Source organism: Campylobacter concisus, from assembly GCF_002092855.1.
Taxonomy (GTDB): domain Bacteria; phylum Campylobacterota; class Campylobacteria; order Campylobacterales; family Campylobacteraceae; genus Campylobacter_A; species Campylobacter_A concisus_AI.
Map to the genome: position 1 here is coordinate 57,672 of NZ_LVLC01000012.1, position 57,107 is coordinate 114,778.

Annotated in this window: 62 protein-coding genes (2 of these 62 cut by a window edge); 18 read left to right on the top strand and 44 right to left on the bottom strand. The window is 38.0% G+C overall.

The features are described 5' to 3' along the window. Together A3223_RS04595 and A3223_RS04600 are read right to left on the bottom strand one after the other, a co-directional pair. A protein-coding gene (locus A3223_RS04595) for an ABC transporter ATP-binding protein (protein ID WP_084109336.1) crosses the window boundary here: on the bottom strand, positions 1-325 show its start. 443 nt of this gene lie to the left of the window's left edge; 325 of the gene's 768 nt are visible here — the first part of the coding sequence; the start codon lies at positions 323-325; its stop codon lies beyond the left edge, outside the window. Beyond that, on the bottom strand, positions 322-1,305 hold the full coding sequence (locus tag A3223_RS04600) for a FecCD family ABC transporter permease (RefSeq protein WP_084109337.1): 984 nt from the start codon (positions 1,303-1,305) through the stop codon (positions 322-324). Before A3223_RS04600 ends, A3223_RS04595 begins: the two co-directional genes overlap by 4 nt. A gap of 234 nt (positions 1,306-1,539) precedes the next feature. Between A3223_RS04600 and A3223_RS04605 the strand changes: the two genes are divergently transcribed. After that, positions 1,540-2,274, top strand: coding sequence for a HugZ family heme oxygenase (locus A3223_RS04605; protein ID WP_180378700.1), 735 nt, complete (start codon positions 1,540-1,542; stop codon positions 2,272-2,274). A gap of 282 nt (positions 2,275-2,556) precedes the next feature. Here A3223_RS04605 and A3223_RS04610 read toward each other — a convergent pair whose 3' ends face one another. From A3223_RS04610 to A3223_RS04640, 7 genes are all read right to left on the bottom strand, one after another. Further along, positions 2,557-3,312 carry a flagellin gene (locus A3223_RS04610; protein ID WP_084109339.1) on the bottom strand — a complete coding sequence of 252 codons (756 nt, stop codon included), beginning with the start codon at positions 3,310-3,312 and terminating at the stop codon, positions 2,557-2,559. Positions 3,313-3,397: 85 nt separating this feature from the next. After that, entirely contained in the window at positions 3,398-4,690 is a 1,293-nt protein-coding gene (gene hisD, locus A3223_RS04615) for a histidinol dehydrogenase (protein WP_084109340.1), read from the bottom strand. Then, positions 4,687-5,538 (bottom strand): pyridoxal-phosphate dependent enzyme, encoded by an 852-nt coding sequence (locus tag A3223_RS04620; RefSeq protein WP_084109341.1) that lies wholly within the window; start codon positions 5,536-5,538, stop codon positions 4,687-4,689. The genes hisD and A3223_RS04620 overlap by 4 nt, the downstream gene beginning before the upstream one ends. Then, a complete protein-coding gene (locus A3223_RS04625; RefSeq protein WP_084109342.1) occupies positions 5,531-6,622 on the bottom strand; it encodes an OmpA family protein in 1,092 nt (363 codons plus the stop codon). The genes A3223_RS04620 and A3223_RS04625 overlap by 8 nt, the downstream gene beginning before the upstream one ends. After that, positions 6,619-7,932 carry a MotA/TolQ/ExbB proton channel family protein gene (locus A3223_RS04630; protein ID WP_084109343.1) on the bottom strand — a complete coding sequence of 438 codons (1,314 nt, stop codon included), beginning with the start codon at positions 7,930-7,932 and terminating at the stop codon, positions 6,619-6,621. The genes A3223_RS04625 and A3223_RS04630 overlap by 4 nt, the downstream gene beginning before the upstream one ends. Before the next feature lie 4 nt (positions 7,933-7,936). Further along, complete coding sequence (fbaA, locus tag A3223_RS04635; protein WP_084109344.1) at positions 7,937-9,001, bottom strand: class II fructose-bisphosphate aldolase; 1,065 nt, start codon at positions 8,999-9,001, stop codon at positions 7,937-7,939. 15 nt (positions 9,002-9,016) lie between these two features. Further along, complete coding sequence (locus tag A3223_RS04640; RefSeq protein WP_084109345.1) at positions 9,017-9,835, bottom strand: peptidylprolyl isomerase; 819 nt, start codon at positions 9,833-9,835, stop codon at positions 9,017-9,019. 95 nt (positions 9,836-9,930) lie between these two features. On the opposite strand from A3223_RS04640, the gene nth reads away from it, so the two are divergent. Further along, positions 9,931-10,563 carry an endonuclease III gene (nth, locus tag A3223_RS04645; protein WP_084109346.1) on the top strand — a complete coding sequence of 211 codons (633 nt, stop codon included), beginning with the start codon at positions 9,931-9,933 and terminating at the stop codon, positions 10,561-10,563. Here the strand turns inward: nth and dsbD are convergent. After that, positions 10,556-12,286 (bottom strand): protein-disulfide reductase DsbD, encoded by a 1,731-nt coding sequence (gene dsbD / locus A3223_RS04650; protein WP_084109347.1) that lies wholly within the window; start codon positions 12,284-12,286, stop codon positions 10,556-10,558. The two genes, nth and dsbD, sit on opposite strands and share 8 nt — an antisense overlap. A gap of 106 nt (positions 12,287-12,392) precedes the next feature. Here dsbD and ppk2 point away from each other — a divergent pair, with 106 nt between their 5' ends. Beyond that, complete coding sequence (gene ppk2, locus A3223_RS04655) at positions 12,393-13,202, top strand: polyphosphate kinase 2 (RefSeq protein WP_021091543.1); 810 nt, start codon at positions 12,393-12,395, stop codon at positions 13,200-13,202. Between the two features lie 50 nt (positions 13,203-13,252). Here the strand turns inward: ppk2 and A3223_RS04660 are convergent, their stop codons facing one another. The 4 genes from A3223_RS04660 to A3223_RS04675 all read right to left on the bottom strand — a co-directional run bounded on the left by A3223_RS04660 (position 13,253) and on the right by A3223_RS04675 (position 17,052). Next, on the bottom strand, positions 13,253-13,684 hold the full coding sequence (locus A3223_RS04660; protein ID WP_084042085.1) for a trehalose-6-phosphate synthase: 432 nt from the start codon (positions 13,682-13,684) through the stop codon (positions 13,253-13,255). A 125-nt stretch (positions 13,685-13,809) separates the two neighbouring features. Then, positions 13,810-15,684: a molecular chaperone DnaK gene (gene dnaK, locus A3223_RS04665; protein ID WP_084109348.1), complete on the bottom strand. Its 1,875-nt coding sequence runs from the start codon at positions 15,682-15,684 to the stop codon at positions 13,810-13,812. 34 nt (positions 15,685-15,718) lie between these two features. Next, a complete protein-coding gene (gene grpE, locus A3223_RS04670) occupies positions 15,719-16,261 on the bottom strand; it encodes a nucleotide exchange factor GrpE (RefSeq protein WP_084109349.1) in 543 nt (180 codons plus the stop codon). Continuing rightward, positions 16,258-17,052 (bottom strand): HrcA family transcriptional regulator, encoded by a 795-nt coding sequence (locus tag A3223_RS04675; RefSeq protein ID WP_084109654.1) that lies wholly within the window; start codon positions 17,050-17,052, stop codon positions 16,258-16,260. The genes grpE and A3223_RS04675 overlap by 4 nt, the downstream gene beginning before the upstream one ends. Before the next feature lie 346 nt (positions 17,053-17,398). Between A3223_RS04675 and A3223_RS04680 the strand changes: the two genes are divergently transcribed. Continuing rightward, entirely contained in the window at positions 17,399-17,644 is a 246-nt protein-coding gene (locus A3223_RS04680; protein WP_072594609.1) for a DNA-binding protein, read from the top strand. Continuing rightward, entirely contained in the window at positions 17,645-17,818 is a 174-nt protein-coding gene (locus A3223_RS09600) for a hypothetical protein (protein ID WP_021091517.1), read from the top strand. A 103-nt stretch (positions 17,819-17,921) separates the two neighbouring features. On the opposite strand, the gene kdsB is transcribed toward A3223_RS09600, so the two are convergent. The 6 genes from kdsB to A3223_RS04710 are packed head-to-tail and all read right to left on the bottom strand — an operon-like array spanning position 17,922 to position 23,248. Then, entirely contained in the window at positions 17,922-18,635 is a 714-nt protein-coding gene (gene kdsB, locus A3223_RS04685) for a 3-deoxy-manno-octulosonate cytidylyltransferase (protein ID WP_084109350.1), read from the bottom strand. After that, positions 18,632-20,095, bottom strand: a complete 1,464-nt coding sequence (thrC, locus tag A3223_RS04690; RefSeq protein WP_084109351.1) for a threonine synthase — start codon at positions 20,093-20,095, stop codon at positions 18,632-18,634. Before thrC ends, kdsB begins: the two co-directional genes overlap by 4 nt. After that, positions 20,092-20,406, bottom strand: coding sequence for a divalent-cation tolerance protein CutA (gene cutA, locus A3223_RS10000; protein WP_084109352.1), 315 nt, complete (start codon positions 20,404-20,406; stop codon positions 20,092-20,094). The genes thrC and cutA overlap by 4 nt, the downstream gene beginning before the upstream one ends. A gap of 50 nt (positions 20,407-20,456) precedes the next feature. Further along, complete coding sequence (locus A3223_RS04700; RefSeq protein ID WP_084109353.1) at positions 20,457-21,377, bottom strand: tetraacyldisaccharide 4'-kinase; 921 nt, start codon at positions 21,375-21,377, stop codon at positions 20,457-20,459. Beyond that, positions 21,370-22,500 (bottom strand): DegT/DnrJ/EryC1/StrS family aminotransferase, encoded by a 1,131-nt coding sequence (locus A3223_RS04705; RefSeq protein WP_084109354.1) that lies wholly within the window; start codon positions 22,498-22,500, stop codon positions 21,370-21,372. The genes A3223_RS04700 and A3223_RS04705 overlap by 8 nt, the downstream gene beginning before the upstream one ends. A gap of 10 nt (positions 22,501-22,510) precedes the next feature. After that, positions 22,511-23,248: an NAD+ synthase gene (locus tag A3223_RS04710; protein WP_084109355.1), complete on the bottom strand. Its 738-nt coding sequence runs from the start codon at positions 23,246-23,248 to the stop codon at positions 22,511-22,513. Positions 23,249-23,368: 120 nt separating this feature from the next. On the opposite strand from A3223_RS04710, the gene A3223_RS04715 reads away from it, so the two are divergent. Next, positions 23,369-23,971 (top strand): MBL fold metallo-hydrolase, encoded by a 603-nt coding sequence (locus tag A3223_RS04715; RefSeq protein ID WP_084109356.1) that lies wholly within the window; start codon positions 23,369-23,371, stop codon positions 23,969-23,971. 157 nt (positions 23,972-24,128) lie between these two features. Here the strand turns inward: A3223_RS04715 and A3223_RS04720 are convergent, their stop codons facing one another. The 4 genes from A3223_RS04720 to A3223_RS09605 all read right to left on the bottom strand — a co-directional run bounded on the left by A3223_RS04720 (position 24,129) and on the right by A3223_RS09605 (position 27,141). Continuing rightward, positions 24,129-25,373 (bottom strand): porin, encoded by a 1,245-nt coding sequence (locus A3223_RS04720; protein ID WP_084109357.1) that lies wholly within the window; start codon positions 25,371-25,373, stop codon positions 24,129-24,131. A 187-nt stretch (positions 25,374-25,560) separates the two neighbouring features. Next, positions 25,561-26,094, bottom strand: coding sequence for a thioesterase (locus A3223_RS04725; RefSeq protein WP_084109358.1), 534 nt, complete (start codon positions 26,092-26,094; stop codon positions 25,561-25,563). A gap of 8 nt (positions 26,095-26,102) precedes the next feature. Next, positions 26,103-26,972: a tRNA 5-methoxyuridine(34)/uridine 5-oxyacetic acid(34) synthase CmoB gene (gene cmoB / locus A3223_RS04730; RefSeq protein WP_084109359.1), complete on the bottom strand. Its 870-nt coding sequence runs from the start codon at positions 26,970-26,972 to the stop codon at positions 26,103-26,105. A 1-nt stretch (position 26,973) separates the two neighbouring features. Then, on the bottom strand, positions 26,974-27,141 hold the full coding sequence (locus A3223_RS09605) for a hypothetical protein (protein WP_002942642.1): 168 nt from the start codon (positions 27,139-27,141) through the stop codon (positions 26,974-26,976). 93 nt (positions 27,142-27,234) lie between these two features. On the opposite strand from A3223_RS09605, the gene A3223_RS04735 reads away from it, so the two are divergent. Genes A3223_RS04735 through A3223_RS04750 form a run of 4 tightly spaced genes read left to right on the top strand, consistent with a single transcriptional unit; the run spans position 27,235 to position 30,191 of the window. Next, complete coding sequence (locus A3223_RS04735; protein ID WP_084109360.1) at positions 27,235-28,314, top strand: transglutaminase-like domain-containing protein; 1,080 nt, start codon at positions 27,235-27,237, stop codon at positions 28,312-28,314. Beyond that, positions 28,311-28,634: a hypothetical protein gene (locus A3223_RS04740; protein WP_021090140.1), complete on the top strand. Its 324-nt coding sequence runs from the start codon at positions 28,311-28,313 to the stop codon at positions 28,632-28,634. Before A3223_RS04735 ends, A3223_RS04740 begins: the two co-directional genes overlap by 4 nt. Then, positions 28,627-28,884: a heavy-metal-associated domain-containing protein gene (locus A3223_RS04745; RefSeq protein WP_084109361.1), complete on the top strand. Its 258-nt coding sequence runs from the start codon at positions 28,627-28,629 to the stop codon at positions 28,882-28,884. The genes A3223_RS04740 and A3223_RS04745 overlap by 8 nt, the downstream gene beginning before the upstream one ends. 17 nt (positions 28,885-28,901) lie before the next feature. Next, positions 28,902-30,191 carry a M28 family peptidase gene (locus A3223_RS04750; RefSeq protein WP_084109362.1) on the top strand — a complete coding sequence of 430 codons (1,290 nt, stop codon included), beginning with the start codon at positions 28,902-28,904 and terminating at the stop codon, positions 30,189-30,191. Positions 30,192-30,275: 84 nt separating this feature from the next. Here the strand turns inward: A3223_RS04750 and A3223_RS04755 are convergent, their stop codons facing one another. The 7 genes from A3223_RS04755 to A3223_RS04785 are packed head-to-tail and all read right to left on the bottom strand — an operon-like array spanning position 30,276 to position 36,780. Beyond that, the gene (locus A3223_RS04755) at positions 30,276-31,553 is read right to left on the bottom strand and encodes a dihydroorotase (protein WP_084109363.1); all 1,278 of its coding nucleotides are present in this window, start codon (positions 31,551-31,553) and stop codon (positions 30,276-30,278) included. A gap of 2 nt (positions 31,554-31,555) precedes the next feature. Beyond that, the gene (locus tag A3223_RS04760; RefSeq protein ID WP_084109364.1) at positions 31,556-32,485 is read right to left on the bottom strand and encodes an aspartate carbamoyltransferase catalytic subunit; all 930 of its coding nucleotides are present in this window, start codon (positions 32,483-32,485) and stop codon (positions 31,556-31,558) included. 16 nt (positions 32,486-32,501) lie between these two features. Continuing rightward, positions 32,502-32,912, bottom strand: coding sequence for a tetratricopeptide repeat protein (locus A3223_RS04765; protein WP_084109365.1), 411 nt, complete (start codon positions 32,910-32,912; stop codon positions 32,502-32,504). Positions 32,913-32,921: 9 nt separating this feature from the next. Next, positions 32,922-33,149, bottom strand: a complete 228-nt coding sequence (locus A3223_RS04770; RefSeq protein WP_002942640.1) for a hypothetical protein — start codon at positions 33,147-33,149, stop codon at positions 32,922-32,924. After that, the gene (locus A3223_RS04775; protein WP_084109366.1) at positions 33,146-34,171 is read right to left on the bottom strand and encodes a DHH family phosphoesterase; all 1,026 of its coding nucleotides are present in this window, start codon (positions 34,169-34,171) and stop codon (positions 33,146-33,148) included. Before A3223_RS04775 ends, A3223_RS04770 begins: the two co-directional genes overlap by 4 nt. Positions 34,172-34,180: 9 nt before the next feature. Beyond that, the gene (flhA, locus tag A3223_RS04780) at positions 34,181-36,373 is read right to left on the bottom strand and encodes a flagellar biosynthesis protein FlhA (protein WP_084109367.1); all 2,193 of its coding nucleotides are present in this window, start codon (positions 36,371-36,373) and stop codon (positions 34,181-34,183) included. A 2-nt stretch (positions 36,374-36,375) separates the two neighbouring features. After that, on the bottom strand, positions 36,376-36,780 hold the full coding sequence (locus A3223_RS04785) for an RrF2 family transcriptional regulator (protein WP_054196916.1): 405 nt from the start codon (positions 36,778-36,780) through the stop codon (positions 36,376-36,378). Positions 36,781-36,926: 146 nt separating this feature from the next. Here A3223_RS04785 and rpsO point away from each other — a divergent pair, with 146 nt between their 5' ends. Together rpsO and A3223_RS10005 are read left to right on the top strand one after the other, a co-directional pair. Continuing rightward, positions 36,927-37,199, top strand: a complete 273-nt coding sequence (gene rpsO / locus A3223_RS04790) for a 30S ribosomal protein S15 (RefSeq protein ID WP_084109368.1) — start codon at positions 36,927-36,929, stop codon at positions 37,197-37,199. Positions 37,200-37,591: 392 nt separating this feature from the next. Next, positions 37,592-39,871, top strand: a complete 2,280-nt coding sequence (locus tag A3223_RS10005; protein ID WP_374057434.1) for a molybdopterin oxidoreductase family protein — start codon at positions 37,592-37,594, stop codon at positions 39,869-39,871. Between the two features lie 145 nt (positions 39,872-40,016). Here A3223_RS10005 and cmoA read toward each other — a convergent pair whose 3' ends face one another. The 12 genes from cmoA to A3223_RS04860 form a co-directional block, all read right to left on the bottom strand. Next, positions 40,017-40,721 (bottom strand): carboxy-S-adenosyl-L-methionine synthase CmoA, encoded by a 705-nt coding sequence (gene cmoA, locus A3223_RS04805; protein WP_084109370.1) that lies wholly within the window; start codon positions 40,719-40,721, stop codon positions 40,017-40,019. Then, positions 40,718-41,611, bottom strand: coding sequence for a bifunctional riboflavin kinase/FAD synthetase (locus A3223_RS04810; protein WP_002939474.1), 894 nt, complete (start codon positions 41,609-41,611; stop codon positions 40,718-40,720). The genes cmoA and A3223_RS04810 overlap by 4 nt, the downstream gene beginning before the upstream one ends. Then, positions 41,577-42,290 carry a 23S rRNA (cytidine-2'-O)-methyltransferase TlyA gene (tlyA, locus tag A3223_RS04815; protein WP_084109371.1) on the bottom strand — a complete coding sequence of 238 codons (714 nt, stop codon included), beginning with the start codon at positions 42,288-42,290 and terminating at the stop codon, positions 41,577-41,579. Before tlyA ends, A3223_RS04810 begins: the two co-directional genes overlap by 35 nt. Then, positions 42,280-44,223 carry an NAD-dependent DNA ligase LigA gene (gene ligA / locus A3223_RS04820; RefSeq protein WP_084109372.1) on the bottom strand — a complete coding sequence of 648 codons (1,944 nt, stop codon included), beginning with the start codon at positions 44,221-44,223 and terminating at the stop codon, positions 42,280-42,282. Before ligA ends, tlyA begins: the two co-directional genes overlap by 11 nt. A gap of 41 nt (positions 44,224-44,264) precedes the next feature. Next, positions 44,265-44,609, bottom strand: coding sequence for an NADAR family protein (locus A3223_RS04825; RefSeq protein ID WP_223154366.1), 345 nt, complete (start codon positions 44,607-44,609; stop codon positions 44,265-44,267). 63 nt (positions 44,610-44,672) lie between these two features. Continuing rightward, positions 44,673-45,812, bottom strand: coding sequence for a dihydropteroate synthase (gene folP / locus A3223_RS04830; protein WP_084109373.1), 1,140 nt, complete (start codon positions 45,810-45,812; stop codon positions 44,673-44,675). Further along, positions 45,809-46,429, bottom strand: coding sequence for a DNA polymerase III subunit delta' (locus A3223_RS04835; protein WP_084109374.1), 621 nt, complete (start codon positions 46,427-46,429; stop codon positions 45,809-45,811). The genes folP and A3223_RS04835 overlap by 4 nt, the downstream gene beginning before the upstream one ends. Continuing rightward, complete coding sequence (locus A3223_RS04840; RefSeq protein WP_021091525.1) at positions 46,430-46,972, bottom strand: HobA family DNA replication regulator; 543 nt, start codon at positions 46,970-46,972, stop codon at positions 46,430-46,432. It lies immediately after the preceding gene. Beyond that, a complete protein-coding gene (locus A3223_RS04845; RefSeq protein ID WP_021091541.1) occupies positions 46,972-48,174 on the bottom strand; it encodes an aspartate kinase in 1,203 nt (400 codons plus the stop codon). The genes A3223_RS04840 and A3223_RS04845 overlap by 1 nt, the downstream gene beginning before the upstream one ends. Next, a complete protein-coding gene (locus tag A3223_RS04850; protein ID WP_021091471.1) occupies positions 48,174-48,638 on the bottom strand; it encodes an RNA pyrophosphohydrolase in 465 nt (154 codons plus the stop codon). The genes A3223_RS04845 and A3223_RS04850 overlap by 1 nt, the downstream gene beginning before the upstream one ends. A 63-nt stretch (positions 48,639-48,701) precedes the next feature. Continuing rightward, positions 48,702-49,799, bottom strand: coding sequence for a PepSY-associated TM helix domain-containing protein (locus A3223_RS04855; protein ID WP_084109375.1), 1,098 nt, complete (start codon positions 49,797-49,799; stop codon positions 48,702-48,704). 1 nt (position 49,800) lies between these two features. Continuing rightward, positions 49,801-51,747, bottom strand: a complete 1,947-nt coding sequence (locus A3223_RS04860; protein WP_084109376.1) for a TonB-dependent receptor domain-containing protein — start codon at positions 51,745-51,747, stop codon at positions 49,801-49,803. A 106-nt stretch (positions 51,748-51,853) separates the two neighbouring features. On the opposite strand from A3223_RS04860, the gene A3223_RS04865 reads away from it, so the two are divergent. The 6 genes from A3223_RS04865 to A3223_RS04895 all read left to right on the top strand — a co-directional run bounded on the left by A3223_RS04865 (position 51,854) and on the right by A3223_RS04895 (position 56,876). After that, positions 51,854-52,738, top strand: coding sequence for a helix-turn-helix domain-containing protein (locus A3223_RS04865; protein ID WP_084109377.1), 885 nt, complete (start codon positions 51,854-51,856; stop codon positions 52,736-52,738). Between the two features lie 55 nt (positions 52,739-52,793). Beyond that, entirely contained in the window at positions 52,794-53,840 is a 1,047-nt protein-coding gene (gene hemW, locus A3223_RS04870) for a radical SAM family heme chaperone HemW (protein WP_084109378.1), read from the top strand. A 67-nt stretch (positions 53,841-53,907) separates the two neighbouring features. Next, on the top strand, positions 53,908-54,306 hold the full coding sequence (gene tatB, locus A3223_RS04880; protein WP_084042117.1) for a Sec-independent protein translocase protein TatB: 399 nt from the start codon (positions 53,908-53,910) through the stop codon (positions 54,304-54,306). Then, the gene (tatC, locus tag A3223_RS04885) at positions 54,306-55,064 is read left to right on the top strand and encodes a twin-arginine translocase subunit TatC (protein WP_084109379.1); all 759 of its coding nucleotides are present in this window, start codon (positions 54,306-54,308) and stop codon (positions 55,062-55,064) included. Before tatB ends, tatC begins: the two co-directional genes overlap by 1 nt. Then, positions 55,057-56,079, top strand: coding sequence for a tRNA preQ1(34) S-adenosylmethionine ribosyltransferase-isomerase QueA (gene queA / locus A3223_RS04890; protein ID WP_084109380.1), 1,023 nt, complete (start codon positions 55,057-55,059; stop codon positions 56,077-56,079). The genes tatC and queA overlap by 8 nt, the downstream gene beginning before the upstream one ends. After that, complete coding sequence (locus A3223_RS04895; RefSeq protein ID WP_084109381.1) at positions 56,076-56,876, top strand: hypothetical protein; 801 nt, start codon at positions 56,076-56,078, stop codon at positions 56,874-56,876. Before queA ends, A3223_RS04895 begins: the two co-directional genes overlap by 4 nt. A 21-nt stretch (positions 56,877-56,897) precedes the next feature. On the opposite strand, the gene ruvX is transcribed toward A3223_RS04895, so the two are convergent. Further along, positions 56,898-57,107, bottom strand: the 3' portion of a protein-coding gene (gene ruvX, locus A3223_RS04900; protein ID WP_084109382.1) for a Holliday junction resolvase RuvX. It continues 174 nt past the right edge of the window; 210 of the gene's 384 nt are visible here — the last part of the coding sequence; its start codon lies off the right edge, out of view; the stop codon is at positions 56,898-56,900.

The window sequence follows — 57,107 nt, forward strand, 5'->3', positions numbered from 1 at the left end:
AAGAGCTTTTTAGATGAGCATATCTACCCATCAAAACAAGCTCAAAAACGCTTAATGGCATCGTAAGTGCGCTTTTTTGAGGTACAAAACTAGTCGTTCTCGCAAGCTCCTTTTTGCTGTAGCTTTGTACATCTTTTTCTAAAATTTTGACACTTCCAGCGCTTGGAGAAAGCAAATTTAAGATACATTTTAAAAGTGTTGATTTGCCACATCCATTAGAGCCCAAAAGACCTATAAATTTTCCACTTTTGGCAGTAAAGCTTATATTTTTTAGCACACTTGTTTGCGCGTATGAAAAGCTTAAGTTTGATACTTCTACGCTCAATGCACACTCCTTTTTAGATAAAGTGCTAAAAATAGAAAAAATGGCGCTCCAAAAAACGCACTAATAACACCAACTGGCACTTCAACCGGACTTAAAACACTCTTGCCCACAACGTCACAAGCTAGCAAAAAAGCTCCTCCTCCAAGAGTAGAAAGTGGTAGCAAAATAGCGTTGTTTGAGGTGTTTAAAAGCATTCTAAAAGAGTGTGGAATGATGAGCCCAACAAAGCCTATCATACCGGTAAATGCGACTGAAAAAGCAACCGTGAGCGAAGCTATAACAAGCAGGCGCTTTTTAAGAGAATCGACATCTATACCAAGGCTTTTTGCCTCATCCTCTCCGCTTAAAAGTATCGTTAGTTCAAAGCGTTTTAGATAAAAATATATTATGCAAAAGATAAGCGGAACAGCGATAATACCGACCTTTTGCCACGTGGCAGAACCTAAATAGCCCATCATCCACGCTACTATCTTAAAGCTATCTTCACCGATAAGATATGTTGCAAAACTCGTAAATGCTCCTAGAAATGATGAAAAAGCGATACCAATTATAAGAAGTGTAGCAATAGAGCGACTACGGTTGTAAACTCCAAAAATAGCAAGGGTAAGCAAGCTAGAAGACAAAAAAGCAAAGATGCCATAATAAATTTCAGATAAGCCAAGAAGATATGCCACTACTGCTCCAAATGTCGCAGATGCGGCTATGCCGATGATATATGGGTCTGCAAGCGGATTTAAAAAGACGCTTTGCGTTACAACACCCGAGCTAGCCAAAAGCATACCTATAAGCAGAGCCATTACAAGCCTTGGTAGTCTAATATCAAACAAGATGGTCTCTTTCATCTCGTCTATTTTGTTATTAAATATAAAATTTAAAATCTCACTCATGCTTATGTCAGAACCGCCTATACTAAGCGAGATAAAAGAGAGCAAAAAAATAAGCATAATAAGCAAAATGGCAAGCTTGGTACTACCCTGCATAAATTTCCTTTTAATACAAATAGCTAAAGACAACAAAAAAGCATAAAAATAAGCAGAAAATATAATTTTAAATAAAAGATATAAATTTTCTAAAATATTATTTTTAACTCGTAATTTTAAAAAAATAAGCTTAATTCTCGCTTTAAAAATATTAATGATAATTTTAATCAATTTTAAGATTTTATTTAGTATGATTTTGCGATTTTCAATTTTATTTTTATAAGGAGAATGGTTTTGAAACAAAGAGCATTAGACCACATGAATAAGGATCATCTGGATATAGTGATCGAGTTTTGTAAGAAATTTAGTGGTGTAGCTGAGCCTACAAATGTCAAAATGACTGATATAAACGAAGATGGCATGGAAATAACATGCGATCAGGCAAAAACATTTGTACCATTTTTAAGCAAAGCAGGCGGAGATGGTTTTAGAGAGTCGATCATCGAGCTTTATATGAGCATCAAGGGCGACACAAACAACTCTAGTGTGCAAGGCGGAATGATGAAATTTATAAATAGCTTTAAGACTGTTGTGATCTCAAGCGTTCTTGACGGGCAAGCGATTTCGTCGTATTCACCTTTCATAAAAGAAAACGATGAGTTTTATATCTGCATATCATCAGTAGCAGATCACTACCACTCAATAAAACAAAACCCGGATAAAATTTCACTCCTTTTTATTCAGGATGAAAAAGATGCAAAAAGTCTATTTGCTCGTGTAAGAGTAAGCTTTGAAGCAAAAGCTGAATTTATAAGCGACAGTGTAAGAGATGAATTTATATCAAAATTTGAGAGTGCCTTTGCAAATGAATCAGCACTTGCATTTATTAAAGAGATGAAAGACTTCTATATAGTAAAACTTACCCCAACAAAAGGTAGATATGTAAAAGGCTTTGGCGCAGCATATGACACAGTAGGACTCCAAGTTGTCGATAGTGGTAGAGTAAACAACCCTCACACTAAAAAATAGTCACTTTTGTAAGACCGTTTGGTCTTACAAATTTATACCTCATAAAATTTATTTTTTGCGTTGCTGTAAAATTTTAAAAGATACAAGCCGTGATATTTTTGCTTGTTATCATAAAAATGGTTTGGGTTTGCCTGAACTCGAGAAAATCTAGCATCAAAATTCCTCAATATGCCTATACCTATAATCTAAACTATAAACATATTTCATCCAAACAAGATAGAATCATTATAAAAATTTATTAGAAACTAAAAAAGAATTTACCGGTGCAAGACCGGTAAAAATTTATTCAGCTAGAAGTTTATCTAGTTTTGCGGCCAAGCTCGTAGTATCATGAGCTTTGGCTAAGCTCGCAGCATGTAGCTTTAAATTTGCTTGTAAATTTTCTTCCAAGCTCTTTGCGATATCGCTGTTATCAAGATTTTCTACACTATTAGCATTTGCCACGCTCCTTGCGGCTAGAGCATTTATGCCTCTAAATACAGCATTTTGTGTTGATCCGATCTCTGAGCGAAGTGAATTTATATTTTTTAAAATTTCACCTGTATTTGAGCCGTCATCTTTGACATTTAAAAGAGCATTTGTGCCCAAATTTATATTTTTTGCACTCTCGCCTGTAAAAAATCCAAGCTCAGTATCAAATACGTTTTTGCCGTTAAATTTAGCTTCTTTTATACTATCACTCATAGCATTTCTTAGTGCATTGATTTCGCCCTTTATGCCTTTTTGTTCATTCGCCGAAAGAGCAGGATTTGTGAGTTTGCTTGAAAGTTCACCTATTTTATCTGTATTTTTACTTAAATTTAAAAGTGTTGAGTCAGCGATCTGAAGCATTCCAATCATGTCGTTTGCATTTGCTAAACCTTCGTTTAAGACATTTGTTTGTGAAAGCAAACTCTCTGCGATTTGCAAATTTGCACCTGATGCTTTGATCTTGCTGTTTGCAGAGATGGCATTCAGTGCCTTCTTCTCGCTATTTTTTGCTTGATCTAAATAATAGTTTCCTGAAGCCTGGTTTGCAGTATAAGTTCCTAACTTCATAACAACTCCTTTTTTATAATTCGCTATTGATTCTACTATAAATTCTATAAAAAGTTGCAAAATCTTTATAAAATCTATTTTTTCTTTACTCTTCTAGTCTTACTGCAACTGATTTTTTATGAGCAGTTAGTCCTTCAGCTTCAGCTAGCTGCATACATGATTTGCCAAGATGCATGATACCTTTTCTACTCACTGAAATGATAGAGCTTCGCTTCATGAAATTTTCAACTCCAAGCGGTGAGTAAAATCTCGCGCTTCCGCCCGTTGGCAATGTATGATTTGGTCCAGCGATATAATCTCCCATCGCTTCAGGTGTAAAGTGCCCAAAAAATATAGCGCCTGCATGAGTCACCTCATCCATATAGCTTAAAGCATCATTTGTAGCGATCTCTAGGTGCTCAACAGCAAGCCCATTCATGAGAGCAAAACACTCTTTTAGATCTTTTGCTACTATTATTGCGGCTTTATTTCTTATGCTTGCACCTGCAATCGCTTCACGTTTTAGTGTCTTTAGCTCATCTTCGATGTGTCTTTGCACCGCTCTTGCAAAAGCCTCTACCGGTGTTATCAAAAAGGCACTTGCTATCTCGTCGTGCTCGGCTTGAGAAAGCATATCAATAGCTATATGACGAGGATCAGCGCTATCATCAGCGATCACGCCTATCTCACTTGGACCAGCGATCATATCGATATTTACGTCGCCATAAACTAACTTTTTAGCAGCCGCCACGTAGATATTACCAGGTCCTGTGATGACATCGACCTTTGGCACGGTCGCTGTGCCGTACGCCATCGCTGCGATCGCACTTGCGCCTCCTACTTTAAAGGCTGTTTTTATGCCACAAAGATGCATAGCCGCAAGAAGCAGAGGATTTACCTTGCCATTTGGTGCTGGTGTACAGACAACGATCTCTTTTACGCCAGCTACGATCGCTGGTATAGCGTTCATAAGAAGTGAACTAGGATATGCTGCCTTACCGCCAGGGATGTAAAGGCCGGCACGGTCAACCGCCGTGTATTTTGCCCCAAGTAATATGTCGTGCTCATCTTTGTAGGTCCAGTCACTTGGCTTTGTACGCTCATGATAGCTTTTTATCCTATCGTGAGCTAATTTTAAAGCTACTCTCAAAGCATTATCTAGCGAATTATAGGCAGCCTCCATCTCTTTTACGTCGATTATTATGTCGTTTTTACTTGTAACGCTAAATTTATCAAATTTAGCTATCTGCGCAAAAAGTGCACTATCGCCATCTTTTCTTATCTCATCTATTATTCCAGCAACCACCGGCATTACAGCACTCATGTCATTATCACTTCGTTTAACAAGCTGTAAAAATTTACTCTCAAAATCAGCGTCACTACTATGAAAAAATTTCATTTATGCTCCTTTAATTTTAATTTTCTCTCGTATCTTTGTCTTTGTGTAATGTTACCTAAAATTCCGCCCTGGTGGATATATAAAATTTCGCTCCCAAATTTGTCTAAATTTGCAAAAAGCGTGATAAAGCCAACAGGGTCATACACTAGGTCAAATTCCACGCCGCTTTTGCAAACCTCTATCCAAATTTCATAAAGCTCTGGGTATAAATTTCCAAAATGATACTTCTTTGGCGGATTTAAAATTTGCACTTTACTATTTTTGTCTAGCTCATAAATTTGCTTTTTTAGATAGTCGCTGTCCCCCACGCAAGGAGTTGTAAAAACCATAAGATCAGTGTGCTTTGCCAGGTAGCAAGCACTAGTGCCTGTACCAGAAGGCAAAAAAATATCAGGCTTTATGCCACTTTTTTTGCTCCACTCATTTATCTCATTTGCCTGCGTGATAAAGCCAAGCTCAGCCTCACTCTGAGCCACGCCCTCGTTTATAAAAAGTGCATTTTTGCTCTTTGCTAGCTCTTTAGCAAATTTCTCACGCTCATCTTTTATAAAAATTTCCATGCCATTTTCAAGTGCAAATTTGAAATTTCCGACTGGATTTTGCTCTAAATTTGAACTAAGATGAGAGACGACATAGTAAAATTTAAGCCCTTTTAGCTTAGCAAAAAGACTTAGGCTATACATAGCATTTGACTGACTTGAGCCGTGAGATACGATGGCCTGGATGCCGCTTAGATCAGCCTTTAGAAAATACTCTAACTTTCTTGCTTTGTTACCGTTAAACTCGCCTAGCAGATCATCCCTCAAAAGCCAAAACTCTCGCCCCTTAAGAACAACCCGCTCAATCACCCTTAAACTCCAAAAATTTCTCTATCTCGTTGATGGCCTCTTTGTTTGAGAGTGAAAATTTGATCTCGATGCGCCTTGAAGCGTCCTTATCTTCGGCTCCGTCCTTAAAAACTAGCTCGTTGTAGCTTCGACCACTTGCGACAAGCAACTTTCTAAGGCGAACGTCATCGCTAAATGAGCTTATAAACTCCATCACCGCGTAAGCTCTTTTTTGCGAAAGCTCTAAGTTATAAATGTAGCTTCCGTCACTATCTGTAAAGCCTTCAATTATAATTTGATCAATATTTGATGCAATATCTTTATCATTTAAAAGCACGTCAAAATACTTACCAAGTGTAGCCTTTAGCTCCTCTTTGACCTCCTCTTTTAAGACCGCACTTCCTTTATCAAAAAGCACCGAAGAACTAAGCTTTAGCGCGCCTGAGTTTGGATCGATCTCAATGCTTGAGCCTAGTCTATCTTTTAAGGCTGAGATCACTTTTACTCTGATACCGGTTAAATTTTTCACTCTGTCACGAGTGACGTTTAGATCCCTTAAAAGCTCGTCATATCTAGCCTCTCTTTGGCTTACTTGCTCGAGCAAAAAGGCGATCTTGGCCAAATTTTTCTCGCTGCTTTCGTTTGCGTCACTAAGTGCTCTATCTTTTGATGAAATTTCATCATTTAGCACGATCATCTTTTGATTTAGATCAAAAATACTAGCATTTAGCTCCTTTATGCTCGCGTTTGCGTCCTTGTTTTCCTCTATGAGCTGGGCTAGTTTTTCTTTTAGAGCGTCTATTTGGATAACAAAAATTTCATTTGATTTTTTCAAATTTATGTTTTCGTCGCTTATCTTTGAAAGCTCGCTTTTTAGGGCGTCATTTAGCTCTTCGAGTGTAAAATTTCTGCCCTGGGCGTCTTTTAAATTTGCTAAAGCTGTGATGATAGCTTGCTCTTTATTTTCAAGTGTGTTTTGAGTTAGGACGTATTTTACGACGACAGCGCCGATTAGCAGCATAAAAACAAAGAGCAGACCCGCCATCAAGTCCGCGTACGAAACCCAAAAGCTCGATTGATCTTCATTATTTTTGTTTATTTTCATTGCACCAGATTTTCGATTTTTTCTATTACAGAATTTGCTTCTTTATCGATCTCGTCTATGTTCTTCTTAAGCTCAGCAATGAGGCTCTCACGCTCTTTTTCACGCTCCAAGCTCCTGCCTTCTTGCTCATACGCTGCCTTAAATATCGTCGCACTCTCCACGAGCGAGGCTCTAAATTCCTTTAATGCCTCGTTTTGCTCTTTCATCAAAGATAGAGAAAATTCTTTTAAAATGGCATCAAAGCTCTTTATAGTCTGCTCAAATTTTAGCTGGCTCTCTTTTGTAGCGTTTAAATTTCTACTAAAAATTTCGCCAAGTTTTGCATGCTCGGTTAAAATTTTAACCTCCATATCTTTAAAGGCATTAGAAAATGCGCTTACTGCCTTTAGCATATCAGAGTGGATTTTTACAAATTCATCTTGTTTTAGGCTAGCTTCATTTAGCATTTTTAGACTTGCACTAAGCTCTGCCTTGCTTTGATTGATGATATTTTTCTCAACCTCACAAAGCTCTTTTAGACTGTTAAATTTCTCATTTGTCAGTTCGCTTAGCTCTTTTACAAATTTATCGTCAAGTACCATTTTAAAGGCGTCGTGGCTATCTTTAAAGTAGCTAACACTTGCTTTCATGAAATTTGCATTTAGTTCATTTTCCTGCCAGAAAAACTCACGACTTAACTCTTTTTGCTCGCTGTAAAATTTCTCAAATTTACTAACGCCGATCTTTTCAAAAAACATCCACCAAAGTGCTAAAAAAATACCATAGATCGATACATAAAACGCCGTAGCTACGCCATTTAGCAGTATAGCGATCTCTTTTTCAAGTCCGTTTGCAGTGCTTGAGCTAAAGCTTGGCATAGAGATAGCAATACTGATAAATGTGCCCAAAATTCCAAGCATAGGAAAGACTGCTTGGCCGATGTTTGCTAGGTTGTCATTTCTAAAATTTCTTGTATAGCTCTCGAAAAAATCTTCAAATTTAGCATTTGCCTTTTTGACATTTGAAATTTCAAAGAGGTGAGCGATGATAAATTCTTTTAGCCTTATCTTGTAGTCTTTGGCATTTGCTAAGAAATTTGAGTAAGCTACCAAGGCGCTGTGACGTGAAAATATAAATGCCACAAAAAGTATAACGCCCATCATCACTATGGTGTGAAGCTTCATCTGAAAATTTATAACGCCAAGATACGCTAGTATTGCCAAGATGTAGATAGCTAAAGGGATAAAGATAACTTTAAAAAAGACAAAGAAAGAGTGAGCTTGGTGCTCCTTTGGCACGCTTAGCTCACTAAAATCATTTTGATTTTGCATAGGATTAGTTCCTATTTAGGCAGTTTAAGTCGCTAAAAGCAGTCTGAAGACGCTTAACCATGCTCTCCTCGCCACTTCTTAGCCATTTCCTTGGGTCGTAGTATTTTTTATTTGGCTTATCATCGCCCTCTGGATTGCCGATCTGCCCTTGCAAGTATGCTCTATTTTTAGCCTCATACTCGCGTACGCCGTCCCAGAAAGCCCACTGCGTATCAGTGTCAATGTTCATCTTGATAACACCGTAGCTCACAGCATTTTTGATATCTTTTAGTTCACTGCCGCTACCGCCGTGAAATACAAAATTTACTGGCTTGTCGCTTTTTGTATTAAATTTCTTTGCCACATAGGCTTGTGAGTTTTTAAGAATTTCTGGTCTTAGCACGACATTGCCCGGTTTATAAACGCCGTGAACGTTGCCAAAACTAGCTGCGATGCTAAATTTATCGCTTATCTTACTTAGTCTTTCATAAGCAAGCGCGACATCTTCTGGCTGAGTGTAAAGAAGCGCGTTATCAACGCTTGTATTATCCACGCCATCTTCTTCGCCGCCGGTTACGCCTAGCTCGATCTCTAGGCTAATGCCAAGCTCGCTAAGCTCTTTTAGATACTTCTCGCACGTGCTTAAATTTTCGTTGATATTCTCTTCGCTAAGATCAAGCATGTGAGAGCTAAAAAGCGGCACGCCGTGAGTTTTTTTATATTCATGACTTGCTTTTACTAACTCATCTATCCAAGGTAAAAGCTTTCTAGCGGCATGGTCTGTGTGTAAGATGACTGGCACGCCATAAGCCTTGGCAAGCAGATGAACATGCTTTGCTCCAGCGATCGCACCAAGAACGGCTGCGTTTTCGCAGACTTTACCAGCGTAAAAACCTGCACCGCCATTACTAAACTGAACGATAACAGGCGAGTTAGCAACCTTTGCTGCTTCTAAAACAGCATTTACTGAGTCGCTGCCTACGACATTTACAGCAGGTATTGCAAAACCTTGCTCTTTGGCATAAGCATAAAGTTTTGTTACATCATCTCCGCTTAAAACACCAGGTTTTACGATATCTAAAACGCCCATTTTATCCTCCAAATTTTACTTATATTCTATCTTTGCTTTTTGGCGTAGAGCTTCACTTTTTTGTCTAACAGCAGCTTGGAATTTCTCCATTTTTACAGCTTGCTCGATCTCTGGTTTTGCCTGCTCAAAGCTTACAGTGCCAGCAGCTTTGCCATCTTCTTTTAAGATAACATGGTATCCAAACTGAGTTTTAACTGGTTTAGTTGAAACTGTGCCATTAGCCATTGAAAATGCTGCGTCTGCAAAAGGTTTTACCATTTGGCTTTGACCAAACCAGCCAAGTGCACCACCATGTGCAGCTGAACCTTTGTCGATTGATTTTTGGCTTGCTAGCTCTGCAAATTTCTTTGTTAATGCCTCACCTTTTAAATTTTTAAGTTGAGCGATGATGTCGTTTGCTGTTTTCTCATCTTCAACTAGGATATGCCTTGCTTTTGCTTGAGCTGGCTCGTTCATACTTGCTTTGTTTTTATTGTAAAAATCTTTTAGTTCATTTTCACTTACTTTTAAGCTATCAAATAGTTTTCTCATATAAAGCTCAACTGCAATCCCTTCTTGCGCTGCTTTTACAGCTTTGATGTACTCTACATCTTTTTCGATACCGCTTGACTTAGCATCTTTTAAAAGAAGTTTTCTATTTATTAGATCGTCGATAATACGTTTTTTCTCATTTGGTTGAAGCTTGCTAGCGTCAAATCCTGGCATAGCTGCCGATAAAAGGCTTGAAATATCGCTATCACTTATAGCATCACCATCAACTGTTGCAACTACTGCTGCATTTAGAGTAACAGCTGCCGCTAAACTTAAAACTGCTGGAAACAAAAATTTTTTCATATAAATCCTTTAAAAAATTGATTTTATGGGCAAGATTATATCAAATAAAGCGATAACTTTTCATTTAACTTAAGAAAATAAGGTAAAATACGAAAATGAGAACAAAAAAAGATATTTTAGAAATAAAAAGAAGACTTTTAGAAGAGTTTAAAGACGCCAAAAGCGAGCTTAAATTTAGAAATTTATATGAACTTCTTGTCTGCGTCATGCTCTCAGCCCAGTGCACAGACAAAAGAGTAAATTTAATAACTCCAGCCTTATTTGAAGCGTATAAAGACGTCTATGAACTAGCTAGTGCAAATTTAGCGAGTCTAAAACTAATGATAAATTCATGCAGCTTTTTTAATAACAAAGCAGTAAATTTAATCAAAATGGCAAACAGTGTGGTTGAGCTTTATAATGGAGAAATTCCACTTGATGAAGAGAAGCTAAAAGGCCTTGCTGGAGTTGGACAAAAGACCGCTCATGTCGTGCTTTTAGAAGCTACAAATGCAAATGTTATGGCTGTTGATACACACGTTTTTAGAGTGGCACACAGACTTGATCTTAGCCAAGCAAAGACACCAGAAGCCACTGAAGCTGATCTTAGCCATGCCTTTAAAACAGATCTTGGCAAGCTTCATCAAGCCATGGTGCTCTTTGGACGTTACACCTGTAAAGCCAAAAAACCGCTTTGCCATGAGTGTATCTTAAATGATCTTTGTAACAGTAAGGACAAGATTATTTAATCTTCTCAAGCTTTGCTAGAAAATTTTTAGCATCTATAAAGCCGATAGTTCTAAGAAATTTTAGCTCATCGCCACCATTAAATAACAAGAGTGCAGGCGGATCAATAAGCCCAAAATTTCTTAGCATTTCATCATTTTGTGGTCCGCCATTTGTTACATCGATACGAATAAGTGCAAAATTTGTCAAAGCATTCATAACGTCAATATCTTTAAAAGTGATCTTTTCTATCTCTTTGCAGCTTACACACCAATCAGCATAAAAATCTACTAAAACGGGTTTGGTTGAGTTTTTTATTATCTCATTTAGTTCATCTAAATTTTTAACGGAATTAAATTTTAACGCACTATCACTTTTTGCCAAATTTAGTCCAGAAAGCGGAGAAAAAGCCTCCTTTGAGCCCAAAAACGAACCAACTATTAGCATAACTGAATATATAAAAACTAGGATAAAAAACGCTTTTTTAAACTTAGTCCAGCTTTGCTCTGCTACTTCAAATGCCCCAAAATAAACTGCCATAAAAACGCCTATAATGCCATATCCTAATAGCTCAAAAAATTCTCCGAGCACACGTGCAAGGATCCAAATCGCCATGATGAGCATCAAAAAACCAAAGAATTTTTTCACTTCATCCATCCAACTACCAGGTTTTGGCAAGAGCTTTCCAGAGCTTAGCCCAATAATAAGCAGTGGCACTCCCATGCCAAGCCCCATGACAAAAAGCATAATGCCACCATAAAAGATATTTCCACTTTGAGCGATATAAAGAAGCGCGCCCGCTAGTGGTGCTGCTACGCAAGGTGATACGATGAGAGCTGAGGCAAAACCCATAATAAAAATTCCAACATAGCCTGAGCTATTTTGCGATTTTTTACTTATCAAATTTTCAAATTTTGCTGGCAATTTTATATCATAAAATCCAAACATGCTAAAGCTTAAAATGACAAAAATGGCCGCAAAAGTGCCAAGTACATAGATGTTTTGCAAAGCGCCTGCGATGCCAAAGCCAAGTAGGCTAGCTGCCACTCCAGCTAATGCATAAGCTAAACTCATCGCGACAACATAAATGAATGATAATAAAAAGCCTTTTTTTGCATTTAAATTAGCACCTTTTGAGACAATTATGCTTGAAAGTATCGGTATCATCGGAAAGACGCAAGGTGTTAGTGAAAGCAAGAGACCATAACCAAAAAAAGTAAGAAGCGAGATAAAGAAATTTTTATCTCCAAGCCCATTTGCAATATCTTGCTCGCTAGAAAATTCTTCAGCAAGAATGTCGGTATCGTTTTTTTGCTCTTTTTTAAAAGTAGCGATACTAAATTTTCCAGCTTGGTCAGTTATCTCATAAATTTTGCTTTGTGGACGGTAGCAAATGCCGTTTTTAGCACAGCCTTGATAGTTAATGCCAAGTATTGCTTTGCCATTTGAAAGATTTTCTTTTACCAAATTTAATGGGATAAAAATTGAAAAATCTTTTGGATAAATTTCATATTCTCCCGTATTTTCACTACTTGGCAAATTTAATAGCTCATTTATCTTTTTGCCAGCTAGTTTAATCTCAAAACTCTCTTTATAAAGATAGATATTTTCACCAAAGTTAAACTTTACTTCAACATTTTGACTATCTACACTTGGAGTTAAAACAAAGGCTTTGCTAACATCTAAAACCTCGGCAAAAAGCGAGCCTACAAATAAAATAAGCGAAAAAAGAAATTTTAAAAACATACTAATCCTTGCTAAATTAAAAAAAGATGATTTTAGTCTAAATTCCTAAATTTATTCTATTTTATTGTAAAATCGTGAAAATATGTGAAATTTTAAAGGAGCAAAGATGTCAAAAGACAAAAAACACCAAAAAAGCGAGAAACTTGGCTATGAGGAAGAGCTTAGACTACTTCAAATTGAACTTTTAAAATTTCAAAATTACGTAAAAGAAAAAGGCCTTAGAGTACTTATGCTAATGGAAGGGCGCGACGCAGCCGGTAAAGGCGGAACGATAAAACGCTTAACCGAGCATCTAAATCCAAGAGGTTGCCGTATAGTAGCGCTTGCTAAGCCAAGTGATGTCGAAAAAACACAGTGGTATTTTCAAAGATATGTGACTCATCTACCAAGTGCTGGAGAGATCGTGATCTTTGATAGAAGTTGGTACAATAGAGCTGGCGTTGAGCCAGTGATGGGCTTTTGCACGCAAGAAGAGCATAAAGAATTTTTACGTGAAGTGCCAAAATTTGAAGAGATGATCATAAACTCCGGCATAATTTTCTTTAAAATTTATCTTTCAATCACAAAAGATGAGCAGAAAAAACGCTTCAAAGAGAGACAAAATGATCCGCTAAAGCAGTTTAAAATTTCACCCGTTGATCAAAAAGCGCAAGAACTTTGGGATCAATACTCTATCGCTAAATATTCTATGCTTCTTGCCTCTCACAATAGCATTTCACCATGGGTCATCGTCTCAAGCGATAACAAAAAAGAAGCTAGGCTAAATGTCTTTAAATTTATCCTAAGTCACGTTGAATATCCAAAAAAGATAAATGACTACTTGGAATTTGACAAAAACGTCGTAAGAGACGGAAGTGAAGAGATAAAACGCATAGAAGAAGGGCTAAATAAAGACAAGTTAAAGAGTATCGATTAGAGAATTTTTAACTTCTAGCTGGCGATTTACTTAAATTTGCTAGCTAAACTTTAAGCCCACCACATTACTTTTGCTAAAATGACCATTATTAGGCAAAGCACTAGAGCTATTAAATGTGAAAATTTACCAAATGGATCAGGCTTTTTTAAAATAACTACATTAAAAACAGAGATAAAAGTTACAAGGCACATTATGAGTAAAACAAAAATTTTTACAAGCAGTAGCTTTTGAAAGTTGCTTTGCCACCAGCCAAGCTCGCCTCCAAAATAGTCTTTTGCCATATAAGCGCCACTTATTAAAAGCAATAAAAATGCTGTGCCAAAAACCTTTGCACTACCTTTTGTATAGGCTTTTTTAACTATTTCAAGGGTTTTAGCATCAACCGTTTTTTTAGCAAATGGATATATGCAAACATCGAAGAATACGTATCCTATAAATACAATGGCACAAATTAAATGAGTAATCAAAAAAAATAAATACATTTTTCGCCTTTTTGCTTGGCATTATATAAATTTTAACTATTTAAACTGCTTATTTTGAATCAATCTTAAGAATTTATGAAGATAAATTTACAAAAGAGCAAGGCAAGTGCCCTGCTCTAGGAGTTTTACTCGACTTCAGCGTCTATAACGTCGTCGTCTTTTTTATTATTTCCGCCGTTTGCTCCAGCGTTTTCATCTTTTTTATACATAGCTTCTGCTAGTTTGTGGCTAGCTTTGCTTAGAGCTTCTACTTTTGCATCGATTTGCTCTTTTGAGGAATTTTCATCTTTTAAGACCTCTTTTAGATCATTTAACGCAGCTTCGATATTGCTTCTATCCTCAGCTGGGACCTTCTCGCCAAGCTCGCTCATGCTCTTTTCAGTTTGATGAACTAGTGCATCGGCTTGATTTCTAGCCTCAACTGCGTCTTTGCGTTTTTTATCCTCTTCTTTATGAAGCTCAGCATCTTTTACCATATTGTTTATCTCTTCTTCGCTTAAGCCGCTTGATCCAGAAATGGTGATATTTTGAGCCTTACCAGTTGCTTTATCTTTTGCTGAAACGGTTAAAATTCCGTTTGCGTCGATGTCAAATTCAACTTCGATTTGAGGTACACCTCTTGGAGCTGCTGGTATGCCTTCAAGGTTGAAATTTCCAAGTGATTTATTATCCCTTGCAAACTCACGCTCACCTTGTAAAACCATGATAGTAACGGCACTTTGGTTATCTTCAGCGGTTGAGAAGACTTGGCTTTTCTTAGTTGGTATGGTTGTGCCTTTTTCGATGATCTTAGTCATCACGCCGCCAAGTGTTTCGATACCAAGGCTAAGCGGAGTTACGTCAAGAAGTAGCACATCTTTTACGTCACCTTTTATAACCGCACCTTGGATAGCAGCACCGATAGCTACGACCTCATCTGGATTTACGCTCTTATTTAGCTCTTTGCCAAATGCCTTTTTAACCTCTTCTTGAACTAGTGGCACACGAGTTGAACCACCGACCATTACGACCTCTTTGATGTCGCTTTTATTTAAACCAGCGTCTTTTGTTACCTCGTTTATCTTAGTGATAGTCTCGCCCACAAGTGAGTCGATCATACCTTCAAATTTAGCACGAGTTAGCTTTTTAACAAGGTGTTTTGGACCAGTCGCATCAGCTGTGATAAATGGTAAATTTATCTCAGTCTCTTGAGCAGAGCTTAGCTCTTTTTTAGCATTTTCAGCAGCTTCTTTTAAGCGTTGAAGTGCCATGATATCGCCTTTTAGATCGATACCATTTTCGTTTTTAAACTCGCTTACTAGCCAGTCAATGATCTTGTTATCAAAGTCATCGCCGCCCAAGAATGCGTTACCGCCAGTTGCCAAAACTTCAACGATATTATCGCCAGTTTCTAGTACTGTAACGTCAAATGTACCACCGCCTAGGTCGTAAACTAAAATTTCCTCAGCCTCTTTTTTATCAAGACCATAAGCAAGTGCTGCAGCTGTTGGCTCGTTGATGATACGAAGTACGTTTAGTCCCGCGATCGTTCCAGCCTCTTTTGTAGCCTTTCTTTGGCTATCGTTAAAGTAAGCTGGTACTGTGATAACCGCATCTGTTACCTTCTCGCCAAGATATGCTTCAGCATCTTCTTTTAGCTTGATAAGAATTTTTGCTGAAATTTCTTGTGGAGTATAGATCTTACCAGCGATCTCAACCGCGCAAGCGCCGTTTCTATCTACGACGTGATATGGCAAGCGGCTTTTTGCCTCTTCAGCATTTTTTTCATTGCTCATCAAACCCATGATACGTTTGATAGAATATATCGTTTTTTCAGGGTTTGTAACTGCTTGACGTTTTGCAACGTCACCTACTAGAATTTCACCTTTGTCTGTGAAAGCAACAACTGATGGAGTTGTGTTTTTGCCCTCTTTGTTTGGAATAACTTTGCTCTCGCCGCGCTCAAAAACGCTCACACAAGAGTTTGTTGTACCTAAGTCTATACCTATAACTTTTGACATATTTTTCCTTTTTATTAGATTTATTTTTATAAATTTAGTTTGCTACACTGACCATGGCTGGACGCAAAACCCTACCATTTATCATATAACCTTTTTGCAAGGCTTGTACGATTTGACCACTCTGCTTCTCCTCACTATCGACCCTTAAAACGGCATTATGCACGCTTGGATCAAACTCAGTATCAGCTGGTATCTCGCTTACACCATGCTTTTCAAAGCATTTTTTAAACTGATTTATAGTTATCAAAATGCCATCTTTGATCTTTTTAGCAAATTCATCATCTTCTGGATCAAAATTTGCAGCGATCTCAAGAGCATCAATGACTGGTAGTAAGTCCCTAGCAAATTTCTCATTTGCATAGTTTGCAACGTCTGTCTTCTCTTTTTCATATCGCTTTTTGATATTTTCAAACTCAGCATTTGCTCTATAATATTTATCAGTTATCTCCCCGAGCTCTTTTTCAAGTTTTTCAATCTTTGAAATATCGCCAAGCGCGTCCAAATTTACACTATCATTAGCTAGTTCTTGCACAGGCTCAACCTCAGGTAGGTTTTGCTCTTTTACCTCTTCGCTCACGCAGCCTCCTTTATTAGATTTATAAATTTCACATAATCAGTATAAATACTGCCAGCACAGATCATCTGTGCTTCGTTGCCAAGATAGTTCGCACTAAATTTGAGGCCCATAAAATTTTCATCAAACATAGGAGAAAATGTAAGTTTCTCATCCATTTGTAAGCTAAAACTTGGGTCAAAAACCATCTTAAAACGTCTATCCTTAAACATATCAAAGGCTAAAATTTCGTTTTCTTGGAAGTAAATTTTAGTCCTTTTAAGCTCTCTTATTTTACTTTTTAGTTCACTTAAACCAACTTGAGAGCAGATAAGCTCAAGTTTGTTTAAACTAACTCCAGTAAGATTACTTAAAAATTTATACGTCCTAGCATCAAATTTAATAACGATCTCATCTTCGCCAAAATTTAAGATCATATATCTATCGTTTAAATTTAAAATTTCTAGCAACTCCTTATCGATCGTGCCAAAAATCATACAATAAAGCTCAAATTCATCGCATAACTTTTTCAGTTCTTCGGCATCATTTATCTCCAAATTTATATCACTTATAGTAAAAATTTCACTCCAATATCTTCTCATCGCTGCAACTGTAGGTATCCTACCGCCACTAATGTGAAGCTTTGTGATCTCGCCCTCATCTGAAAGCTTTTTAAAATAAACGCGTATCGTAGAAGCTGGAATAGCCGCGCTCATACGAGAGCCAAGCTCGTTTGAACCAATAGGCGCATTGTCCTGCAAATAGGCTTCAATGATAGAATTTAGTATCAAATCACGTTTATTTGTTTTACTCACTTTTAGCACTCTTTCTTTTTAATTGCTAAGCGGATTATACAACTTTAGTTTATCAATGTCAAGTATTTAAGTTAAAATAATTTATTTATGTATCTTTAGTCTATATAACTAAGCTTCTTTAATATTAATTGCATAAGCCTTTCCGAAAATAAAATTACAAAAACAATTAAACAAACTTAAAAGTCTTTTATATTACCTCCACGTTCTAATATTTTTATACGTTTTTACGTACTATTGTAATGTTTTATAGTATAATTTATAATATATTTTAATTTATTTATACGTATTTCTATTATTTATATATTGTTTTATGTATATTTAATAAAATAATCCGTATAATACTTTAATGATTGAAACAAGTGATATATTTAATTTGCTTCACAATGCAGTTGAGGCGAAAAATATCGGTAAGAAAATTTCACAAGCAAAAATGGCAGAAGAGCTTGGTGTACCAATGAGAACATACCAGGACTGGAGACTTGGAAACTCAAAGCCACAAGCTGCCGCTGCAGTTTGCAAACTTCTTTGTGAGCTTGACGACGATGAAATATTATTTGTTATCAATAAGATGAGAAAATTATTAGGAAAATAGATGGAAAATTTGACACAAAAAGAGAGGATCGACCTTGAGAGCGTGTTTGCAGCTATCTGCACTAAAAAAGAGCCTAAATTTTTAGGTTTCTATAAAGACTTTTACTCGAGTGCAATTTTAAAATTTTACGTTGTTAAAGACAGAATTAAAAAAATAAAAATCAAGAAAAATTAGTTTTATATTGTTTGAGTAAAAACACTTTTTGGTACTTTTAAAGGTTAATAATTTAGATAAATTCTCCTTAAATATTGACGTTATTTAAAGAGAATTTACCGACTTATTTTTTACCAAATTTAGCTAGAGCTCTTTGGTAGTCCTCTTCGCTATCAATGCCGATACTTTGGCTCTCAACCTCTAGCATCGCTATCTTTTTACCATTTTCTAAAGCACGAAGCTGCTCAAGTTTTTCGGTATTTTCAAGACTTGAAGGCATAAGAGCACAAAACTCTTTTAAGCTTTTTACGCTGTATCCGTAAATGCCAAGGTGAGCCTTATAACTTTTACACTCACTTCTGTTAAATGGTATTCTTGATCTTGAAAAGTAAAGTGCATATCCCTCAAAATCAGTCACCGCTTTAACTAAATTTTTATCATCCGCAAACTCATCATCCATCTTTTTATAGCAAGAAAACATAAAGGCTTTTCCTCTGTTTTGCTCGCAAAATGCCCTAAATTTAGCGATATTTTCAGGCTCGATAAATGGCTCATCAGCCTGAACATTTATGATGATCTCACTCTCATTTAACCCCAAAATTTGCGCTGCTTCGTTTATCCTATCAGTACCACTTTGATGATCTTTGCTAGTTAGTACCGCTTTTATACCGTGGGCCTTGGCGATATCAAACACACTTGGCTCATCCACAGCAACCACCACATCATCCACGCCACTTACTCTAAGAGCCGTTGCCACGAACATTGGCACGCCGTTTATCTCTTTTAAAATTTTGTTACTAAACCTTGTTGAGGCAAGGCGGGCTGGTATGATTATCATCGCTCGATCCATTCTAGGACGCACTTTTCGATCTCATCCTCTTTTATGATATTTTTGTGTAAAATTTTTGCGCTAAATAGCGAATTTATCGAGCTTGGAACGCTGTCATTTAAAATTTTAGTAGTTTTTGCGAGCGCGTCTTTTTCATCCTTTGTATCTTTGATCTGGCACGCTTTGATCATACTTGGCGTAAATTTCACCCAGTGCGCGGTCGATGTGATGACGTTTATGCGGCTAGCATCTACCATTTTAAAGCAAGTAGCTGTATGCGGATCGATCGCGTAGCCGCCCCTTGCGAGCTTTGCGATGTAGCTTTCACACTCTTTATCGTCGCACCAGCTAGCCTCAAAGTCCTCTTTTAGCGCTTCAAGCTCCTGCTTGCTAAGTTTATAAGATTTATCTTTAGCTAGGCTTTGCATAAGCTCATTTGTTCGCTCGCTACCGAATTTATCAAACAGCAAGCGCTCAACGTTTGAGCTGATCAAAATGTCCATGGCTGGGCTTATCGTCTTAACTAGCTTTTTGTCCCTGAGGTCGTAAACGCCGGTAGTAAAAAACTGCGTCAAGATGTTGTTTGCGTTTGAGGCGATCTTGATCTTACCGATCTTTGCGCCCATTTTTTTAGCGTAATACGCCCCAAGTGCGTTGCCAAAATTTCCACTTGGCACGATGATATCAAAGCTCTCGTTTGCCTTAAGCGCTTTTTGCTTTAGTAAATTTGCGTAGGCGTAGGCGTGGTAGATGATCTGAAAGAGAATTCTGCCAAAATTTACCGAGTTTGCCGCGCTTAGTTTAAGACGCTTTTTCTTAAGCTCAGATTTAAATTTATCATTTGCAAGTAGCGTTTTTAGCGCCCTTTGAGCGTCGTCAAAGTCGCCTTTTATGCCAAAAACCTTTAAATTTTCACCCTGCATGGTCTGCATCTGAAGCTTTTGAACCTCGCTCGTGCCACCATCTGGATAGAGGCAAACGACCTTGATATTTTCGTCGTTTGCAAAGGTTTGAAGTGTCGCAGGACCTGTATCACCGCTAGTTGCACACATGATAAGGTATTTTTCGCCTCTTTCCTTTGCTAGCTGGCTAAGAAGTGAGCCAAAAGGCTGAAGCGCCATATCCTTAAATGCCCTAGTTGGGCCGTGATATAGCTCGTTTACGTATAAATTTTTATCTATTTTTTTAAAAATGACTGGGTGCTTTGGATCGTCAAAACTCGCGTATCTCTTAACCGCCTTTTTGAAAAACGCCTCTGACACATCAAATTTAAATAGTGATATGATATAAAGTGCGAGCTTCTCGTAGCTTAATTGTGAGAGCTCTTGCCACTTTGATTTTGTTATCTTTGGAAGCTTTTTTGGCGCGTAAAGTCCGCCGTGAGCGGAGCTTGGGCTAAGCATAGCTGTGCTTAAATTTACATTTTTTACCTTTTCATCTTTTACGCTTCTAGTTGGTGTTAGTCTCATTTTTTGCCTTTTTTAGCTGATTTTTTTATCCAATTTTCATATTTTTTAAAGACCTCTTTTGGCTTAAGTGCCAAAATTTCTGGGGTTTCGTAGCTGTGGTGCTTTCTTATAAATTTAGCTACTTTTTTAAATTTCACGTCCGTTTTTATGAGTAAAATTTGCTCTTTTTCATCGCAAAGCTTTTCTTGCCAAAGATAAATGCTTTTTGCGCTAAAGCTACTTACACAAGCTGCAAAGCCCTTTTTAACGAGCTTTTTACTTAGTTTTTTTGCCTCTTTTTTCTTTGCGACTGAGGTGATTAAAATTCTCATTTTGATCCAAATTTTCCTTTTAAAAAGTGGCTCATTATAACAAAATGGGCTTAAATTTGTCGCCCTAAAACCTTTTTAAAATCCTCGCTTAGCGTAACTTCAAGCGTTATAAGCGATACTGGTAAACCAAAATCTTTTGCCTTTACATAGTCCTTTTGCGTCATCAAAAGCGAGGTCGCACCGTAACTTTGCAAAATTTCACTTAGTTCATCTTTTGAAAAATCATAATGGTCAGGGAAAAAGACGCGAGCTATGCACTCATCAAAAAATGGCTTGAGGCGCTCTGGGTTTGCTATGGCCGTTACTAGAACCATTTTTTCGCTTTTATTTAAAATTTCACTCTTTCTAAAATGAGTTTGTCCTTCACTAGCGATAAAATCAGCAAATTTATAAAAGCTAAATGGATATCTATAAGCCCCGCTTGGTAAGCAAAATTTTAGCCTTGGCTCTGGATTTGGACGCACCAAGATATCAAATTTAGCTATGTCAAATTTAGAAAATCCGTCATCTAGCAAAATATACTTTGCGCCATGCTCTTTGGCATATTTTATAGCTACTTTCCTATCTTCGCTTACTATTACATTTGCGTTTTTAAGGCTTGTGGCGTATATCATCGCTTCATCGCCACTCGCTACTACGTCAAGTAAAATTTCGCCGTTACGAGCGACAACCTGCATACCTTTGCTCTTTCTTTTATAACCTCTAAGAATAATAAAAGCGCCCTCGTAATTTTTAGCAATTGCCACGCAAAGCGGGGTCTTACCACTTCCTCCAAGTGTCAAATTTCCCACGCTTATTACCTTTATGCCAAAGTCTATTTTTCTAGCAGTAAATTTCTTAAGAACTACAATAAAAAAATAGATAAAGCTTAGTGGTAAAAGTAAAAATGCCAGTAAAATTTGAAAGAAATTTGGGCGAAAAAAATATTCATTCGCCCAAGCATGCAAGAAAATATTTAATTTCTTAAACACGAGTTTTAGAAATTTCTTTTACTTTGTTGCAGACGTATTGCACCTCTTCATCGCTTAGACTATGATAAATAGGCAGTGACAATACTTGCTGATAATTTTTTAAAGCATTTGGAAAATCATTTACTTTAAGTGAATATTTGTTTTTGTAATAACTTAGTAAATGTATCGGTATGTAGTGCAATGATGTGTGAATGCCGTGCTCCAAAAGCTCTCTAGCAAAGCCATCACGATTTTTATTTATCTTAATAATATACTGAGTATAAATGTGCTCGCGTTTTTTGACAGGGATTGTTATATTGTGGCACTCACCAAGCTCTTTATCATAAATTTTTGCGATCTCTTGTCTTCTTTGTATGAGTTTATCTGTTCTTTCTAGCTGCGCAATAGAAAATGCTGCATTTATCGAGTTTATATCATACTTTAAGCCAATATCAACGACATCATAAATATAACTCAAGCTACCAAATTTATCAATGCCATTTACAAGAGCATAGTTGCGAAGTAGTTTTGCTCTTTTATAAATTTCCTCATCATTTGTCGTAAAAAATCCAACCGTTGATATAGGATTTTGTACACGCGAATGTGTCTGAAAGCATGACAAAAAGGAGTCTGAACCAACTTTTTTACCATTGTATGTTAGTCCCATACCACGATTTGCATCATCTAAAATTTTTACACCGTATTTCTCACAAACCGCCGTTATCTCATCCATCCTAGCACTTTGACCTGCGATATGAGAGATAAAAGCACATTTTAATTTTTTGTGATTTTGCTCTTTTAGCACTTTCTCAAGGGCGTCTGGGCAGATGTTAAAATCTTCTTCATCAACATCCACAAAAATAGGTTCAGCATCAAAATGTCTAACAGCTTGTGCAATGCTAGGAAAAGCATTTATGGAGCAAATGACCTTATCTCCGCGTTTAGTGTCAAGTGCACTTAGTGCCAAGTGATGTGCAGCTGCAATATTATTTGTGGTAACTACAAATTTTGCACCAAAATACTCTTTTAACTTCTCTTCAAATCTAGCAACGATATTAGTAGTATTTTCAGAGTGCAAAGCCTCTTCAATAAGCTCACTTTCACGCTCAGTGATAGTTGGTCTATAAAACGGAATCTCTCTCATCTTTAATCCTTTAAATTTTCACTATCAACGGCATTTGTCGTTTAAACCTGTTTGAAACAACTCTATTTTCTATATCCAATACTGCTTTTAATCCGAACTTTTTGATGACTTGCTCCTTGTTATTTTCTAAATTTTCTAAAATCTCATCAATAACAGCATAACTGTAACCTATGTCGCCTTCGTCACTTTGTCCATCCCACAAATCAGCCGAAGGTGCTTTGTCAATAAAATTTTTATCAACCCCAAGATGTTTTGCAAATTCAAAAATTTCACTTTTGTAAAGCTCTCCGATAGGATTTATCGCACATGCTAAATCCCCAAATATCGTACCGTATCCAAGCATAAGCTCACTTTTGTTGCTTGTTCCGATAACTAGAGCATTTATACTAGATGAATAATCATAAAGCAAGCTCATTCTAACTCTAGCTGCTAAATTCCCTTTTCTTAAATTGCTTAAATTTACATCTATCGTTTCGTAAAAGGCATTTAAAATACCCTCTATGGATAAAACCTTATATTTTATGTTTAGTTTTTCGCATAAATTTAAGGCATCGTCCATATTTTGTCTGTTTGATGATGCTGTTGGCATGATGAGCGCATGAGTTTTATTTGGTTTTGCTCTTGCACACAAAGTCGCTACTACAGCAGAATCAATACCTCCACTAACACCCAATAACAAATTTTTATCTTTAGTTTTATCTTTTAAGCTAAAAACTAAAGTTTCTTCAATTTTTTGATACTCCTTCATTCTTCCTTTGCCTAGATTTGCTTCCTTTTGCAAAAATTATACTAAGTGAATTTAAAATTTTTCTTTAAGTTTAAGTAAAAAGATGTAAAATTTTAAGAAATAATAAATTTAAGGTAAAAAATGAGAGTAATGCACAAAAGTTTTGGAGATTTTGGCACTAATTGTTACATTGTTACAAAAGATAGCTCATCTATAGTGATAGATCCAGGAGATGGGGCAAAAGAATGGGTTTTACAAAATGCCAAAAATTTAAAAGCCATCCTTTGTACTCATGGGCATTTTGATCATATTTTTGATGCTGGTAAGTTAAAAGATGAGCTAGAAATTCCAGTTTATATTAACAAATTTGATGCTTTCATGTGTGAGAGTGATATTTTTGGTTATATGAAAAGTACTTTTACTCCAGATGTTTTAGTTGATAATGATGAAAATTTTAACATTGATGATTTTTGCATCAAATTTCATCATTTCCCAGGGCATACACTAGGTTGCTCGATGATAGAGATAGATGACATGATATTTAGTGGGGATTTTTTATTTAGAGGAAGCATAGGACGCTGGGATTTTCCTTTTTCAGACAAAAATGAAATGTTAAAAAGCCTAGAAAAGTGTAAAAATTTAAAAGGCAACTTCACACTTTATCCAGGACACGGAGAAAGTAGTACACTAAAGGCCGAGCAAAATAATATTGATTATTGGATAGATATAGTAAAAAATAGCTAAAAATTTAGGTGGTATTAATTTCAAGTTTCAAGCTTCTAGAAAATACACTTAATCACTATTAAAAATTTATATTTTTTATAAAACTAAGAGTCAATCAAAATGGGGTCTATTTTAAATTTTAAAAAGATCCGAGCGAAAACTCGCTCGGATAAAGGTTTTAGAAGCTATATTTTGCTTCAAATCTTATACGATTTTGTTTAAAGCTTTCGCTATCTTTTTTATCTTTAGCAGCTGCATACCAAGTTAGGAAATTAAGTTTTTTGCTATATTTGTAGCTAGCTTGTGCATACCACTCATTTCTTTTTGCTCTCTCTTTATTAAGAGCATAGCTTGTACCTTTACCTTGAGTATAACCGGCACCAAGACCAAATTTATCTATATCATATCCAGCATTAACAAACCAGTAGTCGTTGTTGCCTTTGATATTGTTGTAATATTGTTTTCCGCCGCCACCCATTACACTATTTAGTAGTTTAGTTGGGTTGATTAACTGTCCGCTTGCATCAATTGAAGTAAATGACCACTTATTATTATCTTTATTTTTAGCATCAAAGTCTAAATAGCCAGCGTTAAGCTTAGCACCAAATAGTTTTGTGCCAGCTTGAACTGCCCAGAAGTTAGCATCAGCTACATCTTTGTGATCTGAGTCGTTATGGACAAATTGACCTTTTAGGTTTAGATTTACATCATCGGTTACATTAAAGCTAACACCAGCTTCAGCACCATAAAGTGTTGCTATCTCTTGAAGATTTGCAATAGCTGCTTTAAAAGATACTGGATCATAACTGCCAGCTGCACCTAAATAGTAAAGATTGCCAGCAGAACCATTAAATTTATCATTTTCAGTACCATTTACTATTCTATTAAGCAATGGACCATCTATTTCAGTACCGTCGCTTTGTAGTGCATCATAAGCTGCAGCTGTTAAAGTAAGACCAGGTACATCAGTACTTACTACTTTTAGACCAGTACCTGCTATATCACCATCATCATAGAAAGTTTTGATAAGTTGCTTGCCAGCTGTAATAGTAGTGTCAGATACTTTGTATCCTAGATACATCTCATATACACCAAAAGAATTTGTTGTATTTGTTTTATCTGTACCAGTTGCTACTTTATCGCCTGAATCATCAGTAGCAGCATATCTTAGTGTCAATACACCAAAGAAATTATCATCAATAGCGGCTTTAAATGATGTTTGCATTCTAAAAGCATGGCCTGCAGTATTACCTTTTACAGTATCAGCCGTAGTTTTTTTAGTACTATCATTTGTATAACGATATCTTGCAAATCCTGAAAGATCTACATTTTTTATAGCTTCTTCAAGTGGAGTTGCACTTGCAACGCTTGAAAATGCACCTAAAGCAACCAAAGCAGCTAAGCTAACTTTTGTAATTTTCATCTAAATCTCCTTTTGATAAAAATTTTTGCAAGGATATTATCACAGAAAATTAATTTTATTGCTTAATTTTCCTTAAAAATTTAAAAAATGTTACCAATTATTTACCAAAATAGGATAATGAGATAAAGATTGTCTTTTTAAAATTTCGTTTTATTTGGGATTAAAAATCAAAAATTTTTACTTACTTTTAGCTATTAGCCTTAGCTTCTTCTCGCTCTTTTTTTTGCCTTATAGCAGCTTCTTTTTGGATATTTTTTTGTTGAGCCAAGAAGATATGCTCTTCAAGTGTGACAAGTTGAAATACTCCTTCAAAAATTTTTATATCTTTAACATATCCAAGCACTTTTACTTCCCTTTTTCTACTCTCTTCAAATCTTGCTTGCGCGTCAAATTCCACTACATCACCAAGCTTTAGTGGCCCAAAGAAATTTATCCTAGCTCCGATACTAACGCAAAATTCTTCATTAATAGCTAAAAGTGCAGCATGATTTGCGCCCATAAAAATAAACCCACTATGAATAAGTCCCTCAGTATCGCACACCATATCATCCGTAGTAAAAAACCTAGTCTTTGCGTGATTTTTTTCAAGTAAAAATGCCGTTCCGCTAAAATTTAGCTTTGTAAGTGGAGCGGTTTTGATCTCATTTCTTAATGGGTTTTCATCTTCTGGTAAGATTATTTGCGATTCGTCTTTTACATCATAGATATTTTCTTCTGCCATTTTTATCCTTAAATTTTAATTCTAACATATGCTCTTTTTGGCGCTGGGTAGCCCTCGATGGTCTTTGTATTATCGTCTGGGTCTAAGAAATTTCCAAGACTCTCGCCATCTATCCACTGCGTTTTTCGCTGCTCATTTAGATCAGTGGCCTTTGTCTCAAGTAAGGTAAAATCCCTAAATTTAGCTCTCTCGCACCAGTTTTGAAGTGCCGAGAGTGTCGGCACAAAATAGATATTTGGAATTTTTGAGTATCTATCTTTTGGACTTAGCGCAAAGTCGCCATCCATATCAATATACATAGTATCTAAAAATAGCTCACCGCCTGGATTTAGCGCGCTTTTTAGCTCTTTTAGCATCTTGATAGGATCGCTTCTGTGGTATATCACGCCAAGGCAAAAAATGGTGTCAAATTTCGCTGCGTATTCTGGCAAGCTCTCTACTCCAAGAAGCTCGTAAGCGATATTTGAGCGGATAAATTTATTTAAAAAAGCAAACTGCAAATATGTATGCACGCTAGGATCAAAGCCAGTTATGCTTTTTGAACCGTACTCAAGCATCTTAAACATATAATATCCATTATTACAACCCACATCAGCCACGCTTTTGCCAGCTAAATTTAAATGAGGAGCAAGGATATTAAATTTAATAAAACTTTGCCACTCGCTATCTATATATATATCATCAAGTAAAAATGGCCCTTTTCGCCAAGGCTTTAGGCTAAGGGCGAGGTCATAAATTTCATCTTTTTTGGCTTGGTCTAAATTTTTAAATTTCACATTTACACTATCTTTTAGCTCAAGCTCGCAATCAAAATTTGCTAAATTTTCTATCCTATTAAAAATTTGCTTTTGTTGCTCATTAAATTTACTAAGATCCACGCTATTTCCAGTCGACGATGTTGTGCGGACACTCTTTTTGGTAGGTACCAGTCGCGTCATAATACTCTTTACAATCATTATAATATTGAGTCGAAACTCCACGCTCATTCATATAAAGACAACCATTGCAAAATAGCGCTATAAAGCCTAAAAATATAATCTTTTTCATGTGGCGGATTTTATCATAAATAAAAATTTTATGCTAGAATAGCAGGCAGTTTTAGAGCCAAGTTTGGCTAAGATTAAGCAAAAAAGGCATTTTATGCAAAGAAGAGATTTTTTTAAATTCAGTAGTTTTTTAGGTGCAGCAAGTCTGCTTCCAAATGTCACTCTAGCTAGCGACGAGCCAGCAAACCCAGTGGTTAGAAATTTCGACGTAAATTTCAAACACCAGCTGCTCGAAAAAGGCAAAAACTCAAAAATTTGGTTACCACTCCCACTAAGCACCACTTATCAGCAACTAACCCAAGACTACGTCATAAACACAACCGCTAAAAACGTCTATATTTCAGATACGCTAATACCTACAATGTATGCTGATTTTGAAGAAAACGAGCAAAGACCTATCTTAAATGTGCAGTTTAAAATTCAAACAACAGAGCGTAACACTGACTTTAGCAAGGTAAATTTCGATCCAAACGAGAAGGTCGATCCTGCGATTTTGGAGTTTTTAAAACCAACTTCACACATCCCAACTGACGGCGTCGTAAGAGCAAAAGCGCTAGAGATTATCGGCAATACTAAAGGCGATTTGGAGCGCGCAAAAGCGATCTATACGTGGGTTGCAAACACTATGCAGCGTGATAACAGCATCCTTGGATGTGGCACAGGCGACGTTAAAGCCATCCTAGAAAGTGGCAAACTAGTTGGTAAATGCACCGATATAAACTCAGTTTTTGTTGGACTTTGCAGATCAGTTGGCATCCCAGCAAGAGAAATTTTTGGTATCAGGGTTGGTCAGTCTAGATTTTCAGATCAAATGGGTAGCGCAAAAGATGGTGTGGCTAAAATTTCAGGCGGACAGCACTGCAGGGCTGAGTTTTACTTAAAAGGCTATGGTTGGATACCGGTTGATCCAGCAGATGTCACAAAGGTAAGACTGGGCGAGAAGCTAACAAATGACGACGCCAAGATCGTAGCTGTGAGAGATTATTGCTTTGGTAACTGGGAGATGTGCTGGATAGGCTTTAACTACGGCCGCGACTTTATCTTAAAGCCAACTCCAGAGCAAACCCCGCTAAACAACTTTGGCTATCCATACGCTGAAGTCGATGGCAACACACAAAATTATTATTCGCCAAAAGAATTTAGCTACGACTACGTCTCAATAGAGCTAAAATGAGAGCCTTTTGGCTGATACTAACATCCATAGGTAGCGCCATCGGTGCTACCTTGTGCTGCTTGCCGGCACTTCTTTTCTTGCTTTTTGGCACTTCTTTTTCATTTCTATCTTGGACACAAAATTTATACGAGTACCGCGTCCCTTTAAGCGTCGTGGCGGTCATTTGCTTTGTGATTTCAGGCATTGCTCTATTTTACAAGCCAAAAAGCTGCAACCTAAGCTATAAAAAGAAAAAATGGATACTTATATATATACTTTTTGGAGTGATTTTGCTTTTACTCCTTACATACCCAGAGCTTTTAGGAGAAATTTATGCGTAAAATTTTAGTTTTAGCCCTTCTTACACTTAGTTGCTACGCTGATAAAAAGATAGAAATTTCAGTACCTAGCATGCACTGCCCGCTTTGTACGGCGATAGTAAGAAAGGCTGCTCTTAGCGTTGAGGGCGTAAAAAAGGCAGATGTATCGCTAAAAGAGCGAAAAGCTGTTGTTATAGCAGATGATAAGCTCGATGAAAAAGAGCTTTTAAAAGCAGTCGATGCGACTGGCTATAAGGGCGTGATAAAATAAATTTAAGGGAGGCAAATATGTCAAAGAGTGAAATTTTAAAGAAATTTGAGACACTTGCTGCGATACCACACTGCAGTTATGAGACTGATAAGATGCGTGATTTTCTAGCTAGCTATGCAAAAGATAAGGGCTGTGAGGTCGCGGTCGATAGCTTTGGCAACATTCACGCGTTTAAAGGCAAGCCAAAAATTTGCTTACAAAGCCACTACGATATGGTCTGTATGGGCGATGCTCCAAAGATCGAAATAGTTTACGGCGATGATGGCTACATGAGGGCTAAAAACTCATCTTTAGGCACAGATAACGGCATAGGCGTGGCTATCATGATGCAGATGATAAGCGAATTTGACGACATTGAGTGCCTCTTTACAAACAACGAAGAAGTCGGCATGATCGGAGCCACTGGCTTTAGTGGCGATCTCAAAGCCAATAAGCTTTTAAATTTAGACAGCGAAGAAGACGACCGCGTCACTATCGGCTGCGCTGGCGGTGTAAATTTATTTGCCACTATCTCGCTTAATAGCAAAAAAACAAAAGAGAGCACGATTTATGAAGTAAAAGTAAGTGGGCTTCCTGGCGGACACTCTGGCAACGAGATACATAAAAATATCCCAAATGCGATCAAGGTTTTGGCGGCATTTATGGCCAAAAATGGCTGTAAGCTTGTCAAATTTGAAGGTGGCGAGCGAAGCAACTCTATCCCAAGTGGCGCAACTGCACTGGTTCTAAGCGATAAAGAGCTAAAAAGTGAGTGTGAAAATTTAAGTGTGAAAAAGCTTGGCATGGGAGATGAAATTTTAGAAAATGGCGAGAAAATTTTAGCACTAATCAATTCATTTTCACAAGGCGTAAGAGCCTACAACTGCGAGCTAGGCATACCACAAGATAGCGTAAACCTCTCACTTGTAAAGATCAAAGATGATGACATGCTTGAAGTGGAGTTTTTTGCAAGGTCAATGAGCAAAGATGGGCTAAATAGAATGGAATTTGAAATTTCTGAGCTTGCAAAAGCGCTTGGCTTTGAGGTCATCGCAAAAGATAGAAATCCTGCTTGGAAGCCTATAAATGATAAATTTGCAAACGACATCCTAGAGGAGCTAAAAATTTATAAGCTAAATGCAAGGATAACAGCCGTTCACGCCGGACTCGAATGTGGCGTGCTTTTGGAGAAAAAAGCGGGTCTTAGCGCTTGCTCAATAGGACCAAACATCCACTCGCCTCACTCAACAAGAGAGTGCTGCGAGGTTGAATCTGCACTTTTTATAGAAAAAGTCGTTCGCGGTATCATCAAAAAATACAACTCATAAAAAATAAAATTTGCTAGAAATTTCTAGCAAATTTTGGATTTTGAAGATTTAGGATTTACTCGCAAGTACGAGCAAATTTATATATTATTCTCCAAACTCATAAACTATCTTGCCACTTTTTATCGTGGTAGTCGCTGCGCCTTTTAGTTTTTTACCAAAAAGCGGAGAATTTACCGATTTTGAGCGGTTTATTTTCTCGTCGTAGATATACTCGATCTCAGGGTCTATCACTGCGATGTCAGCTAGCATGCCCTCAGCAAGCCTGCCTTTATCTTTTAAATTTAGCATCTTAGCCGCATTTGTAGATGTTAGCTCGACCATGCGCTCTAGGCTTATGACGCCCTCATTTACGAGCTTAAGAGTGAGTGGCACAAGGGTTTGAAGTCCGATGATGCCAAATGGCGCCTTGTCAAATTCCACTATCTTTTCGTCCGTATGGTGCGGGGCATGATCGGTGGCGATAACGTCTATAAGACCGCTTTTTAGCGCCTCTCTTACCGCTTTTACGTCGCTTATCTCACGAAGTGGCGGCGACATTTTAAAATTTGTATCGTAGGCATTTTTCAAAATTTCATCGTCGCTAAAGCTAAAGTGGTGAGGTGTGGCCTCGCAAGTGATATTTATACCCTCTTTTTTGCCCATTTCGATGATCTTTAGCGAGTACTCCGAGCTTACGTGAGCGATGTGGATGTGCGCTTTGGTGAGCTTTGCAAGCAGCATATCACGGCTCACTGCAATCTCCTCTTTCTCTCTTGCCATGCCACGAAGTCCAAGTATGGCTGAGACCTTGCCCTCGTGCATGACGCCCTGTCTGCAAAGTGAGCAGTCCTCTGAGTGGCTTATGCAAAAGCTGTTAAACATGCTTGAATACTCAAGTGCCGCTCTCATCACGCTTGAGCTTGTAACTGGCAAGCCATCATCACTAAATGCAACTGCGCCAGCATCTATAAGATCGCCCATTTCAACGATCTCGTTGCCGCCAAGCCCTTTGCTAATGGCTGCGATTGGTAAAAGATCGATTAGTCCGCAATTTTTAGCTTTTTCTATCATCGCCCTTGTGATAGAGGCATTGTCATTTACTGGATTTGTGTTCGCCATGCAAAGGCAGGTGGTCACTCCTCCAGCCACCGCTGCCTGCGAGCCTGAGATGATGTCATCTTTATACTCTTGCCCAGGATCGCGAAAATGCACGTGCATGTCGATAAGTCCTGGCATGACGAGCTTATTTGTAGCGTCTATGACCTTATCAGCCTCAAATTTCTCACCTCCGATTTTGGCTATTTTGCCGTTTTCTATTAGGATATTTGCCTTAAATTTCTCGTCGCTATTTACGATAGTGCCGTTAATTATTGCTATTTTCATCGTTAGTCCCTATTTTTTGCAAGCGTATTTAGTATCGCCATTCTTATAGCAACGCCGTTTTCAACTTGATTTAGTATGACTGAGTGCGTGCCATCAGCCACGTCTGAGTTTAACTCCACACCCCTATTTATCGGTCCTGGGTGCAGTACGATCGCGTCAGGCTTTGCTAGCTTTATCCTATTTTTATTTAGTCCAAAAAATTTCGAGTACTCTCTCGAGCTTGGAAATGCCACATCCGCACCGCCACGCTCTAGCTGGATGCGAAGCATGATGATGACGTCGCTACCATCGCAGGCCTCCTCCATATTTTTGCAAATTTGAGACTCAAAGACCTCAGCATCTTTTGGCATCATCATCCTTGGCGCAAAGAGCTTTAAATTTATGCCAAATTTCTTCATCGCCCAGATGTCAGACCTTGCCACGCGGCTTCTAGCGATATCGCCGATGATCGCCACGTTTAAATTTTTATCTAAAATTTTACCGTGCTCTCTTAGCGTGAAAAGATCAAGCAGAGCTTGGCTTGGGTGCTCATTTGTGCCGTCCCCTGCATTTACGACGCTAGCCTCTGTCCTGTCAGCTGCAAATTTCGCCGCCCCAGAGCTTGGGTGACGAAGCACGATGATGTCGGTTCTCATAGCAGCCATGTTATTCATCGTGTCATTTAGGCTCTCGCCCTTTGTCACACTAGAGCTTGATGAGCTGAAATTTATCGTATCAGCCCCAAGCCTCTTTGCTGCGATCTCAAAGGATGTCCTAGTTCTTGTCGAGTTTTCATAAAATGCGTTGATCGTGGTCTTTCCGCGAAGATAGTCATTTTTTTTCACTTGGCTTAAATTTAGCTCCTTAAACTCTTTCGCCGCCTCTAAAAAGTATAAAATTTCTTCTTTGCTAAGCTCTCTAGTTCCTATCAAATCTTTATGTTTGTAGCCCATTTTAAGCCTCTTAAATTTATTTTGCTACGAAGTCACAAGCTGGTTGGTAGCCGTTATCACAAGCTTTTTTAAATAAAGCCTTTGCTTTTTCTTCGTTCTTTGCTTCATTTGCGTCTTTATCTTTTACAAGGCCATAAGCGATCATTTCGCCTAGTTTTTCGCAAGCCATGCCCTCATTTTCGTCACACATTTTTGTAAAAATTTTCTCAGCCTGGACTCTATCTTTTGCTACGCCGTCGCCGTTAAATAGCATGATCGCATTCATCGTGCAAGCTTTTTTCTCGCCCTCTCCACAAGCCTTATTAAAATAAAGATAAGCTTCATTAAAATTTTTCTTTGTATAAAGCTCATTTGCCTTGTCTAAATTTTCATTTGCCATAGCATTTAACGCAAAAACTGCCGCCGCTAAAACTAAAATTTTCTTCATATTTTCTCCTTATTTAAATAACTTTGGATGGTGTTTTTTCATATATTCAACTATCTCTATAACCTCGTCGCTACCGCTAGCGTCAGAGTTTTCTAGCGCATCATCGATGCACTCGACATAGAGATTTGCCGCCTCTTCAAGCTTGTCCTTTTTTACTCCAGCATAGTAAAACATCGCCTCAAGTACCATACTAAGCTCATAGCTAAGTTCTTCTACGCTTACCTCTTCTTCTTTCATATTTCCTCCTGTGTTTTTTTAGTTATTAGATCTACTATCTGTGCTTTGATTGGCTCGTAGCTAAAGCCATCTTTGAAATTTGCAAATAATCCGCCGCTTGCGTTCACGTGTCCGCCGCCGCCAACTAGGTGCTTTGCCATGGCGCTAACGTCAAGCTTGCCATTTGCGCGAAAGCTTAGCGTTTTTTTATTTGTCACATCGATAAAGAAGTCAAATTCAGGATTTACCACTAAAAAGTCGTTACCGATAACCGAAACATTGCCAATATTGTAGGTCAAAATTCCTTTATGATCTTTATAGTTTATACTAAATTTCTCTTTATTTTCACTAAGTTTTTTTACAACGTAGTTTGAGATTAGATTGCTTAGCGTGTCGTCTTTGTCCTCTTTGAAAAACGACTTCTTAATAGCATGCACCTGCATGTCAAGCCCGATATAGTCGTTTTTCTCGTTAAAAAATTTACTCGCTTCTTTTAAGATGTGATCCATATAGAGGTTGTTTTCGGCTTCAAACATCACCTTATTTATCTCTTTAGCATTTGCCACAAGCCCTAAGCAGACCTTGCCCATTTCGAAATTTTTATCATCTTTTAGCCAGATATCCACGGCATTTACGACGTCACTAAAAATTTCAAGCTCTTTGTTTTTACCAAAGATGCCCGCAAAAAAGTCGTAAGTGATCTTTGTAGCACACCTTGAACTATCCAAGAAATACCAAGGATAGCTACTTGCGCACTCGGCACCGCTTTGGTGATGATCTAGCAAAAATAGCTTTATATTTTTACCCTCTATCATCTCCTCAAAGCTCTCGCACTGAGCTAGGCTTAAATTTAGATCAGTGATCAAAATAATGTTTTTACTATCGTTTGAAGCATCTATCTCAGCTAAAATTTGAGCAAATTTATCATCTATCTCTCTACCGTAGTTTGAGTTTAAAAATTTCACATCTTTGAAGTAAAAATTTGTGATGTACTGAGCACCGTATCCGTCAAGATCGGTGTGTGAGAGGTGATAAATTTTCATCGTTTTCCTTTATAAATTTTCTATTTCTATGACGCCAACCGTTTCAAATGGCGTATTTGCCGAGATCTCAGCAAAGCTTAGCACCACGATGTCGATGGCAAAATTTGCGCAGATATTTGCTATAAATTTTCTTAGACTTGGCTCCACACAAAGCACCATTTCGCCATGCTGACTCATCGGACGTTTCTCTTTTTCATGCCTTAGAGCCTGAACGATCGATGAAGTTTGAGCCACATTTATCATCAGGTGATACGCGCCGTCTTTATACTGCACCGCATCCATAAGCTTTTGCTGCACAGCACTATCTAAAATGTAAAAATTTAGCTGACCTTTCTCATCGACATAAAGCGAAGTGATGACACGCGAGAGCGCTGCGCGTACGTGCTCGATGATCATGTCTAGGTTTTTACTAACCTCGGCGATGTCGCTAATTGATTCAAGTATGCTAAGTAGATCTTTGATCGGGATATTGTCTTTAAGCAGCGCTTTTAAAACCTTTTGGATCAAATTTATAGGCGCGATCCTTAGCGTATCCTCGACCACAACTGGATAATCGATCTTTAGTTTGTCTAATAAATTTTGCGTCTCTTGGCGAGTTAGAAGCTCAGCCGCATTTTGCTTGATAAGCTCGCTCATATGCGTTGAGATGACGCTTGCAGGATCAACTATCGTATATCCGCTAAGTATGGCGTCCTCTTTGACGCTAGCATCGATCCAGAGTGCATCCAGCCCAAAAGCTGGCTCTTTAGTAGGAATCCCCTCGATATCTTCGCTAACTAGGCCACTATCCATCGCTAGAAATTTATCCGCGTAAATTTCACCCTGACCGATTACGATGCCTTTTAGCTTAAAACGGTACTCGTTTGGCGGTAGTTGAAGGTTGTCGCGGATCCTTATCTTTGGCATCAAAAAGCCAAGACTTGAAGCGATATTTCGCCTCATAGCACGAATCCTCTCAATGAGATCCACATCAGCTAGCTTTAGCAGACCATATCCTAGGTCAAGCTCTAAAATTTCAAGCTTTAAGATGTCGTTTATCTTCGTCTCTTCTTCTCTTGCGATCTCTTCGTCGCTCTTCTTTGGCGCCTTAGTGGTGGCACCACTAGCAGCTGCACCTGCTCCGCTTTGCGTAGCGGCTCCAGCTTTTTTAGAAGCTGTTTTGTCTTTTGACGCAAGGCTTAAATTTAGCCCGCCATCTTTGGTCTGCTTGATGATGTAGCCAAGCCCCAAAAATAGCACTGCTATAAAGCCAAGAGAAAGAGTCGGAAGCCCTGGGACAAGAGCAAACATAAATAGTATGAAGCCCACTATCAGCAAGGTTTTATAATCCCCTAAGAGCTGATTTAGCGTGCCTTCTGCAAAGTCCTCGTCGTCCTTGCTAGCCCTTGTGATGATAATAGCAGTCGCTGTTGATGTGATAAGTCCTGGGATCTGGCTCACAAGGCCATCACCGATAGTTAGGATCGTATAATACTGAGCCGATGTCGCCATATCAAGGCTATGCTGAAACGAACCAATAGCAAAGCCGCCGATAATGTTGATGATAGTTATGATGATGCCAGCGACGGCGTCACCTTTTATAAATTTAGACGAACCATCCATCGCGCCATAGAAATTTGCCTCACCGATGATGGCTTGGCGTCTTTCACGCGCTGTTTTTTCATCAATCAAACCTGCGTTTAAGTCCGCATCTATTGCCATTTGCTTACCTGGCATCGCATCAAGTGTAAAACGTGCTTGCACCTCACTCACGCGGGTTGAGCCCTTTGTTACGACCATGAAATTTATGAGAACCAAGATACAAAAGACGATGGTGCCGATAACGAAGTTGCCGCCAACTACGAAATTTCCAAAACTTGAGATGATCTCACTGACCGCTTCTGGACCGTTGTGACCTTCGCTTAAGATCATACGCGTGGTTGCGATGTTTAGCGAGAGGCGAAAAAGCGTAACGATAAGGATCAGTGTCGGAAATGTGCTAAGATCGGTTGGTTTTGGCACATAAATCGAAATCAAGATTATAAGCACAGAAATAGAAATAGAAAGTGCCAGAAAAAAGTCAAGCACCGCGCTTGGAAGCGGTACGATAATGATAGCAAGAATGGCAACAATGATACCAACGATGCTAAGACTTTTAAACTTAACAATTGGCGCAAGAAACGGCGCAACAAGAGTTAAGATGTTATTTTTTTGCTTTGCCAATTCTACTTCTTAACGATGTCACTTAGTTTTATCGCATCAAGCATCTCGTCGATCTTGCTTTGAAGACCACTAAACATCGACCAAATTTGACAGCTCGAGGCTTTGTTTGACGGGCAGCCATCTGCAGAAGATGAGCACTCAAAGACGTTAAGTTCACGTTTTTCAGCGCACTCTATTATCTTTTTTATGCTTAAATTTTCAGGTTCGTTATTTAGCGCGAAACCGCCATTTGCCCCTTTAAACGACTTTAAAATTCCATCTTTTGCAAGATTTTGTAAAATTTTGGCTAAAAAGCTTTTTGAAATTTTAAGTTCATTTGAGATTGTATCAACATCAACTGGAGATGATTTTTGAGATATTAAAATAAGTGAAAGTAGAGCGTATTCGCTTGCCTTTGTAAAAAGCATTTATCTTCCTTAAGTCTTTAAATAGCCCTAATTTTATTAAATTTTTACTGCATTTTTCATTAATTTTTAAAAAGCGTAGTTTTATCTAACTTTATGTTTTAAATGCTATAATCGCTCTTTCAAAATTCACCAATCAGGAGGTCATTATGGCTTTGGATTCGGCTAAAAAAGCTCAAATAGTTGCGAAATTCGCTAGAAAAGAGGGAGATACAGGCTCTCCAGAAGTTCAAATAGCTCTTTTAACAGCTAGAATAACTGAACTTACAGAACACCTTAAAATTTTCAAAAAAGACTTTTCATCACGCTTAGGTCTTTTAAAGCTAGTTGGTCAAAGAAAAAGACTTTTAAAGTATCTTAAAAACAAAGACTACTCTACATATTCAAAACTAATCTCTGAGCTTGGCTTAAGAGATAAATAATCCATCGGAGAGCAATCTGCTCTCCTTATTAAATTTCCTTCATCCATATTTTTTATTCAAAATTTACAGTCTATTTTAAAATTTTCCATCTTTAGTATTAATTTATCTACTCACAATATGACTAACCTTTTTAAATAAAGTAAAATTAGAATTAATTTCTTTATTTTATATAAAAAGCTAAATCTCTATATCTTTATTTCTTTTATAATAAATTTATCAATTTTAAACAAATTCTAAAACCCCTAGATAACTGACTTTAATGGAACCAAATTAATTTTATCTTAAATTAGAAATTTATTTTTATAGATAAAGAATTTTTATTAAAGATTAAGAATCTGACTACTAATATTATCCATATAAAAATATGCACATACTGCATAATAAAGGAGAAAATGATGAAAGAAGGCAAAGTCATCTGTCCTTATTGCGGGACAGGCTGTCAAGTAACCTTGCATGTGGAAAACAATGTCGTTCGTGCCGCCACTGGTGTCGAAGACAATCCAGTCAATCAAGGAAATTTATGTTTAAAAGGCTTTTATGGCTGGGATTACGTTGCAAGTCCAGATAGACTCACAAAACCACTTATTAGAAAAAAAAATGGCGTATTTTCAAAGGATGGTGATTTTGAGGAAGCCAGCTGGGATGAGGCGCTTGATCTTGTCGTAGAAAAAATGAAAGAGACCAAAGCAAAATATGGCCCAGACGCATTAGCTGGAAATTTCTCAGCACGTTGCACACTTGAGGACAACTACGTTGCTCAAAAACTAATGCGTGCAGTAATTGGCACAAATAACGTCGATCACTGTGCTAGAATTTGACATGCTCCGACAGTAGCAGGACTTGCTAAAACAATCGGAAACGGAGCTGCCACAAATAGCTTTACAGAGATTGGCACTTATAGTAACTGTATATTAATGATAGGCTCAAATCCAGAAAATGGTCACCCAATCGCAGCTATGCACATCCAAAGAGCACTAAACCGCGGTGCAAAACTAATCGTTATTGATCCTATTAAGACTGAGTTTGCAAGTAGAGCAGACATTCACTTACAACTAGAGCCTGAGCACAACATCCCGGTTATCAACGCACTGCTTTACACTATCATCGAAGAAGGCCTTGTAAATGAGGAATTTGTAAGAGATCACACAATCGGTATTGAGTACGTCAAAGAAGCTGTAAAAGACTATGCTCCAGAGGTCGTGGCTAAATATACAAGGCTAAATCCAGAGGATATCAGAGCGGCTGCTAGAATGTACGCTACCACAAAGCCAGCTGTCATCACTCACGGTATGGGCGTAACTCACTTTAACCACGGCGTTGGCGGAGTTTGCGATGTATCAAATTTATTCTTGATCACTGGCAACATCTGCGAGCTTGGCACAGGCGACTTGCCGCTTAGAGGTCAAGAGAATGTTCAAGGCTGCTGTGATATGGGCGTTTTACCAAATATTTTCCCAAATCTTGGCTCAGTAACTGATCCAGAGCAAAGAGCTTGGTTTGAAAAAATGTGGCACCTAGAACCTGGATTTTTGAGCTCAAAAATAGGCGTTCACAAAACCGAAGTACCTGATGCGATCCTTGATGGCAAAGTGCATTTCTTCTGGACTATCGGCGAAAACCCAGTTATCTCTGAGCCAAATACAAACCACTTTTTAAAAGGTATCGCTCATGTTGATTTCTACGTCGTGCAAGATCTATTTTTAACTGAGACTTCACTAAAAGCTGATGTCATACTTCCAGGCGTTGCAAGTAGCGAGAAAGAAGGACTTTATACAAACGCAGAGCGCCGCGTACAGCACAACGAAGCAGTCATCACACCTCCAGGAGATGCTAGACAAGACTGGTGGATCGTTTGTGAGATAGCACGTCGTTTAGGTGCAACAGAGGGATTTAACTTCAACTCACCAGAAGAAATTTGGGAAGAAGTTAGAAAATGCGACCCAAGACGATATGGCGGTATGAGTTATTATCGTATCAAAAAGTATCACGGACTTCACTGGCCATGCCCAACTGAAGATGATATGGGTGGTCAAAGCCTCTATCTTGATAAGAAATTCTTTACCCCTGATGGCAAAGGTCGCTTTGTGCCATGCCTATTTGTGGATAAAGCTGATGAGATCGAGAGCGCAAAACTTGAGTTTGCTAAGAAGATGAATATGTCGCCTGAGTATCCTATCATGGCTGGTTCAGTCGATGAGAAGACCGACGATGAGTATCCGATACAACTTCTAACCACTAGGAAGGTTTATCAATACACCGTTGGCACCATGACAAGACGCTCACGCGCCATCGAAGAGGGCGGAGATAGCATCGGACCCATCGCTGAGATGAGCCCAGCGCTTGCAGAAAGATACGGACTAAAACAAGGCGACTTTATCAAAGCGTGGAGCAGATACGGCTACATCGTCGTAAAAGCTGAAGTAACTGACATCGTGCCTGATGGCATCATTCAGATGACTTTCCACTACTGGGAGAGCTCTTGCAATGAGCTAACAAGCAGTGGCTGGGACTACATCAGTAAGACTCCGACATTTAAAGCAGCTATTCAGATCAAAAAGATCGATGAAGAAGAATTTTTACGAGTTCGCGAACTAAAACGCATAAAATTCCAAACTTCAAAGATCATCTATGATGACTTCCACCACCACGGAAATGCAGCGATAAATGAGTAAATTTAGCGGGTAACTCCCGCTAAATTTCTTTACTACTAAATTTCATAATCCAAAAATGCTGACATTGCAAAACAAAATCTAAATTTTAAATTCACTGTTTGTGATTAAATTTTATATTTAAATACAAAGGCAAATATTTTTAAATTTACTTAAACGCCAAAAAGCTCATGAAATTTCCCCATTTAAATGTGCTCTCGACACGCTTAAAGCCAGCATTTAGGGCTAAGTTTCTATTTTCTTCTTCAGTGTATGGCACCAGCACATTTTCAAGCGCCTCCCTTTTTTGGGCGATCTCGTAGCGTGAGTAGCCTTGCGCCTGCTTGTAGTCCTCGTAAATTTCTATGACGCTTTTAGTAAGCTTTTTATCTTCAAAGATGATCTTTTCGCTAAACAAAAAAACGCCATTTTCATTTAGTCCGTTATAAATTTTTTTCACCAGATCAGCCCTTTTTGGCGGTCTTATAAACTGCAAAGTATAGTTTGCCAAAACTGCATCAAAGCCCTCTAGCTCGCACTCTAAAATGTCATCTAAAATAAATTCAATATCAGCCCCATAAGCCTTTGCCTTGTTTTTTGCATTTGCAAGCATCGCCTCAGAGTTATCCACACCGCTTAACACGAGATCGTTTCTAAGGTTGTTTAGCAAAAGCAGGCTATTTGCCGTAGAGCAGCCAAGGTCGCATACGCTTGCCTCTTTTGGCAAAATTTTAGCCAGCAACTTTGCGTTTAAATTTGAACTAACGTCGTAAAATGGCACCGAGCGCGAGATCATATCATCAAAAACGCTCGCCACAAAGTCATCAAATTCAAACTGCTTGCTTATAGGCTCTTTAAAAATTTCATCTCTCATATACCAGCTCCATATCCGTCAAAGTATCTCATCGTCTCTCCAAAAAAGAGATCGCACACGCCAACGCACTGTCTAGCCTCGTTTATATCGCGTTTTATCTGCTCTTTTAGCTCGCTTAGATTATTAAATTTTTTATTATCACGCAAACGTTTTATGAAGCAAACGGCGACGTGCTTTGTCACTTTTGGTGCGACCTCGTCTAAGATGTGCGTCTCGACGCTAAAATTTCCATCCGTGCTAAGCCTGTTGCCTATAAAAGTGACCGAGCCATAGGTGTATGAGCCCATCCTCGTTCTTGTCGCATAGACGCCCTCGCGCGGCAAAAGATAGCTTTTTATATCTAAATTTAGCGTAGCAACCAGCTCTTTTGCGCCGATGCCCTGCCCTTTTATCACGTTGCCCTCGATCGAGTACTCCCTGCCTATCAGCCTGTTTGCCTCATCGATGTTGCCTTGGCGTATCAGCTCTCTGATGGAGGAGCTATGCACACCCATGCCATCGTAGCAAACCTCATCAACGACGACCACCTCGCCATCAAAAATTCTTTTCAGATCGTGCTTGTCCCACGCTCTGTTTCTGCCAAATCTAAAATCAAATCCAACAACGATCTTTTTTAAATTTTTAAAATCCCGCTTTAAAAGTGCGATAAATTCCTCGCCGCTAAGCCCTTTTATACTCTCAAAATCATACAAGAAGCAAGGATAGTTTGAGTACTCGGCTCGCTTTAGCTTTGGCGTGATGTTTGCCTTGTTTTTGTCGATCACGACAAGTCCGCCAAACTCGCCAAGCTGCTTTAAAAGCTGCTTGTGTCCTCTATGCACGCCGTCAAAATGCCCGATCGCAACGGCAGTGATATTATCTTTTGTTAAAAGCGTAGAAAAATTCGGCATTTCCCTCTTTCCCTTTTACTTCACACTCTTTGCAAGCTATCATTTTAAATCCTAAGCCATTAGCCATCACTTCAAACCTCTTCATCGCTAAATTTACAGCCTTAGCGTCGGTTACAACGCCTTTTTTGTTGCGTTTTACGCCAACGCCCACTTCAAACTGCGGTTTAAAAAGAGTGATGATGAGCGAATTTTCGCTTGCAAGCTCACAAATAGCAGGCAAAATTTCAGCCAAAGAGATAAAGCTCACGTCACAGGTTATTAGATCAAATTTATTTTGATGCGTTTTGGCAAACTCCCTGACGTCAGTTTTCTCATAAATTTTTACTCGCTCATCGCTTCTTAGGCTAGCATCTAGCTGATCAGTGCCCACATCGACGCCAGTCACGCTCTTTACGCCACGCTCAAGCAAAATTTGTATAAAACCGCCAGTTGAGCTGCCGATATCAAGTGCGTTTTTGTCAGCTAGGTCAAATTTCATCGCCTCCAAAAAGCTCTTTAGCTTCAAAGCGCCTCGTCCAACGTAAATTTCATCAAGCAGTGAAATTTTAGCCTCGCTAACCTCGCTTGAAACCTTGGTACAAATTTCGCCATTTGTTAGCACCTTGCCAGATTTTATTAGCTCGCTCGCCTTATTTCTACTTATGCTTAAAACGCTTGCGACGTAGTTATCAAACCTCAAGTTTTAGCCTTTCATATTCGCTCTCATCGATCACTCGCACGCCTAGCTCATTTGCTTTTTCTAGCTTACTGCCAGCCTCCTCGCCAGCTAAGACGAAGTCTGTTTTTTTAGAAACTGAGCTTGAAACCTTTGCGCCAAAACTCTCAAGCTCCGCCTTTATCTCATCTCTTGAGCGGCTTAGCGTGCCAGTTATAACGACCGTTTTGCCACTTAGCGCATTTGAGATACTCTGCGCCTGCGTCACGCTTGGCTGCACGATCTGGCTAAGGGCTAAAATTTCTGCTCTATTTACCTCTGCAAAGTCAATTAGGCTATTTGCCATCTCCACGCCAAAGCCCTCAAGCGAGACAAGCTCTTCAAAACTAGCATCAAACCAGCCCAGCCCAAAACTACTTGCTAGCTTTTTAGCTGCCACTTCGCCAATGTGCTCGCAGCCAAGCCCCGTGATGAAGCGCGCTAGCTCCGCACCTTTACTGGCTTCGATAGCGTTTAAAAGGTTATTTACCTTTTTCTCCTTAAATCCCTCAAGCACCATGAGATCATCAAATTTAAGGCTGTAGATGTCTTTTATGCAAGCAATCAGTCCCTTATCAAATAACAAATTTACGATCGCATCGCCAAGGCCGTCTATATTTAGGCATTTTTTCGATGCGTAGTGAATTATTGAGCCAACCACTCTTGCCCTGCAGCTTAAATTTTGACACTTTACAAAGACCCCTTCATCAAGTAGGTGCGAGCCACAAACTGGGCAAAATTTAGGCCTATCAATCGCCTCTTCGCTGCCATCTCGCCTATCTTTAAAAACCTTTGTGATCTTTGGTATGACGTCGCCTGAGCGGATGATGCCGATATAGTCGTTTTTCATAACTCCAAGACGCTCTATTTCATCAAAGTTATGAAGCGTGGCGGATTTTACATTAGCACCATCTATATTTACCTCATCAAGTACGCCAACAGGCGTTACTACACCGCTTCTACCAACCTGAAGCGCGACGTCTTTTAGCCTAGTCACCTTTTCAATGGCTGGAAATTTAAACGCCACCATAAATTTTGGAAATTTAACCGTATAGCCTAGCTGTTCGCAGCGGGCAAGGTCATTTACTCGTATCACCATGCCATCCATCATCACGCTCTTTGCCTCACGGCTGGCTAGTAGCTCGTTATAGGCAGCCTCAAGTTCATCTTTTTTTAAAATTTTGAAAAATTCATCTCTTTCAAAGCCAAGATCACGCACAAATTTCATAACCTCGCTATGATCTTTAAGCCCAAGGCTCTGCTCGCCCACGCCCCAAGGTATGAAAAGTAGCTTTCTTTTAGCAGTCACCGCACTATCAAGCTGCCTAAGACTTCCAGCTGCAGCGTTTCTAGGGTTTGAAAGTGGCGCCTCACCCTCTTTTGCGCGCTCTGCGTTTAGTAGCTCAAAATCTTCTTTTTTTATAACAACCTCGCCCCTGATTTCAATTAGCCCTTTGTAATCAATACTCTTTAAAACAGAATTTATCGTCTTTGCATTTTGCGTCACATCCTCACCAGTAACGCCGTCACCCCTAGTTATCGCCCTAGCCAAAACGCCATTTTCGTAAAGCAAATTTAAGCTCACTCCATCAAATTTTGGCTCAGCGACAAAGGTTAGATTTTCTTTCTCGCCACGCTTTAGCCACGCATCAAGCTCGGCTAGATCAAAAATATCTTCCATGCTCCACATGCGTTTGATGTGATTAGCCTTGCTAAAGCCCTCTTTTACGGTGCCGCCCACGCGTTTTGTAGGTGAAAAGATAGAAATTTCGCTTGGATTTGCCTGCTCATAATCAAGCACCGCGTGATATAGCGCGTCATACTCCTCGTCACTTGCAAGTGGCTCATCCTCGTCGTAGTAGGCCTTTGCCCATGCATTTAGCGTATCTACCGCTTTTTCGTACTCTTGTTTTGTCATTTTTGCTCCAAATTTACACCGCATTTTATCTTAAACATACTTTATAAATGATCTAAATTTAGCTCTTTAGCGTCAAGTAAATGGACATTTTTATAGACCTTTGCTATCTCATCTCTCGCTCTCATCAGCGCAAAGCCAAGTAAATTTTGCCCTCGCCACTTCATAGGATTTTGCATATTTTCATCGCTTGCGGCCAAACCTATGCCACAAATTTTATCAACAGGGCTTGCCTCAACCAAAACTTTACTCCCAGTTGATAGCAAAAAGTCTCGCAAAGGTGCATTTTGGCTAAATTTTAGATAGCTCGCATTTAGCACGACGCCAAATTTGACCTCGTCCCAGACCTTAGCGTCAAAGCCTCGCACCTGCCTGCCAAGCGCCTTTATATAAGCGGCTCATTTGCTGCAAAATTTCTCTATCACCATACACTCAGCTTTTAGGCATAAACTCTACCAAAGCGTGGCTTGGCTCATCGCCTCGTGCATATTAAAAAGCTGCTTGTGCTCGGCCACATCGTGCGTCCTTATGATCTGCGCGCCGTTTTCAAAGGCTTTTAAGTGCAGATAAAGCGAGCCTGGCAAGCGGTCTTTGACTTCGCTTTTATAGTAGTGGTTTATGACTGATTTGCGGCTAGCACCAACTAGCAGCGGGCAGCCAAATTTCAAAAAATGCTCCAAATGCTTAATAAGCAATAAATTTTGCTCAGCCGTCTTACCAAAACCGATACCCACATCAAGCACTATCTTTTTAGCGCCAAGCTCCATTGCTGAGACAATCTTTTGCTCAAAAAAGTCTGAAATTTCGCCAATTAGGTCGTTATACTTTGGCGCAATCTGCATGGTAGCTGGATCGCCTTGCATGTGCATCATGCAAAACTGGGCATCGTATCTTGCAGCAAGCGGGGCTAAATTTGCGTTTGCCGTGATGTCATTTATCATCTTAAAGCCGTGATTTAGCGCAAATTCTAAGCAATACTCATCAAAGCTATCAAGGCTAAATTTCGCCTTTTCATGTAAATTTAGCTTGTAAATTTCATCCACAATATCTTTTATGCGCCTAAACTCCTCCTCGCGTCCGCAATACTCGCTCCCTGGCCTTGAACTAACGCCGCCAAGGTCGATGTAGTCAGCACCTGCTTCGATCATGGCTTCGATTTTCGCTATGCCATTTTGCGTATTTATGCGGCTTTGTTCGTTGAAGCTATCTGTGTTTATATTTGCAACGCCCATTATAAGAGGCTTTGTGGGCTTTATAAATTTTGTCTCTAAAAAGGCTGCTAAATTTTTAAGCCCAAAGTCTTGCAACTTCTCTTTTTTAGCTAGCTGCCCAAGTTGTGCATCTGTCGCCATTAGCAAGGCTTTATTTAGACTATCACGACCCAAAATCGTATCTTTATGCGTCACAAGCTCGGCTCCAACACTAAGTGCATCTTGCTTTAGGATATTTGCTGCTGGGGTTTTTATCTCATCTATAAATATAAAATTTATCTCGCTCTTTTCATGCATGAGCTTCGCACCAGCAGGGCTTGGCGAGATGGCTTTGCAAATTTCATCAAAGTCACTTTTGTTATTTATCTTGTAAAATTTCAACGTCGTCCTTTTTGAAATATAGTAAGCAGTAGTGGCGTTAGCACGGCGTGAGACTTGGCATTTAGATCCGCAAGCTTGATAAGAGAGAAAAAATAATCCATCTCATCGCCACTAAATTTATACCCACTATCAACCGCCTTTGTCACGATAACACCAACAAGCTCTTTTAACTCGTTTTTGCCAAATTTCTGTGCTTGTTCGTCTGCGATCTTTTGATCGATAAAGCTTGTTAGCTCTTTTAAGCTAAGCGATTTTAAATTTAGATCAAGGGTTATTTTTGGTTTTTTTGTGAGATTATTTTCTATGAGCATTCTTGATCTAATCGTTGGTAGAAGTAAATTTTTACTCTGTGTTACTATTATAAATTTGATATTTCTTGGAGGCTCTTCGATGATCTTTAAAAGTGCATTTTGAGCCTCTGTCCTAAAAGAATTAGCTTGTATTACTAAAATTTTTTCATCTTTTTCAGCAATGTAAGCTTCTGCGATGACCTCCTTTGCATTTTCTAGCAAAAAATCATCACTTATAAAAAATCTTAAATTATTAATGCCAAACTCGCTTTCAAGCTTGGCTTTTAAACTTTCAAAATCGCTTGTAACGACGATTTTATTAAGCATTTAGAGTATCACCTTTGCAAAGAGCGCCGCATCGATGCTTTTATCAAAAATTTTGCAAAGACTTATTAGTTTAATGTCTAAATTTTCATCGCTTGAGCTAAGAGTAAAACTGTTTTGCGCCTGCTCGTCAAATAGCCACATATAACTATCCTCATCACTTTTGGCTAAATTCGCATATCTATCAAGGCTCTTTCCGATATAAAAAAACAAGTAACCATTTGGAAAAGCGAGACTTAGCATATCTTTTAGAAGCTGCTTTTGTTCATTTGTCTCTATCTCATCAAGCGATGGATAAAGCGATCTTAGGCTAAAAAATGGCAAAAATGGCCTTATGCTTTTTGAATGGTTCATCTTTTTTAAAAGATAAATTTCAAACCATCTTCGCTCTTCATCGCTTATAGTTATAAAAGCCCTTCCTTCAAGTAAAAATTTAAGCCTAGATGCGAGCAAAGGCGTCCATTCGACACGCCTTTCCTCCATCCAGCTCATCAAAGGGCCTTCGTCCCTAATAGCCTTTAACGTCCACTGAATAAAATCTTGCATTATTTATCTAGCTTATAAGCATCATGAAGTACGCGAACCGCTAGCTCGCCATATTTTTGATCAACGATCATTGAAATTTTTATCTCACTTGTTGAGATCATTTGGATATTTATACCCTCTTTTGCAAGCGTTTCAAATGCTAAACATGCTACGCCACTATGGCTCTTCATGCCGACGCCAATAACTGAAACTTTCACGATCGCATCATCAAATTCTATATGTTTTGCAGCTGAGAGCTTTTGCATAGTTTCTTTTGCTAGTTCAAGCTCATTTTGTGGCACTGTAAAGCCTAAATTTGTAGTGCCGTCATGTCCTACGTTTTGGATTATCATATCTACGTTTATGTTTTCATGAGCTAAAGCTGTAAAAATTTCTGCTGCGATGCCAGGTTTATCAACTACGCCCCTTAGTGTTACTCTTGCTTGATTTTTATCTAGTGCTATTCCGCTTACTAAAACTGCTTCCATATTGTCATCTTCCTTTGCTATTAATGTACCTTCGTTGTGATTAAAGCTACTTCTTGTAATGAGTTTTACATTTAGTTTTTTTGCCAGCTCGACTGAGCGATTTTGTAGTACCTTTGCGCCAGCAGAAGCGAGCTCTAGCATCTCATCATAGCTTATCTTCTCAAGTTTTTTTGCCTTTTTTTCTATCCTTGGATCAGTCGTATAAACGCCATCAACATCGGTAAAAATTTCGCATAGATCAGCATCAAGTGCTCCCGCTAATGCAACTGCACTAAGGTCGCTACCACCTCTACCAAGGGTTGTGATATTACCTTTTTCATCTATACCTTGAAAGCCAGCCACAACTACGATTTTGCCGGCTTTTAGCTCGGCTTTTAGCCTAGCAGTCTCTATCCTTTCGATCCTTGCTTTTGTATGAATATCATCAGTAATTATGCCTGCCATCGCACCTGTCATACCCACACACGCATAGCCTTTTGCATTAAGTGCGATCGTTAAAAGCGCGGTCGTTACTTGCTCTCCAGAGCTTAAAAGCATATCAGTGGCGACACCATCTGGATGTTTTGAAAAATACTCACTATATTCAACCAATTGATTTGTAACTCCGCTCATCGCAGAAACTACCACAACTACGTCTGCACCGCTATTTTTTGTCTCAATGACCCTATTTGCCACAGCTTCGATGCGTTCAAGTGTTCCTACGCTAGTTCCGCCAAATTTTTGAACGATCAACATCAAAAATATCCTTTCTCTTTAAAATAACTCAAAACCTTTTCATAAATAGGCTTTTTAAAGTGATTTATTCCCTCTAAACTTCTACCAAAATCTACAAATTTATACTCGCTAAACTCTGGATGCTCTGTCTTTAAATTTATGCTGGCACCATTTTTAAGTCTAACCAAAAAATATTTTTGCGTCTGTCCGTCAAATGGATAAAATTTCTTTGCCGCGTTTGCTGGAAAGTCGTAGCTTAGCCACTGCGGATACTCATCTAAGATATCGATTTTATCAGTTCCGATCTCTTCTTTAAGCTCCCTTTTTAAGGCCTGCTTTGGACTCTCACCTTCATCTATTCCGCCTTGAGGAAACTGCCAAATATCATCCATATCCACCCTTTTTGCGACTAAAATTTCACATTTAAATGGATACAAGCTAGACAAAATAACAGCTGCCACATTTGGTCTGTATTTTTTTTGCATGATTTTTCCAAAAATTTTATTTGGGATAATAACTAAAAAGAGTTAAGAGATAGATAAATAAGACTACTTTTTACGACGTTTGTAGTAAATCACACAGCCGCTAAAAAGTAGCACGCCAACTCCACAAGAAGCCATAAAAAAGATAAATTTTCCAGCCTCTCCGAATGTATATCCAGCGTGCAGATCAAGCATAAATTTATAAATTTCAAAAGATTTTGGCATGGTATTTTTTAAAATTTCTCCACTTGCCGTATCGACTACAAGCCTAACGCCATCATTCTCACTAGCGCCTTTTGGCAAGTAAAAGATCATAAATTTTACGCCGTCTTTATTGAGGATAAAATTTAAAGCATCAAACTCATTTCCAAATTTTAAAGTAAAAATTTCATAAGCTTTTTTAAGATTTTCTACCTTTTGCTCATCATTTAGGCTAAAGCCATTTTTGCTAGTAAAATTTGGCTTTTTAAATACCTTCTCTTCGCCACAAATTTGATTTATAACCTTAGCAAAGCTCTCATAAGAAAAGTATAGGCCGCTAACACAGATAATAAGCAAAATGACCCCCAAATAAAGCCCTAAAAATCCATGCAGTGAATATAAAAATGCAAATTTCTTTGCCTTTAGATTTAGCTTAAAGGCGCTAATAAATTTGCTTCTAAATCTCCAAAAATGTATCAGCACTCCAGTTATTAAAATCACAAGTAGTGCAAGCGTCGAAATCGCCACTAGCTCACTTGCAAATTTAGATAAATTTTCATTTTTAAATAGAGCTAGTCCTAGATTTTTATGTAAATTTAAAGCTAGCCCTATAAATTTTTCCACACTATTTTCAGAGACTATCTCGCCCGTATAGGGATCTACAAAGAATGACTTAAACTCGCTATTCTCGCTTGTGCCGCTTACTACATAAGCTCTATTTGCCTCGCCTTTTATCTTTATATAACTAAGGTTAAAATTTGGCCTAGTCTTACTAAAGACCTTTAAAATTTCATCTATTTTTAAAGCACTTTTATTAGTTGCTATGTCTATCTCATCTTTGCTAAAAGCCTCAATTATCTCATCGTGATACGAAATAATCGCTCCACTAATTGAGATTATCAAAAGCGGCAAAGCAAAGATAAGAGCTAAAATTAAGTGAAATTTCCGCCAAATTTTAAACATTTTAAAACTTCAAATTAAAGCCAAGTTCGATCTTTTGCCCATCGACTATTAAAACATCATATCTGCCTGATCTTGTCGTAAAAAACTCGTTAAATAGATTATAAACGCTTAAGTTTAGGCTGAAATTTTTAGTTACATTATAGTTTATGCCAAGATCTGCGATAACGTAAGCTCTCATATCATCAGCATAGCTAAATGAGTTTTTAGTTCTACCATAGTAATTTATCTGTGACCAGAAATTTAGCCATCTATTTAGCTCGTAGTTCGCTCCAAATTTAAATGTATGAAGCGGATAGTTGTTTAAGCTTTTACCAACTTCTGATCCATCTTTTTGTTTTGATTTTGTATAGACGTAGCTTTGATTTAGTCTAAGAGCATTTGTCACCTGCCACTCATTTGTTAGCTCGACTCCGTAAATTTCAGCCTTACCGATATTTATACTCTCCCAAATACCATTTGGATAAATTTTGCCTTTATGTCTGCAAACACTACCTCTTGAGCAGATAGGTCTGTAACTTAACATATCTTTAAAACTTGTGTAAAAGCCAGTTAAAGACGTTTCAAAACCTTCATTGTTATTATAAACGCCACCAAATTCATAACTTACGCTTGTCTCTGGCTTAAGGCTGCTTCTACCAAGCTGCGCTCCACGTCCTCCAGCAAATGGCAAAGCAAGATCTTGCGTGCGTTGCTTGATATCAGGTGTCGCATAACCTGTGCTAACTCCGCCTTTTAGGGCAAAAAAGTCATTTAAGTTATAGATACCATAAATTCTTGGTGAAACGTGCGAGCCATAGTTTTCATCGTAGTTATAGCGAATACCTGTGCTTAAAATGAAGTCTTTTATAAGGCGATAATCATCTTCAGCATAGACCGAATAATCATACCTCTTTACATTCGCAGCGTCCGCTGTGGTTGCCTTTTCATCTAGCTTTTCTCTTTTAGCATTTAGTCCTAATGTAAAGGCGTTATTATCAGTAAAATATGAGCCTTTTGTATCAAAATTTAGAGTCTTTAGTGTCAAATTTTGTTGTGCTATCTCTTTTATCTTGCCATAAGATAAATAGCTTTGAAGCAAGATATTATCAAGCCTTGCTTCGTGGCTTAAATTTATCACATCGCCTTTTATTCTCTCGCTAGCAACTGAGTTAGTGCCAGTTGATAGTGTTTTGCCTTTAGTTCTTTTATATTTTACATCGCTTCTTGCAAGCTCAAGCGTAATATCATTATTTTCATTTGGCTTCAAAAATAGCTTCGCACCAAAATTTCTATCCTTTTGCTCTCTATTTGCATAAGAAATTTTATCTTCTGATTTATTTAAATTTTTACCATAAACAGAAACACTTAAAACATCGTCAATTAGTCCAGAGTGCAAATAAAGGCTATTGTAAAACTCGCCGCTTATATTTTTATTTCTAGCAAATTTATAGCTTGAGCCAAGATTTACACCAAATTCATTACTAAACTCATCTGTAATGATATTTATAACTCCACCTAACGCGTCACTTCCATAAAGCGAGCTCATAGGTCCACGTATCACTTCGATACGGCTTATCGCACTTGCTGGCGGAATGAAACTATATGAGCTTCCAACGCTTCTAAGGCCTTTATAGGCGTTATCGCCTGGTACTGGCATGCCATTTACTAAAATTTTAGTAAATCTTGGAGAGAATCCACGTATAGAAATTCCTCGTCTATTTGCCGCTTCTGGAGTCGTCCCAAAAAGACTTGGGATATCTTTGGTCATGCTCTCGATATCTTTGTGATTTTTCTTTTCTAATGCCTCTTTGGTTATAACACTAAGCGTTGCTGGTGCGTCTTTGATATTTTGCTCAAATCCTGTCGCACTAACTACTTTAACTTCTGGCAGAACCTTATCTTCATTTGCAAAAAGCGGTAAATTTATAAAAATTGCCGCGCAAATAGAAATTTTTAATGCACTTTTCACAAAAACTCCTTATAAAAATTTAATGCACATTTTACTAAAATTAAATAATCGTTATCAATATCATACGTAACGCTAAAGGGATTAAATTTAACGCTTGAGGGATAAAATGATAAATTTAGACAAAAAATATGGAACGAGCAAGATATCTCAAAAGGAAAAACAAGTAAGCGTGGAGTTTTTCAAGCAAAGCAGTGGTATCAGCTATCTAAAAAGTGAAATTTTATGTAATGGCAAGATAAAAAGAGATCGCCACAAGTCTAAAAAATACCTATTTTTAATGTTTAATGAGGATAAAAACGATCTTTGCTTTAAGCTTGATAGAAAAGAGTATATTTTAAACAAAGATGAATTTTGCATTGGGCTTGTTAATGACGATTTCAAAGGTGTCTTTGAGTATCAAAATAAATTTTATAAGACTAAAACACTACTTTTTGACGAAAGCTACGCAAATAAGCTTGAGATATTTGCTGGACTTAGATTTGATGATAAATTTGAGCTTTTAAAATACAAAAAAGATTTAGCTCAAATTTGCGTTTTAAATGAACTTGATACGACAAATTTATATGAAGGCGCGATGAGGGAAATTTTTACCGAGTCAAAAATTTTAGAGCTTATTTATAAAAGTAAAATACGAAAAGAGAGCGAATTTTCACTTAACAGTGACGAAGAAAAGACTCTTTTAAAGGCTAAAACGATCTTATTAAGCCGTATGCAAAATCCTCCAAGCATCAAAGAGCTAGCCCATCTTTGTGGCACAAATGACTTTTGGCTAAAGAAAAATTTTAAGCTATTTTTCAAAGATACGATCTATCAGCTCTTAGCAAAAGAGCGTCTAAAGCTAGCTTTTTCTCTTTTAGAGCAAAATGATATCAGCATAAAAGAAGCCGCGAATATCGTAGGCTACGCAAATACTGCACATTTTGCAAAAATTTTTAAGATAAATTTTGGCTTTTTACCAAGCAAACTCTTAAAGACTAAAAACTACTTTTAAACTGCTATAAATGCCAAATTTCTTATAATCGCCAAAATTTTAAAAAGAGAGAAATTTGCAAGTTTATATCCACGTGCCATTTTGTGAAAGCAAGTGTCCTTATTGTGCTTTTGGCTCAAGTGACGACGAATTTAACAAGGTTAGCGCCTATTTTAAGGCACTTTGCCTTGATCTAAATTTTCAGCTAAAAAGCCAAAATGTAAAAGAAATTTCTACTATCTTTTTTGGTGGCGGCACACCAAGCGCGGTAAATGCTAAATTTTATGATGAAATTTTTAGCATTTTAGCGCCTCTTTGCACACCAGAAGCCGAGATCACACTTGAAGCAAACCCAAACTCAGCAACCCTTACTTGGCTAAAACATGTTAAAAATTTAGGCGCAAATCGCATAAGCTTTGGCGCTCAAAGTTTTTTTGAAGATAAGCTAAAATTTCTTGGGCGCATTCACAGCAGGGAGCAAATTTTTAAAGCAGTTGAAAACGCCCATGCAGCTGGCTTTAGCAATATAAATTTAGACCTCATCTATGACACCAAATTTGACACTAAAAAGCGTCTTTTAGCTGAAACTAAAAATTTAAAAAGTCTTGCTATCACGCACCTAAGCGCTTACTCGCTCGCACTTGAAGAAAGCACCCCTTTTGCTGGTAAAAAAAGTTATAAAAAAGATAGCGACACTTTGGCTAAATTTATGATAGAGCAGATCAAGCGAGCTGGCTTTGGGCAGTATGAAATTTCAAATTTCGGTCAAATTTGCAAGCACAATCTTGGCTACTGGCAAGGCAAAAATTATCTTGGTGTGGGCGCTTATAGCGTGGGCTTCGTGGACGGCGTCAGATACTACGCCAAAAATAGCATAGATGCCTACATCTCACAACCAACTTACAGAGAAAAAGAAATTTTAAACGAGAGTGAGCTAGTAAGAGAGCATATATTTTTAGGGCTTAGAAGCATAGTTGGCGTGGAGGCTGAACGATTAAGTGAGGCACAGAAAAAAAGGGCAAATTTTCTTGTAGAAAATGAAAAACTGCTCTTTAAAAATGGTAAATTTTACAATCCAAATTTCTTACTAAGCGACGAAATCGCACTCTTTATCGAAGGCTAAATTTATAAAATTTTGAGCAAAGTCAAGATAAAATACAAAGCTTAAATAAAATTTAATAGAGGCAAAAATGTTTGGAATGAGTTTTTCTGAAATCTTAGTTATCGCCATTATTGCAGTGTTAGTTTTAGGTCCTGACAAGCTGCCAAGTGCGATGGTTCAGATTGCAAAATTTCTAAAAATGTTTAAAAAAGGCATAAACGACGCAAAATCAACATTTGATCAAGAAATGAAGATAGCAGAGCTAAAAGAAGATGCTCAAAAATATAAAGAAAGCATAACTAAAAGTACGCAGAATGTGCGCAAAAAGCTTACTTTTGAAGAGCTTGACGAGATCAAGAAAAGCGCAAGCGACGTCACTGAAAGCATACAAAACGTCGTAAGCGACACGAAAAAAACGGTAGAAAATATACAAAATCCAACAAATTTAGTTAAAGATGCGATCTTAAACGATAAAAAAGAGGCGTAATGTTTGAAGAGCTAAGACCCCATTTAATCGAACTTAGAAAGAGACTTTTTATAAGCATAGTAAGCGTTTTTGTCTGTTTTGGCATCTGCTTTACGTTTTGGAACCCACTGCTTGCATGGATGAGCGAACCGCTAAAACAGGTCTTACCAGCTGGCTCAAATATCATATTTACTCAAATTCAAGAGCCATTTTTTACAGCAATGAAAGTTGCATTTTTTGCTGGAGTCGTGATCGCGCTACCTATCATTTTTTGGCAATTTTGGCTATTTGTCGCTCCTGGGCTTTATGACAATGAAAAAAAATATGTGATCCCATTTGTCATCTCAGCTTCATTTATGTTTGCGTGCGGGGCGGCATTTTGTTATTACGTGGTGATTCCACTTGGCTTTGCATTTTTGGTAAATTTTGGTGGCCAGCTCTTTACGGCACTACCAAGCATTGGCGAGTATGTTGGCTTTTTTGCAAAACTACTAATTGGCTTTGGAATTTCATTTGAGCTACCAGTCATTACATTTTTCTTAGCAAAGATCGGGCTTGTCGATGACAAAATGCTAAAAGATTACTTCAGATACGCTGTTGTTATCATCTTTATCTTTGCAGCCATCGTTACACCACCTGATGTGATAAGTCAAGTCTTAATGGCACTACCACTCATCGGACTTTATGGAATTTCAATAATCGTCGCTAAAAAAGCTAACAAGAGCGACGATGAAGACGAAAAAGAAGAACAAGACAGCGACGTAGCAAGCGATGAGTAATATAAACGACGTCTCAAGTTATGACTATTTTTTGCCAGAAGATCTCATCGCAAAAGAGCCAGTTTTGCCAAAAGAAGAGGCAAGATTGCTCGTCTATTATAAAAATACAAAAGAGATAAAACACTACAAATTTAAAGATCTCTCCAGCCTCATCCCAGAGGACGTAGCGGTCATTTTTAATAACACAAAAGTTATCAAAGCTCGCATTTTAGGACAAAAAGAAAGCGGCGGGGCTTGCGAAGTGATGCTAAATCAGCCCATAGGCGAAAATAAATTTAGCGTCTATATAAGAGGCAAAGTAAGCGCTGGTAGCATTTTAAATTTTCCTGATAACCTAAAAGTAAATGTGCTTGAGCTAAATGATGATGGCACAAGAGTGGTAAATTTTACGCAAAATGGCGTTTTGCTTGATAATGTTCACCTTTTTAGTGAGCTTGAAAAGATTGGTCACGTCCCACTTCCACCATACATTAAAAGGGCTGACACAAAGAATGATGAGAGCTGGTATCAAAGCATATTTGCCAAAAATAGTGGTGCAGTGGCAGCTCCAACAGCTAGCCTTCACATAAGTGAACAAATGCTAGAGCAGATAAAAGCAAAGCATGAAGTCGCCTACATTACGCTTCACGTTGGCGCTGGGACATTTAAAGGTGTGGAGTGCCAAAATATAAATGACCACAAAATGCACTCAGAATTTTACGAGCTAAGCGAGCAAGCTCAAGAGATTATAAATTCTAATAAACCAATCCTTGGCGTTGGCACGACGGTTACTAGATGCGTTGAAGAATTTGCAAGAAGCAAGCAAGCAAGCGGCTTTTGCAAGCTATTTTTAAACCTAAATAATAAACCAATTAGGCAAAACTACCTTCTTACGAATTTTCATCTACCAAAATCAACTCTAATAATGCTAGTTACCAGCTTCATAGGACTTGAAGAGACGATGAGAATTTATAAAACGGCAGTTGATGAAAAGTATAGATTTTACTCATACGGCGACGGGATGTTGATAATATGAAAGATAAACCTATCGATATCATAAACAGAATGGAAATTTTTCTTAGTGCCATATACCAAGACGCACAAGACACTAAAAATTCCATCATTTTTAGCTACGATCCAAGTTATCCAAGGTTTTTAAAATTTGATGCTACAAATCTCATAAAAACACTTGAAAATATTTGCAAATTTTTCCTTTACTCTACCGAATATGCAGACATTTACATTCTCTTTCAACTTAAAAATTATAGTCCCAAATCTGTACATTTTGAAATTAAGATAAAATCTAGCCATAGCGTAATGAGGCCAAGTCACTACTATCTCAGCAAGATAAATAACTATCTAAAAAAAGCAAATGAATCTATGATCTCTCATAATGATGGAGAATTTTTAATATCTTTTAGCGCGGCACTAACAGGCGATAGAGCCATCCAAAGACAAATAAATATCAAAAATCAAACAAATACAAATATCTTAGTTGCTTGCGATGACGATGCTTTGTTTGACACCATTAGTGCTCAGATAAATTTTTTAGGTCTAAAGGTTATCGGCAAAAACGACCTTAGCAATCTAATGAGACACATAAAAGATTCTATTTTTACCCCATTTGTTATTTTTATCGATAGTAAAATTTTAAAAAATGAAGCGATGCTAGAAGATATACTTGAGTTTAAAAATATTAAGAATTTTCGTATCGTAGCCATTTGCAAAAACGATGAGTCGGCTAACGATCTACCAAATCATGTCACGGTATTAAAGCAGCCTTTCAGCACAGATAGCTTTCAGCTAGCTTTTAAAAATTCTCTTGAGAAATAGACCGATTTTTACTTTTTAATTTTAATTTATCCTAAGATATCTTTTTAAAATAATAGTGGCTGAAATGCTATCTAGCCTACCATCTCGTCTAGTATTTGTGTAAATTTCACTAGCTTCGCTACTACTAAAGGCCTCATCTTGATAGACAATATTTGCCTTTACATCAAGAAGTGAGACAAAATGCTCAATGCGTCTTCTCATCTCATCTTCGCTACTACCGCCGATTGGCAC

Coding starts and splice junctions, on each gene's coding strand:
- A3223_RS04600 (WP_084109337.1), bottom strand. CDS start 1,305: ATGCAGGGTAGTACCAAGCTTGCCATTTTGCTTATTATGCTTATTTTT.
- A3223_RS04610 (WP_084109339.1), bottom strand. CDS start 3,312: ATGAAGTTAGGAACTTATACTGCAAACCAGGCTTCAGGAAACTATTAT.
- hisD (WP_084109340.1), bottom strand. CDS start 4,690: ATGAAATTTTTTCATAGTAGTGACGCTGATTTTGAGAGTAAATTTTTA.
- A3223_RS04625 (WP_084109342.1), bottom strand. CDS start 6,622: ATGAAAATAAACAAAAATAATGAAGATCAATCGAGCTTTTGGGTTTCG.
- A3223_RS04630 (WP_084109343.1), bottom strand. CDS start 7,932: ATGCAAAATCAAAATGATTTTAGTGAGCTAAGCGTGCCAAAGGAGCAC.
- fbaA (WP_084109344.1), bottom strand. CDS start 9,001: ATGGGCGTTTTAGATATCGTAAAACCTGGTGTTTTAAGCGGAGATGAT.
- A3223_RS04640 (WP_084109345.1), bottom strand. CDS start 9,835: ATGAAAAAATTTTTGTTTCCAGCAGTTTTAAGTTTAGCGGCAGCTGTT.
- nth (WP_084109346.1), top strand. CDS start 9,931: ATGAGAACAAAAAAAGATATTTTAGAAATAAAAAGAAGACTTTTAGAA.
- dsbD (WP_084109347.1), bottom strand. CDS start 12,286: ATGTTTTTAAAATTTCTTTTTTCGCTTATTTTATTTGTAGGCTCGCTT.
- ppk2 (WP_021091543.1), top strand. CDS start 12,393: ATGTCAAAAGACAAAAAACACCAAAAAAGCGAGAAACTTGGCTATGAG.
- A3223_RS04660 (WP_084042085.1), bottom strand. CDS start 13,684: ATGTATTTATTTTTTTTGATTACTCATTTAATTTGTGCCATTGTATTT.
- dnaK (WP_084109348.1), bottom strand. CDS start 15,684: ATGTCAAAAGTTATAGGTATAGACTTAGGTACAACAAACTCTTGTGTG.
- A3223_RS04680 (WP_072594609.1), top strand. CDS start 17,399: ATGATTGAAACAAGTGATATATTTAATTTGCTTCACAATGCAGTTGAG.
- A3223_RS09600 (WP_021091517.1), top strand. CDS start 17,645: ATGGAAAATTTGACACAAAAAGAGAGGATCGACCTTGAGAGCGTGTTT.
- kdsB (WP_084109350.1), bottom strand. CDS start 18,635: ATGATAATCATACCAGCCCGCCTTGCCTCAACAAGGTTTAGTAACAAA.
- thrC (WP_084109351.1), bottom strand. CDS start 20,095: ATGAGACTAACACCAACTAGAAGCGTAAAAGATGAAAAGGTAAAAAAT.
- cutA (WP_084109352.1), bottom strand. CDS start 20,406: ATGAGAATTTTAATCACCTCAGTCGCAAAGAAAAAAGAGGCAAAAAAA.
- A3223_RS04705 (WP_084109354.1), bottom strand. CDS start 22,500: ATGAGAGAGATTCCGTTTTATAGACCAACTATCACTGAGCGTGAAAGT.
- A3223_RS04710 (WP_084109355.1), bottom strand. CDS start 23,248: ATGAAGGAGTATCAAAAAATTGAAGAAACTTTAGTTTTTAGCTTAAAA.
- A3223_RS04715 (WP_084109356.1), top strand. CDS start 23,369: ATGAGAGTAATGCACAAAAGTTTTGGAGATTTTGGCACTAATTGTTAC.
- A3223_RS04720 (WP_084109357.1), bottom strand. CDS start 25,373: ATGAAAATTACAAAAGTTAGCTTAGCTGCTTTGGTTGCTTTAGGTGCA.
- A3223_RS04725 (WP_084109358.1), bottom strand. CDS start 26,094: ATGGCAGAAGAAAATATCTATGATGTAAAAGACGAATCGCAAATAATC.
- A3223_RS09605 (WP_002942642.1), bottom strand. CDS start 27,141: ATGAAAAAGATTATATTTTTAGGCTTTATAGCGCTATTTTGCAATGGT.
- A3223_RS04735 (WP_084109360.1), top strand. CDS start 27,235: ATGCAAAGAAGAGATTTTTTTAAATTCAGTAGTTTTTTAGGTGCAGCA.
- A3223_RS04740 (WP_021090140.1), top strand. CDS start 28,311: ATGAGAGCCTTTTGGCTGATACTAACATCCATAGGTAGCGCCATCGGT.
- A3223_RS04745 (WP_084109361.1), top strand. CDS start 28,627: ATGCGTAAAATTTTAGTTTTAGCCCTTCTTACACTTAGTTGCTACGCT.
- A3223_RS04750 (WP_084109362.1), top strand. CDS start 28,902: ATGTCAAAGAGTGAAATTTTAAAGAAATTTGAGACACTTGCTGCGATA.
- A3223_RS04755 (WP_084109363.1), bottom strand. CDS start 31,553: ATGAAAATAGCAATAATTAACGGCACTATCGTAAATAGCGACGAGAAA.
- A3223_RS04760 (WP_084109364.1), bottom strand. CDS start 32,485: ATGGGCTACAAACATAAAGATTTGATAGGAACTAGAGAGCTTAGCAAA.
- A3223_RS04765 (WP_084109365.1), bottom strand. CDS start 32,912: ATGAAGAAAATTTTAGTTTTAGCGGCGGCAGTTTTTGCGTTAAATGCT.
- A3223_RS04770 (WP_002942640.1), bottom strand. CDS start 33,149: ATGAAAGAAGAAGAGGTAAGCGTAGAAGAACTTAGCTATGAGCTTAGT.
- A3223_RS04775 (WP_084109366.1), bottom strand. CDS start 34,171: ATGAAAATTTATCACCTCTCACACACCGATCTTGACGGATACGGTGCT.
- A3223_RS04785 (WP_054196916.1), bottom strand. CDS start 36,780: ATGCTTTTTACAAAGGCAAGCGAATACGCTCTACTTTCACTTATTTTA.
- rpsO (WP_084109368.1), top strand. CDS start 36,927: ATGGCTTTGGATTCGGCTAAAAAAGCTCAAATAGTTGCGAAATTCGCT.
- cmoA (WP_084109370.1), bottom strand. CDS start 40,721: ATGAGAGATGAAATTTTTAAAGAGCCTATAAGCAAGCAGTTTGAATTT.
- A3223_RS04810 (WP_002939474.1), bottom strand. CDS start 41,611: ATGCCGAATTTTTCTACGCTTTTAACAAAAGATAATATCACTGCCGTT.
- ligA (WP_084109372.1), bottom strand. CDS start 44,223: ATGACAAAACAAGAGTACGAAAAAGCGGTAGATACGCTAAATGCATGG.
- A3223_RS04835 (WP_084109374.1), bottom strand. CDS start 46,429: ATGCTTAATAAAATCGTCGTTACAAGCGATTTTGAAAGTTTAAAAGCC.
- A3223_RS04840 (WP_021091525.1), bottom strand. CDS start 46,972: ATGCAAGATTTTATTCAGTGGACGTTAAAGGCTATTAGGGACGAAGGC.
- A3223_RS04845 (WP_021091541.1), bottom strand. CDS start 48,174: ATGTTGATCGTTCAAAAATTTGGCGGAACTAGCGTAGGAACACTTGAA.
- A3223_RS04850 (WP_021091471.1), bottom strand. CDS start 48,638: ATGCAAAAAAAATACAGACCAAATGTGGCAGCTGTTATTTTGTCTAGC.
- A3223_RS04855 (WP_084109375.1), bottom strand. CDS start 49,799: ATGTTTAAAATTTGGCGGAAATTTCACTTAATTTTAGCTCTTATCTTT.
- A3223_RS04865 (WP_084109377.1), top strand. CDS start 51,854: ATGATAAATTTAGACAAAAAATATGGAACGAGCAAGATATCTCAAAAG.
- tatB (WP_084042117.1), top strand. CDS start 53,908: ATGTTTGGAATGAGTTTTTCTGAAATCTTAGTTATCGCCATTATTGCA.
- tatC (WP_084109379.1), top strand. CDS start 54,306: ATGTTTGAAGAGCTAAGACCCCATTTAATCGAACTTAGAAAGAGACTT.
- queA (WP_084109380.1), top strand. CDS start 55,057: ATGAGTAATATAAACGACGTCTCAAGTTATGACTATTTTTTGCCAGAA.
- A3223_RS04895 (WP_084109381.1), top strand. CDS start 56,076: ATGAAAGATAAACCTATCGATATCATAAACAGAATGGAAATTTTTCTT.